The following is a 57,087-nucleotide window of genomic DNA, read 5'->3' as shown; positions in this document are numbered from 1 at the left end:
CCGCGTGGGCGCCATTCGGATCGCGTTGGAGGACATCGACGTTCAGGTGTCGCGACTCGAGTCCGAAATCGAGGCGGTTCGCCAGCGCGAGGACCGCGACCGCTCGTTGCTGCAGTCCGGTGCCACCGACGCGAAGCAACTGTCGGATCTGCAGCACGAGCTGGAGACCCTGACGCGCCGCCAGGCCAGCCTGGAAGATTCGCTGCTCGATGTGCTGGAGCGCCGCGAGGAACTGCAGTCCCAGCTGGATGACGGCCAGGGCAAGGTCGAAGCGCTGGAGGCCGAACTCGCCGACGCCCAGCGGGCTCTCGACGCCGCGCTCGCCGAAATCAGCGAGACCCGGCAAGCTCATTCGTCACGGCGCGAAACGCTGAGCGCGGCGCTGGACCCGGCCCTGTCCGCCTTGTACGAACGCCAGCGCGCCGGGGGAGGCCCGGGCGCCGGACCGTTGCTCGGGCGGCGGTGTGGTGCCTGTCGCCTCGAGATCGACCGGGGCGAGATGTCGCGGATCTCCGCCGCCGCCGACGACGACGTGGTGCGGTGCCCGGAGTGCGGCGCGATCCTGTTGCGGGTCAAGGGGTTGGACCAGTGAAGGTGGTGATCGAGGCCGACGGCGGGTCGCGCGGCAATCCCGGCCCGGCCGGATACGGCGCCGTGGTCTGGACGGAGGACCGCGCGACGGTGCTGGCGGAAACCAAGCAGGCCATCGGCCGGGCCACCAACAACGTGGCCGAATACCGTGGCCTGTTGGCCGGTTTGGACGACGCCCTGCGGGTTGGCGCGACCGAGGCCGCGGTCTTCCTGGATTCCAAGCTGCTGGTGGAGCAGATGTCGGGGCGGTGGAAGGTCAAGCATCCCGACCTGGTCGAGCTGCACGGCCAGGCCCGAAAGCTGGCGGCGCGCTTCGATCGGATCAGCTACACGTGGATTCCGCGGGACCGCAACTCTTATGCCGATCGGCTGGCGAACGAGGCGATGGACGCCGCCGCCAGCGGCACGGGGGAAGATCCCGGACTGGCCGCGGCCGAACCCGCGAAAACCGCTGCGGCGCAGTCCTCGCCACCCCCGCATGCGCCCGGATGGACCGGGGCGCGCGGTACGCCGACCAGGCTGCTGCTGCTGCGGCACGGCCAGACCGAGCTGTCGGCGCAGCGCCGCTATTCGGGCCGCGGCAACCCGGCCCTGACCGAAGTGGGCCGCCGGCAGGCCGACGCCGCGGCGCGTTATCTGGCGCAGCGCGGCGGAATCTCGGCGGTGTTCGCCTCGCCGCTGCAGCGGGCCTACGACACCGCGGCCAGGGCCGCCAAGGCGCTCGGCCTGGACGTGACCGTCGACGACGACTTGATCGAGACCGACTTCGGCGCCTGGGAGGGATTGACGTTCGCCGAGGCCGCCGAGCGCGACCCGGAACTGCACGGGCGCTGGCTGCGGGACACCGGCACCACCCCGCCGGGCGGTGAAAGCTTCGACGACGTGCTCGACCGGGTACTGCGGGCGCGCGAACGCATCATCGCCGCGCACCAGGGCACGACGGTGCTGGTGGTGTCCCACGTGACGCCGATCAAGATGCTGCTGCGGCTCGCGCTGGAGGCCGGGCCGGGCATCCTGTACCGGCTGCATCTCGACCTGGCATCGCTGAGCATTGCGGAGTTCTATTCTGACGGGGCGTCGTCCGTGCGTCTGGTGAACCAGACGGGCTACCTGTAGGCGCCAAGGAGAACTCATGCGGCCGTCCCAACCATCAGCAGATCCGATTCCTGCGGACGTTCGGGCGCTGGTGATGCCGGCCGTGCTCGACGAGTTGACCCGATGGGGCGTCGAGCGGTTCAGCATCGAGGCGTTGGCCGAGCGGAATCACCTCGACCCCGCGATGGTGTACCGCTATTGGGCAGATCGGCGCCAACTCATGGTCGACGCGGTGCTTTCCGACGTCGAGACGGTGAGGTCGGGAACCGACACCGGCTCGTTGCGAGGAGACCTGGAGGCCCTGGCCCGCAATGTGACCAATCGGATCAACACTGAAGTCGGCTGCACACTGTTGCGCGCGCTGGTGATGGACCGCCGCGGGGGGCACGACGAAGTCACCCGGGTGCGGTTCTGGCGGGCACATTTCAATGCGATGCGCGCGGTCGTGGACCGGGCCAGGGAGCGGGGTGAATTGCGCGACGACGTCAACACCCTGGCCGCGGTTCAGATCCTGCTGGCGCCGCTCAACATTCGGGCCCTGTACTCCGACGTTCCCGTCGACGACGACTACTGCGCCGCGATCGTCGACTTGGCGTGGCACGCGCTCGCCCGCCGGTGAGCCTGGTCGTACCATCCGCCTATGAGAAGGACATTCGTCGCGACCTTAGCCTTCGGTTTGATCGTCGCCTTGTTCGGCTTGATCTGGGCGCTTCAGGGATTCGGGGTGCTCGGTGGTAGCCCGATGAGCAACACCACCACCTGGTCGGTCATCGGTCCGATCACCGCGGTGATCGGCATCGTGATCGCGGTAGTCAGCTGGCGGAAACTCTCGTCGAAATAGGGCTTCACGTCCCTGTCACGGTGAAGTCCACCGAGTGCCAGCCGGTGGCGCCGTCGGGGACCGTAGCGGCTCTGTGCGAGGTCTGGGTTTCCCCGGTGTTGTCGGTGGCGCGCACGGTGATGGTGTGCTGCCCAGGGCTTTTCGCCTGCCAGGGAAAGCTCCACAGCCGCCACGTCTGGTTGGAGTAGCTCGCGCCCTGTTCGGCTGCCTGCCACGCGCCGTCGTCGATGCGGACTTCCACGGACCGCACGCCGCGATTCTGCGCCCACGCGACGCCGCCGAAAACGACGGGACCCACCGGCACCCGCTGACCGTTTTTCGGCACGTCGATCCGCGACTCGGTCTTGACGGGTGCGCGCGGTGCCCAGCCCTGCCGCGTCCAGTACGCCTGCGCCTTGTCGAAGCGGGTCAGCTCCACGTCGATGACCCACTTGGTGGCCGACACATACCCATAGAGCCCCGGGACGACCAGCCGGGCCGGATAGCCATGCTCGATCGGCAGGGGCTCACCGTTGAGGGCGACCGCCAATAGCGCGTCGCGGCCATCGGTGAGCGCATCCACCGGCGTGCCGGCAGTGAACCCGTCGATCGACGTCGACAGCACCATGTCGGCCTCCGGACGCACGCCGGCCGCCGCCAACAGGTCGGCCACTCGATAGCCCGTCCACACCCCGGTCGAAATGAGGTTGCCCCCAACGGGATTGGAAACGCAGGTGAGCGTCGCCACCTTTTCGATCACGTCGAAGCCGGCGAGGTCGGCGAAACTGTAAGTGGCTTCGCGATTCACCATGCCGTGAATGCGCAGCCGCCAGTCGGAGTGGCTGAGTTGGGGAACGGTGAGCGCGGTGTCCACCCGGTAGAAGTCGGCGCTGGGGGTCACGAAGCTCGGCAGCGCAACGCCTTTCGGCTGCACATCGGCGGGCGCCGGGGGTGCCGGCGTGCGCGGCTTGGGCAGCGCGAAGCCGGTGCGGTCCGCGGCCACCGAATGCGCCAACCGTGTGATGACCGCGCCCGCCACGCCACTCACGACTCCGAATCCGAGCACGACCAACCTGCGTCTGCCGGCATCCGGCTCGTCGAGGTCGCCAGCGTCTTCGGGATCCTGCCGAAAACGACGGGTTAGCAGGCGCAGGGCCGCCACGCCGCACGCCGCGCCCGCGATGGTCGGGATCGCGTCGAGCGCCGTCGCTCCCGGTCGCGACAACACCGCGACGCATCCGAGCGCGCCCGCCGCGGCGATCACGGCGCTCCCGAGTGGGCGGCGCCGGGTCTCCAGCGTCCCGGCAATCGCGGCGATCGCCGCGATCACCACCAGCACGGCCACGGCCAGGAAGAGTTTGTCCAAAGAGCCCAGGGTCTGAATCGCCCACTCTTTGACCGGGCCGGGTGTCAGGTCGACGACCGCCGCGCCGATGGCGGCCCGCGCGTCGGCCCGCGCACCGAACGGGATGCCCACCAGCTGGGCCATCCCGAGCGCGACGGATGCGGCGGCGACCCCGGCGATCATCCGCTCATTCGACGGCGGGGCAACCACCGGAGTTTCGTTCTGCTTCAACGGGATAGGGAGATTGCGCCTTCGGGACAGTTCTGCTCCGCGGTGACGGCCTGCGCCTCGAGTTCGCCGGACACCTCAGCGACGAGTACCACGGAGTGGCCGACCTCGTCGGCGTCGAAGACGTCGGGCGCCAGGGTGTAGCAGCGTCCGTGCCCGGTGCAACGGTCGGCGTCGACGACTATGCGGGTCATGGCGCCGGAAACACCAGCGGCAGCGACTCCACCGAACGCAGCGCGGCGGTGTAGGTCAGCTGGGTGCCGGGCTTGATCTCGTAATCCGGTATGCGCCGGTGGAATTCGCGTAACGCCACCCGCAGCTCCATGCGGGCGAGGTGAGAGCCGAGGCAGCGGTGCGGGCCGCCGCCGAATGCGCGGTGCCGGTTCGGGTTGCGGGTGAAGTCGACCAGTTCCGGGTCGGCGAACTCGGCCGGGTCGGTGTTGGCGGCCCCCAGCAGCGGGCTGACCCGTTCGCCCTTGCTGATGGGACACCCGCCCACCTCGACGTCTTGAATGGCGACGCGGGCGACGCCGGGCACCGGTGTCTCCCAGCGCAGTAACTCCTCGACGGCGCCCGGCAGCACGTCGGGCTGCTCGACCAGCTGGCGACGGTGGTCGGGGTGGCGGGCGAGGTACACGAAGAAGCAGTCGAGCGAGTCGGTCACCGTGTCCAGGCCGGCGATCAGGAACAGGAAGCAGATGTCCAGGAGCTCTTCGCGCGACAGCGGCTGCCCGGCGATCTCGGCGGCGATCATCGCCGACAGCACGTCGTCGCGGGGACTGGCGATGTGGTCGTCGATGGCGCGGTCGAAGTAGTCGTAGATCTGTTGCGCCACCGCTGCGGAGCTTTCGTGGCGGCGGTCGAAGCCGGAATCCCCCTCCGGGCGGATCACGCCGTCCTTCCATTCCAGGAACTTGTCGAGGTCCTCCAGCGGCAGCCCGAGCACCTGCAGGAAGACGGTGCACGGCAGGGGCACCGCGAACTCGGCGTGGAAGTCGCATTCGCCCCGATCGGCGAAGCGGTCGATCATCTCGTTCACCAGTTCGGTGACGCGGGGTTCCCGGCGGGCCATCTCCCGCGGGGTGAACAGCGGGTCGAGGACGCGGCGGTACTTCGCATGTTCGGGCGGGTCGATCTGCAGGGGGATCAGCGGCCGCACGTTGCCCAGGTCGACGGCGTCCATGTTCGACGAGAACACCTCGGTGCGTTTGAGCGCCATCTCGATGTCGGCCAGGCGGCTGAGAACCACGGCCTGCGGCGACCGGAACACCGGGCTGGTTTCGCGCAGCGCCTTGTACATCGGCTGCGGCTCCGCGAGACCGGTCACGGTCTGGTCGACGAACCCTTCGGTTTCTGTCATCTGGTCAGACTGGCACCAACATCCCCGCTGGGCAATGGTCAATGCTAAGCGGTCGCACAATCGGTGCGCGGGCGTCAACTGTGCAGGTGAAGCCGCTCGCCGTGCGCCCCGAAGATCATGATGGCCTCCACCGGCCCGTCGACCACCCCGAACCAGTGCGGTGTCCAGGTGGAGAACTCGACCGCTTCGCCCGGAGCAATGGTGAAGTCGCGGTCGCCCAGCACCAACCGCAGTCGACCGGACAGGACGTACATCCACTCCTGCCCCTCGTGCACCGGCAGTTCCGCGGGCGGGGTGCGGCGCCGGGTGCTGACGCGGACCTTGAAGGCGTGCAGGCCGCCGGCGGGGCCCTGGCGCGTCAGCGGCCAGTAGGTGACCCCGTGGTGGGTGTGCGCCGCCCCGCGCACCCGCGGGTCGTGGGCTTCAGAGGTCGCCAACAACTCGTCGGTGCTCACCGACAGGGCCCGCGCGAGGCGTGGCAGGTGGTCGAGCGCGAGCCGGCGCTTGCCCGACTCGAGGCGGCTGAGCGTCGAGATGTCGATCCCGGCGCGCACGCCCACCTCCTGCAACGTCATGCCCCGCTGGATGCGAAGTTCCCGCAGCCGCCGGCGCACCTGAAGGTCGATATCGGGAGCAGATTTTGCCTGCATGGCAAATAACCTTGGCAAATTGGGCGGCGCTGGGCAATCTCGCGGCATGGAAACTTCTTGCAAACCCGATGACGCCCGGCGGTTCTGGGAAGAGCGCTACCGCTCGACGGGGCGGGTGTGGACCGGACGGGTCAATCCCCGCCTTGCCGAAGCGGTCGCCGACGTGCCGGCCGGCCGTGCCCTCGACCTCGGCTGCGGGGAGGGCGCCGACGCGCTATGGCTGGCCGAACGCGGTTGGCGCGTGGTGGCCGTCGACGTCTCGGCCACCGCGCTGCAACGCGCGAGGGAGGCGGCCTCGGAGCGGAATCTGCTCGTGCAGATCGACTTTCAGCAACACGACCTCAACGAGAGCTTTCCCGACGGCATGTTCGACCTGGTATCGGCGCAGTATCTGCACTCGCCGGCCCGGTTGGACCGTGAGGCGGTGCTGCGACGCGCGGCCGAGCACGTGAACGTCGGGGGTGTGCTGTTGATCGTCGACCATGGAGCGCCCCCGCCGTGGGCAGAGCACGACGATCACCGCCTTCCGGGTATCGACGAGGTGCTCGCCTCGTTGCGGCTGGACAGCGACCGCTGGGCCCGGGTCCGGGCTGAGGCGGCCGAACGCGAGGCGACCGGCCCGAAAGGGCAAGTCGGGACCGTGACCGACCATGTGATGGTGTGGCGACGGGCCGGGGACGCTCAGGCCGCGTCGTGAAAGATCAGCCCCATGGCGTAACGCTCACCGGAGCGCACCACCGAGACCCCGTGCCGCACCGGGGCAGCGGACCAGCCGCGACTCGAGGGCACCGGCCGCTCCCGCGTGGTGAACACGAATCCATGGCCCTGCGGCAATTGCGTTGCGGTGCCGCGGGACTGCGCGCGCGGCCGCTGTTCGACGAGCAGGAATTCGCCGCCGGTGTAATCGGTGTCGGGTTCGCTCAAGTTGATCACCACCTGTAGCGGAAAAACCAAGTCCCCGTAAAGGTCTCGGTGCAAGGCGTTCCAATCGCCCGGGCCGTACTTGAGCATCAGCGCGGTGGACCGGGTCTGGCCGGCCGCGTGGCAGGTGGCCAGCCAATCGTCGAGGCTGTCCGGCCAGGGCGCGTCGCGGCCCAGCTTTGCCCACCAGTCGCGGGCGATCGGCAACAGGCGGGGGTACAGCGCCTGTTTGAGGTCCTCGATCGGGTCGGGATACGGCGCGTGAAAGTAGCGGTATTGCCCGGCGCCGTACCGCTTGGGTGCCATGTCGATGGTCGAGCGGAACAGGCTGTCGTCGGCGTAGAGTCTGCGCAGCCGGGCCGCCTCGGCGCCGGTGAGGAGCCGTGGCAGCAGCGCCCCGCCGTACTCGTCGACCGCGGCGGCGACGCCGTCCCAGTCGGCGGAGTCGAGTCGCTTGTTCCACCGGTCCACGAGGTCCACGATAGAGTCCAGCCGCGATAGTTGCTGGCACCGGCATCGCGCAGGTAGTACCGTGGATCGTCGCGGACGAGTTGGCCGGGCGGCCGCGGACCGTCGCAAGGCGGTTCGAGGAAAGTCCGGACTTCACAGAGCAGGGTGATTGCTAACGGCAATCCGAGGTGACTCGCGGGACAGTGCCACAGAAAACAGACCGCCACCCTCGCGGTGGTAAGGGTGAAACGGTGCGGTAAGAGCGCACCAGCATCCCGGGTGACCGGGGTGGCTAGGCAAACCCCACCCGAAGCAAGGCCAAGAAGGCCGCACCGAAAGGTGTGGCCGCGCAGGCGTCCGAGGGTTGCTCGCCCGAGCCTGCGGGTAGGCCGCTCGAGGCACCCGGTGACGGTGTGTCCAGATGGATGGTCGCCACTGCGCATCTCCGGCTTCCGGAGGTGTGCGGCACAGAATCCGGCTTACAGGCCAACTCGTCCGCGCTAACATCCTGAGCTGCACGTTCAGGGGTTAGCTCTTCTACAGTCCTATCTGATTACCCGTACCGGTATTGTTTTCCAGCCGACGACATTCGCCATCTGAACCCGTTCGCACCGGTCGAAGTCGACTTCGTATCGGGGCATGAAGTCGAGTAGCTTCTCCAACGCGATGGCGCTTTCCATGCGAGCCAAGGCGGCACCGAGGCAACTGTGGATGCCGTATCCGAGGCCGAGATTCTGGGCCTCGGTGCGGTCTCGGTCGATGTCGAACGTGTCGGCGTCAGTCCACGCCAGGTGGTCACGATTGGCAGACCCACTGATCAGGAACACAGGGGCGCCCTCGGGGATCGTTTGTCCGTGCAGCTGGACGTCTCTCGTGGCGACGCGGACGTTGTATTGGGAAGGTGCCTCGTACCGCAGTAATTCTTCGACCGCAGCGGGAATCCGGCTCCGATCATCGAGCAACTTCTGCCATTGGTGTGGGTGCCGGGCGAAGAGGTAGATCGCGCTGCCGACGAGCTTGGTCACGGTTTCGGCTCCCGCTCCGCCGAGCATCGTTGCGAATGCGGCGATTTCGATGTCATCGAGTCGAGTCTTCTTTCCGTCGTGACGGACCAACTCGGCTCCGAGCAATTTGGTGAGCAGATCATCTCTGGGTTGGGCGCGGCGCTGTTCGATTAGCCCGTAGTAGTACATCGCAGTATCGATGGAGGCTTGGGTGCCCTCCTCGGTCAGTTCGAGTTGTCCGATCTCGCGCGTTAAGGACAAGTCGACCCAGTGCCGCACCTTTTGTGCGTCGTCCTCAGGTGCGCCGAGCATGCTGGTGATGACTTCCACTGGAAACGGTGCGGTGAAGTCCTGGACGGCGTCGAATCCGTCGGGGTCGACTCGGTTGAGGTACTTGTCGATCTTCTCGGTCGCCATTGCCTTTTGGGCTTGGATTGCTCTGGGCGTGAAGACTTTGTTGAGCAAGCTTCGCATGTCTCGATGGCTGGGAGGGTCCATCATGATGATCATGCGTGGGCCGGTGTCGACGGGTAGTCCATTGCGGATCGAGGCGAGGTCGGTTCCACGGGCCGACGAGTATGTCGCAGCGTCTTTATACGCGGGCGCGACGTCGGCATGGCGGGTCAGTGCGTAGAAGTCGAGGTCGGCGTTGTAGTAGACCGGTTGCTCATCGCGCATGCGTCGGTAGGTCTGGTAGGCCCCGTTGAAGAAGTCCTCCGAGAACGGATCGAAGACGATTTCTGCGGTCGTCATGGCACCCTCCAGTACCTCGGATACATCACATCGCAGTGCGATTGTCGCGGCCCATAGCTGCCGGGGTGCGGTCGAAGGCGCGTGCCATGGCCTGCACTGTGTACGACGCTGCGAGGCGACCGTCGACGGTGAAGACCTTGCCGTTGCCTTGGATCAGTCCACGTCCCGACCAGAACGCGTCATTGCTGTACAGCAGCCAGTTGCTGACATCGACGTCGTCGTGAAAAGCGATGGTGCTCATCATGACTGCGGTCGAGATGGTGTCGTGTGCTTGGGCTTCACCGAAGCCCCGATGCGGTGCCATGCCTGCCGCAATGGTCCAATGTGTGGTCGATTGGGCAAGAAGCGCAGCGTGCAAATACGACTCGTCAGGCGCATCCCGGAAGCGGACCCACACATCGATGTAGGGCGGTCCGATGCGGTCGGGGTCGGAATCGTAGGCTCCGTTGACGACTCGGATCTCGCGTCCGGTGACTCCGAATCCCGGAAAGCTTTCCGCCGCCTCGGGTCCTGGCACGTCGGGCATGGGTGGCTGGTCGCGAATCAGGTCGGGTGCGCCGGAATCGGCGAGCACTAGCGCCGCGCAGCACAGCCCACCGTGTTGAGTGGCGTGGACTTGCGTCGTAGAGAAGGTCTTGCCGTGCCGCAGCACCTCGACGGTTAGATCGACCGGGCCATCGAAGGCTGCTGATTTTGTGAAAATGGTCGATACAGAGGTAACTCGTTGGCCCGGAAGCGACTTGGATACCGCGACGACGGACTCTGCGACGAGTTGGCCACCCTCCACGACGTTGCGCCAGGTAGGTCCGTGCGCGGGGCCGACGAACCGGCCCTCACCGGCGGGCTCGACATCAATGATCCGCACCAGCTCGGCAGCGTCGCCCCACAGCGGGAAGGAGGCTGGAACGCTCCTGCCGTCAGGCCACCGCTCGACGATTTCGATGCGACAGGGCGTGTCGTAGAACGACACGTAGTCCGCGATCCCTGCGACCTCGGGAAGCGGAGTGCGGTAGGTCCACGCGACGCTGTCCGCGTGGTCGTGGGCACCTGCGAGGTCCCAATATGCAGCGCGACCCTTGAACGGGCATTCCGTTGTCCGATCCGAGGGCGTCAACAGGTCCCAACGGACGTCGGACTTCGGGAAATACAGTCGGTCAACATGATCGGTCTCGGTCACCACCAGACAGCCGTCACTTTCGGCGATGAGCACGTCACCGTGCCAGACCTGACCGGTGTGCTGAGAGGGCGTGATGTCAATCCGATAGTCCGGGTGGTCGGGCCACGCCGAGTTGACCTGATCGCTCGCGGCATGCCGGTCGGTGGGTGTCACGATTTATCTCTGACGAGTGCGGGCATGGTTTCCCAGCCTCGGACGGTCGAGGTGGTCGACATCCGTGCGGCCGAGAGGTCGACGTCCCACTCGGGAAACCGTTTAAGGATCTCTTCGAGTGCGATGCGCCCTTCCAGACGCGCCAGGGCCGCACCGATGCAGAAATGCGTACCGACAGCGAAGGCGATGTGTGACCGGTTTTGGCGGTGTATGTTGAAACTCTCTGCGTCGGAACCGAATTGGCGGTCGTCTCTGTTAGCCGAACCGATGAGGAGCGTCATCACGCTGCCGCTAGGCACCTGCTGGCCGTAGTATTCGACCTCGCGTGTGACGTAGCGCGATACGAAGGGAGCGGGCCCTTCGAAACGCAATAACTCCTCGACCGCCTGAGGGATCAGACCTGGATCGGCGACAAGCTCGCTTCGTTGGTCAGGGTGCTCGGCGAGCACCTTTGCCGCCCATCCGATAAGCCGTGCTGTCGTCTCATTGCCCGCCAGGGCGACCATGTTGACGTACATGAGCAGCTCGGCGCGCTCCAAGTGGCGAGTGACGCCATGCTCGTCTTCGAACTGCACATTGAGCAGTTCGGTGACGATGTCATCGGAAGGATTGTCGGCTCGCCAGTCGATGTAGTCCGCCCAGAGTTGACCGTCATCGAATCCGGTCGACGCGCTTTCCATGGGCCGACCCGCCTCCGTCGTCAGAATCGCGTTCGCGTGGTCGCGGGACCTCAGTTGATCCTCATCGGGGAAGCCCAACAGCATGCCGATTACCCGCATGGGCAGTTCCGCGCCGAAGTCCGTGACGAAGTCGAACCCGCCCGCACCGACGAGCGGGTCGAGGCTGCGCACGCAGAACTCTCGAATCTGAGGCTCCAATGCGCTGATCTTGCGCGGGGTGAACATCCGCGACAACAGCCTTCGGTGAATGTCGTGTCGGGGCGGGTCCTCCGCGACGATAAGCCCGGACGGAATCTCCATATCCGCCTTGATGAACTCCAAGATGTTGCCGCGTGCCGAACTGAACGTCTTGTTGTCGAAAAGTGCCTTCTCGACATCTGTGTAGCGGCTCAGCGCGAAGAAGTCGTGCTGCTCGTTGTAGTAGAGCGGCACCTCGTCTCGTAACCGCCGGTACACAGGGTAGGGATCGGCGACAAGGTCGACGTCGTAAGGGTCGAAACGAAGCTCACCAATCGTGTTGCGGGACATTTTGTCGCTCCTCTACCTCGCCGACGTGCGGTTATTTGCCGCTGGCCGGGTTGTGAAGTACTTTTAAGCAGGTGCTTAAAAGTTAAGCACCTGCTTAACACGCCGAGGCGAAGCTGGTCAACCCGATAGCCTGACCTGTCAGCACTTACGAAGAATGCGAGTCATGAATGGCATCGCCACGACGGATCGCGTCGCCAAACGCGAAGACACGCACCGTGATACTGGATGCAGCCGAGCAACTTATGCTCGATGAGGGCTGGGCAGCCGTCACTGGCCGCCGCGTTGCTGAGAGAGCCGGTCTTGGCTCACAGCTCGTGCACTACCACTTCGGCACCATGGACGATCTCCTTCGGGCGGTTTTCCAACGCCAAGCCGAAACAGGGTCCTCAGCACATGCCGAAGCCCTTGAATCGCCGCAGCCGCTGTGGGCACTCTGGCGGATGATTCGCGATGCCCCTTGGGGTAAGTGGGCCATCGAGGTTCTTGCCCTGGCCAACCATCGTCCGCAACTCGCAGCCGAACTACGCCACTACGCACAGACGTTCCGCGCCCAGCAAGCTGAGATGGTCGCCGCCGTGTTGAAGAAGTACGACGTCGATGAACGAAGCGTTCCGCCCATGGCGGTGGCATTCCTGATGACCGTCATCCCGCCAGTCCTATTCATGGAGGACCAAATCGACATCACCGCCGGGCACACCGAGATAGTCGGACTCGTCGAGCGCTACCTCCGCGAAGTCGAAGGCGAACCCCCTCCGAGCTAGTCGGGCGGGATCGATAGGGGTGGGGGGTGTCCGCTCGACCGACTGACGTGCGCCTCGTACGGCGAGCACCGTCTCTCTCCGGACAGATGGCTTCGGACGAAGCGTCCGCAGTCCGTCCGGAGTAGGTCCAAACGGCGGCCCCCATTGGTCAACGTCGCCAACGCAACAGGCCGGCAAGAAGCCAACGCGGGCTAATAGTCGACGCTCACTGTTCCTGTTCAGCTTGCGATTCGGTTCCAGCCAACGCTCATCGTTTGTTACCGACGGTTCGGATTGCAGCGTGACAGCGACGTATGTACGGAATGGCGCGATGTCACGTTCGACTGGGGCCCGCTGCTGGAAATAACCGGGCGTTGGGAACCGTCGCCATGGCGGCGGTCTGGTCCGCAGCCAGTCCGCAGCAGAATTAATCGCAGTCGTAATTGGTCAACGCAACCAACCCTGTGACCTCGGTATTTCTGACTCGGCCAACACAGCAAACGGTGCAAACGCCCAGATAACAGAATCCGGCTTACAGGCCAACTCGTCCGCCCCGCTCAGTGCCGGGCCTTGCGCACCGCCTTGGCGAGTTTGCGCAGCGCGTCGTCGAGCTGCTGTTCGCACCGCTCGGCCAGGTCGGCCTCCTGCTGGTACAGCAGGCCGTAAGTGAAGGTGTCCTCGCCGGCGGCGTGCGCGGCTTCGGATTCGTGGCGCAGGTGTTCGCGGCTGACCACGCTGTCCTGGTGGTCACCGAGCAGCGACTGGACGGCCTTGGACTGCTCGGAAACCTTGTCCTCGCCGGTGGCCGCCGCGGTGTAGCGAAGTCGCTTGGCCCGCTTGCGGATCCGGTGCACCGCCTCGTCGCGCTGATGCTGGTCGTCCGGGTGGTCCCGGTAAATTTGCGTCGCGGCCTTGGCGGCCTTGCGAACCTTCTTGTAGGCGGCGTCGATGGTGACCGGCGCGTGTTCCTCGCCCGAGGCGCTGCCGGGGGGTTGCGCCGCTATCGCGTCGAGGGCGTCGAGCAGCCGGAAATAGCGCTGCGAACGCATGGCCATCAGCGACCGGCGCAGCCCGGTCTGATAACGGCGCTGGGCGCCCCCGACCAGCCGTTCGTGCACCGGCCCGCGCACCAAATCCGGTGTCAGCCCGTCCAATTGACGCTCGTAACGTTCCGCGAGCACCTCCGCGTCGCGCGCGATGCCGAGGATGCCGGCCAGCTCGCGCAGCTCGTCGAGAACCCAGCCGTCGTCGGGCAATCCAAACGATTCCTGGTAGTCGCGCAGCAGGCTGCGCAACTTGCGGGTGGTGACCCGCATCTGGTGAATGGAATCGAAGGCGTCGGCCCGCACGGCCCGATCCCACACCAACAGTTCGCGAATCTGCTCGGCCACCGCGCGCTGCAAGGGGTGCTCGGCGGGCTGCGCGCTGTCGGGCTGCGCCGTGGTGGTGCCGAGCACGCGTGCCAGCTTGGAGGCGTGACCGGCGGGTGCGGCGCCGGCGTCGAGCAGCCGGTTACCCAAGCGGTTCAACAGCTCGGTGTCCGGGGCCCCATTCTGCTCGGCGAGTTCGAGCTCCCATTCGCGCCACTCCTGTTGCGTGGGCTCCAGGTCGGCGTCCTCGGAAGTACGGGCCGACCACGCGGTCACGTGGTCGTTGCTGAACTCCGCCAGCGGCGCGCCGTCGGCGGAGTAGAGCACCTGGCTTTCGCGTTGGGTGGTGATCCGCGCGACCGGTACGAGGGGGCGGTCGCGGACGATCGCCAGCACGACGTCCACCAACTCCTCCGGCACGGTGTCGGTGCCGGACGCGTCCAGCGGCACCCGGACCTCGGTGCGGGCTTCGGGACCGGTCGGCAGCTTGAGGTGCCACCCCGCGTCGGACCCACCGGTGCGGCGGCGCAGGGTGATCTTGTTGCGGGCCAGGTCCTGTGCCGGGGTGTCGAAGTACGTCGCGTCCAGTGTCTGAGTCGGCGACTTGTCGACGTGCGCCACGGCGGCGATGCCTTCGAACGAGGGTGACACGGTGGATTCGCCAACGTCGAACTTGCGCTCCACCTCTCGATGGCGCGAGGCTTGCGGCGCTTTTGCAGGCATGTTCGGCTCCGTTGCGGCGCGTCGCCGCGGCCTTGAACGTCATGGACGGTGGTGCTGGGCTCTCATAGCCTGCCATACCGCGGTGACGCGGCTGGCGGCGATGGCCGCCGACTGTCGCGGGGCTCAGCCGGGCGGCGCCGGCGGCGGGGAATCTTCGCGGAGATGCATCGCCAGGCCGCCCAGCTCGCGGATCGTCTGAACCTCGGGATCGCGGAACGGTTGCCCGTCGGGCGTGAGCAGGTCGTGGAACCATTCAGCCGGCATGGCGGGGTTGGGGTGCTCCCATGAGTCCCAGGGGAAGAAGGTCTGCGTCTTCCCGACGACCAGGCCCCAGTTGAACGCGCCGACGTTGTGGCGCTTCGCGATGGGCAACACGCCCTGGATGGTGCTGCCCAACGGCCGGGCCATGTATTCGGTGCACAGGATGGGGCGCCCCAGCGGCGCGAGCTCGGCGATGCGGCTCTCGAACTCGGCCGGCGGGGCATAGGAGTGGAACGTGATCACGTCCGAGTTGTCCAGCTGGATGCCGTTGATCGTGCTGCGGCGCGCGGGGTTCGCCCACTCGCCGTCCCAGACGCCGCTCGTCAACGGTTGGCTCGGATCGACCGAACGGGCCCAACCGAACACCTGGGGGAGCAGGTCGGTGACCAATTCGAGCTTGTCCTTCCGCTCGACCGAGCGGTAGTACTTGGACGGATTGTCGGGCTCGTTCCACAGGTCCCAGCCCAAAACGCGGTCGTCGGTGCGGAATTGACTGAGCACCCCGGTGACGTAGCTGCGCAGGGTCGGGATGTAGGAGCGTTCACCGAGGCGTTGCGCACCCGGGCTCTGCACCCAGCCCGAGTTGTGCACGCCGGGCGTCGGCGCGCGCTGTGGACCGGATTGGGGGTGAGGATCCCAACAGGAGTCGAACAACACGAACAGCGGCTTGATGTCGTGGCGCGCCGCGATGTCGACGAACTGGGCGAGGCGGACTTGGAACCCCCGGGGGCCCTGCTCCCACAGCAGATCGTGCAGGAAGACGCGGACCGCGTTGAACCCGATGCCGCGGGCCCAGCCCAACTCGGTGTCGATCCGCCGGGGATCGAACGTATCGGGCTGAAACATCTCCAGCTGATTGATGGCGTTCGATGTGATGTAGTTCGCCCCGACCGGCCAGTCCTGCGCCTGATACCACCGGTTGGCGCGCTCGGGTGACCAGCGGCTCGCCTGCGGCGAGCTGCCAGGCGCGGGTTCCGCGGCCGCGCGAGGTGCTCGAGTCAGTGCAGCGCCTCCCGCCAGTAACAACGGAAGCTTCAGTACCGTTCGACGGTGCACGAAGTCACCGCAAATCTCCCGGTCGATGTGTTCACCCTTGCTCTCGGAGTAGAGACTTTATCCAAGAGCAATCGTACCCGCCTGCCACACAAGGAGTTTCGGAAATTGACAGGATCGGGGGTTGCGGTGGGCGGAAACCTCTGGTGGCTTCCGTCAGAAGCAGTGCTCGTCGGCCGGGAAGACCCCCTCGGCCACTTCTTGCGCATATTGCATTGCGGCCCGGCGCAATTCCGCGCCGATGTCGCCGAACCGCTTGACGAAGCGGGCGGCCTTGCCGCTGCTGACGCCCGCCATGTCCTGCCACACCAGCACCTGGCCGTCGCAGTTCGGGCCGGCTCCGATGCCGATGGTCGGGATGGTCAGCTTGCCGGTGATCTGGGTGGCCAGGTCGGCCGGCACCATCTCCATGACGACGGAGAAGGCGCCGGCTTCGGCGACGGCGATCGCGTCGGCGACGGTCTGTTCCGCGGCGTCGCCGCGGCCCTGGACGCGGAAGCCGCCCAAGCTGTTGACGCTCTGCGGCGTGAACCCGATGTGCGCCATCACGGGGATGCCCGCCGCGGTCAGGCAGGCGATCTGCTCGGCGACCCGCTCGCCGCCCTCGAGCTTGACGGCGTGTGCGCCGCCCTCCTTCATGAACCGGGTGGCCGACGCCAGGGCCGCGGCCGGCCCCGCCTCGTAGCTGCCGAACGGCAGGTCCGCGACGACCAGGGCGTGACGGGCGCCCCGCACGACGCCGCGCACCAGCGGGATCATCTCGTCGATCGAGACGGGCACCGTGGTGTCGTAGCCGTATACGACGTTGGCGGCCGAGTCGCCGACCAGCAGGACCGGAATGCCCGCCTCATCGAAAATGCGGGCCGTCGAATAGTCGTAGGCCGTGAGCATGGCCCACTTGTGGCCTTCGGCCTTCATCTTCTGCAGGTGGTGCGTGCGAATTTTGGTGAGCGGTTGCGCGTGCTCAGATGTGCCTGCACCGTAAACGTTTTGCTCAGACATCATTGTCCCTAAAGGTGGTCGGTTCGATCCTCGTGGCCGGATAGGGTCCCCGGGTTCGTCTGACGGTGCCATTCTGCCATTTCTGCTGCGCGGTTGCACCGCTCCTGTGATGTGAGACATACCATGCTCGGATGCAGCGGCTCAGCGGACTCGACGCCAGCTTCCTCTACCTGGAGACCTCGTCGCAGCCCATGCACGTGTGCTCGATCATGGAGTTGGACACCTCGACGATGCCCGGCGGCTACACCTTCGACCGGCTTCGCGACGCCCTGGCGCTGCGCATCAAAGCGATCCCGGAGTTCCGCGAGAAGCTGGCCGACAACCCGCTGAATCTCGATCATCCGGTCTGGGTGGATGACGAGAACTTCGATCTCGACCGCCATCTGCACCGGATCGCGCTGCCCGCGCCGGGCGGCCGCGCCGAGCTCGCCGAGATTTGCGGGCATATCGCGGAGTCGCCGCTGGACCGGCGCCGGCCGCTGTGGGAGATGTGGGTCGTCGAAGGCGTGGCGGGCACCGATTGCCATCGTGACGGGCGGCTGGCGGTGATGACCAAGGTGCACCATGCCGGCGTCGACGGCGTGACCGGCGCCAACCTGATGTCGCAGCTGTGCGGCACCGAACCCGACGCCCCGCCCCCGGATCCGGCTCGCGGGGTCGGGGGCGCCAGTGGGTGGCAGATCGCCGCGGGCGGGCTCGTCCGATTCGCCGCCAGGCCGCTGCAGCTGGCCAACGTGGTGCCCGACACCGTCTCCTCGGTGGTCACCACGTTGCGGCGGGCGCTCGAAGGCCAGGCGATGGCGCGGCCGTTCGCGGCACCGGCCACCGCATTCAACGCCCGGATCACCGACCGCCGAAACATCGCCTACGCCGAATTGAATCTCGACGACATCAAGGCGGTTAAGAATCGATTCGACGGCGTCAAAGTCAATGACGTGGTGATGGCGTTGGTTTCCGCTGTGCTGCGCCAGTACCTGGCCGACCGAAACGCTTTGCCGGACTCGCCGTTGGTGGCGTCGGTGCCGGTTTCCGTGCATGGAAAATCCGAGCGGCCCGGCCGCAACCAGGTGTCGGCCATGTTCTCCAGCCTGCATACCGATATCGCGGATCCGGTGGAGCGCCTGAAGGCCATCGCCCACGCGAATTCGGTTGCCAAGGAACACAGTTCCGCCATCGGCGCGTCGCTGTTGCAGGATTGGACGCAGTTCGCCGCGCCGGCCGTTTTCGGTATCGCGATGCGGCTTTATGCCAGGACGCGGTTCACCGACAGCATGCCGGTGCACAACCTGGTGGTGTCCAACGTGCCGGGCCCGCAGGTGCCGCTGTACATGCTGGGCTGCGAGGTCAAGGCGATGTATCCGCTGGGTCCGATCTTTCACGGGTCGGGACTCAACATCACCGCGATGTCGCTGCGGGGCAAGTTGGACGTTGGGCTCCTCGCGTGCCCCGATCTGGTGCCGGACCTGTGGGAGATGGCCGACGAGTTCGCGGTGGCGATGGAGGAGTTGCTCGCGGCCACCCGGTAGCCGGCGGTGGTGCCGCTCATGAGGATCTCAGGTTTCCTCTGGCAGCATATGTTGGCATGGGTCTGTCTCGCCGCGACAAGATTGCGCGCACGCTGCTGGTTTGGACAACGGTCGCTGCCGTGGCGCTCCTTGTCGCGGGCTGCGTGCGAGTCGTCGGCGGCCGCGCCCTGCTGGCTGAACCGAAGCTCGGACAGGCGGTGGAGTGGACACCGTGCCGGACGGCGAACCCGAAGGTCAAGATTCCCGCCGGCGCGCTGTGCGGCAAGCTGGCGGTACCGGTCGACTACGACCACCTCGACGGAGACGTGGCGACGCTGGCGATGATTCGCTTCCCCGCCACCGGGGACAAGATCGGTTCGTTGGTGATCAACCCCGGCGGTCCTGGCGAGTCCGGTATGGAGGCCGCCCTGGGTGTCGTTCAGTCGCTGCCGAAGCGGGTCCGCGAACGGTTCGATTTGGTCGGCTTCGACCCCCGCGGGGTGGGGTCGTCGCGGCCGTCCGTCTGGTGCAACTCCGACGCCGACAACGACCGGCTGCGCACGGAGCCGAACGTCGACTACAGCCCGGCCGGCGTGGCCCACATCGAGGACGAGACCAAACAATTCGTCGGCCGCTGCGTCGACAAGATGGGGAAGAACTTCCTGGCCAACATCGGCACGGTCAACGTCGCGCGGGATCTGGACGCGATCCGGGCGGCGCTGGGCGACGACAAGCTGACCTACCTCGGCTACTCCTACGGCACCAGGATCGGCTCCGCCTACGCCGAGGCCTACCCCGACAAGGTGCGCGCGATGATCCTCGACGGCGCGGTCGACCCCAACGCCGACCCCATCGAGGCGGATTTGCGCCAGGCCAAGGGTTTTCAGGACGCGTTCAACGACTACGCGACCGATTGCGCGAAGCAATCGAGCTGCCCGCTGGGCACCGATCCGGCCAAGGCCGTCGACGTTTACCACAGCCTGGTCGACCCGCTCGTCGACCCCAACAACCCGATGGTCGGCAGGCCGGCGCCGACGAACGACCCACGGGGACTGAGCTATAGCGACGCCATCGTCGGCACGATCATGGCGCTGTACTCACCGACGTTGTGGCACCACCTGACCGACGGACTGAGCGAACTGGTCAACCACCGCGGCGACACCCTGCTCGCCCTGGCCGACATGTACATGCGTCGCGACGCCCACGGCCACTACACCAATGCGACCGACGCGCGGGTGGCGATCAACTGCGTCGACCAGCCGCCAATCACCGACCGCGCCAAGGTGATTGACGAGGACCGTCGCTCGCGGGAGATCGCGCCGTTCATGAGCTACGGCACGTTCACTGGCGACGCCCCTCTGGGCACCTGCGCGTTCTGGCCGGTGCCGCCGACGAGCAAGCCGCACACCATCTCCGCGCCCGGCCTGGCGCCGACGGTGGTGGTGTCGACCACCCACGACCCGGCGACGCCCTACAAGGCCGGGGTGGATCTGGCCAATCAGCTGCGCAGTTCGCTGCTCACCTACGACGGAACCCAGCACACGGTGGTGTTCCAGGGCGACGGTTGCATCGACAACTACGTCACGGCGTATCTGGTCGGCGGCGCCACGCCGCCCAGCGGCGCGAAGTGCTAGTGCGCGTGGAGGTCTGACGCCGGCCGCACCCCCGCGAGGGCAGCCAGACGAGACCAAGGCGTAACCGTTTCGCGCCGCTTCGGGTACCCGGGGCTGACACGATGACAGCCATGTCGCGCCTGAGATCATTGAGCTCGGCGCTGCTGTCATTCGGGCTGCTGGTGGGCCAATCGGCGGTGGGACTGCCGGTGGCGGGCGCCACCCCGGAACCCGGTGCGGGGCAGACCCCCGCGCCGAAACCGTCGGTCGCGACGCCGCAGGCCTGGGGGAGCTGCGGCCAATTCGCCACGGACACAAACGAAGTGCCCACCGCGCAATGCACCACCGTCTCCGTCCCGGTCGACTACGACAACCCGGGAGCCGGCCAAGCCAAGCTGGCGGTGATTCGCGTGCCCGCGACCGGCCAACGGATCGGCGCGCTGCTGGTCAATCCGGGCGGTCCCGGCGGGTCCGCGGTGGACATGGTGACCGCGATGGCCCCGAATCTGGAGGGCACGCCCATCAGGCAGCACTTCGACCTGGTCGGCTTCGACCCGCGGGGGGTGGGTCACTCGACCCCGACGCTGCGCTGCCGCTCGGACGCCGAGTTCGACGCCTACCGGCGCGAGCCGATGGTCGACTACAGCCCGGCCGGCGTCGCGCACATCGAACAGCTCTACCAGCAGCTGGCCCAGCAGTGTGTTTCCCGGATGGGCAGCGGGTTTCTGGCCAACGTCGGCACCGCGTCCGTGGCGCGCGACATGGACACGGTCCGCCAGGCGCTGGGCGACGACCAGATCAACTACCTCGGGTACAGCTACGGCACCGAGCTCGGGACGGCCTACCTGGAGAAGTTCGGTGCCCACGTCCGGACGATGGTGCTCGACGGCGCGATCGACCCGACCGTCGGCCCGGTCGACGAAAACGTCCAACAGATGGCGGGCTTCCAAACCGCCTTCAACGACTACGCCGCCGACTGCGCCCGCTCGGCGGGCTGCCCGCTGGGCACCGACCCGGCCCAGTTCGTCAACCGTTACCACGCGCTGGTCGACCCATTGGTCGCCAAGCCGGGTCGCACGTCGGACCCGCGCGGCCTGAGCTACGCCGACGCCACCACCGGCACCATCAACGCGCTGTACACCCCGGCGCACTGGAAGTACCTGACCAGCGGCCTGCTCGGGCTGCAGCGCGGCACCGACGCGGGCGACCTGCTGCTGCTCGCCGACGACTACGAGGGCCGGGACCGCGGCGGGCATTACACCAACGATCAGGACGCGTTCAACGCGATCCGGTGCGTCGACGCGCCCACGCCGCGGGATTCGGCGAGCTGGGTTTCCGCCGACCAGCGCATCCGCCAGGCCGCGCCGTTCCTCAGCTACGGGCAGTTCACCGGCAACGCGCCCCGCGATCTGTGCGCGCTGTGGCCGGTCCCGGCGACATCGACGCCGCACGCCGCGTCGCCCGCCGCGCCGGGCAAGGTGGTCGTGGTCTCCACCACGCACGACCCGGCCACCCCATATCAGGCCGGCGTGAACCTGGCGCGCCAGCTGGGCGGCCCGTTGATCACCTACGACGGGACTCAGCACACCGCGGTGTTCAACGGCGATCAGTGTGTGGACGCCGCCGTCATGCGTTATCTCGTCGCGGGCACGTTGCCGCCCGCGGCCTACCGCTGCCAGTCGTGACCGCACTGAGCAGCCTGTTTGCAATGTTCGCAATTGTTCCGATCGTGCGTCGGTAACACAGAATTAACAGCTGTTGCCTACTGTTTCGGTTATGGATCGCCAGAAGGAATTCGTCCTCCGCACCCTGGAGGAACGGGATATCCGCTTTGTTCGGCTGTGGTTCACCGACGTGCTCGGTTTCCTCAAGTCGGTCGCCATCGCCCCGGCCGAACTCGAAGGCGCCTTCGAGGAAGGGATCGGCTTCGACGGATCGTCGATCGAGGGTTTCTCGCGCGTCTCCGAATCCGACACCGTGGCGAACCCGGACCCGTCGACCTTCCAGGTGCTGCCGTGGGCTTCCGGCGGCCACCACCACTCGGCCCGGATGTTCTGCGACATCACCATGCCGGACGGCTCACCGTCCTGGGCGGACCCGCGGCATGTGCTGCGCCGCCAGCTGCAGAAGGCCAACGACCTCGGCTTCTCCTGCTACGTCCACCCCGAGATCGAGTTCTTCCTGCTCAAGCCGGGCCCGGACGACGGGTCGGTGCCGGTCCCGGTCGACAACGCCGGCTACTTCGACCAAGCGGTGCACGACTCTGCCTCGAACTTCCGCCGCCACGCGATCGAAGCGCTGGAATTCATGGGCATCTCGGTGGAGTTCAGCCACCACGAAGGCGCGCCCGGCCAGCAGGAGATCGACCTGCGCTTCGCCGACGCGCTGTCGATGGCCGACAACGTGATGACGTTCCGCTACGTCATCAAGGAGGTCGCGATCGAGAACGGCGCCCGGGCGTCGTTCATGCCCAAGCCGTTCGGGCAACACCCCGGCTCGGCGATGCACACCCACATGAGCCTGTTCGAGGGTGACGTCAACGCGTTCCACAGCCCCGACGACCCGCTGCAGCTGTCCGACGTCGGCAAGTCGTTCATCGCCGGCATCCTCGAGCACGCCTCCGAGATCAGCGCGGTCACCAATCAGTGGGTCAACTCCTACAAGCGGCTGGTGCAGGGCGGAGAGGCACCCACCGCCGCGTCGTGGGGCGCGGCCAACCGGTCCGCGCTGGTGCGGGTGCCGATGTACACCCCGCACAAGACGTCGTCGCGGCGCATCGAGGTGCGCAGCCCCGACTCGGCCTGCAACCCGTACCTGACGTTCGCCGTGTTGCTGGCCGCCGGGCTGCGCGGGGTGGAGAAGGGCTACGTGCTGGGGCCGCAGGCAGAGGACAACGTGTGGGACCTGACGCCCGAGGAGCGGATCGCGATGGGCTACCGCGAGCTGCCGACCAGCCTGGACAGCGCGCTGCGTGCCATGGAGTCCTCCGAACTCGTCGCGGAAACGTTGGGGGAGCACGTTTTTGACTTCTTCCTGCGCAACAAGCGCACGGAGTGGGCGAACTACCGCAGCCATGTCACGCAGTACGAGCTGAGCACCTACCTGTCGCTGTAACTCGCGTCGCCGTTAACAGGGCGGCCGCCTTGCCCGTGCGATGCGGGGGGTTGCGATACCGTCGTGGGCGTGACCAAACCCGCGACGCAGCGCCCCCGGCTGCCCAGCGTGGGCCGGCTTGGCCTGGTCGATCCTGCCGCGGGCGATCGCCTGGCGCAGCTGGATTGGTACGGCCACGACGACCAAGCCCACGTCGACCTGCTGTGGTCGCTGTCGCGCGCACCCGACCCCGACGCCGCGCTGCGCGCCCTGATCCGGCTGGCGGAGAACCCCGACACCGACTGGAACGAGCTCAACGCCGCGCTGCTCACCGAACGGCCCTTGCGCGGGCGGCTGTTCGCGGTACTCGGCGCGTCGTTGGCCCTCGGGGATCACCTGGCCGTCCACCCGCAGTCGTGGAAACTGTTGCGGGGCAAGGCCAAACTGCCCACGCGCGACGAGCTGCGGGCGGTGTTCACCCAGTGTGTCGACGAGGCGTCGGGTTCGATCGTGCCGCGCCTGCAGACCCTGTACCGCGACCAGCTGCTGGTGCTGGCCGCGCTCGACCTGGCCGCGACGGTGGAAGACGAGCCGGTGCTGCCGTTCACCGTGGTGGGCGCCCAGCTGGCGGACCTGGCGGACGCCGCGCTGGCCGCCGCGCTGCGGGCGGCCGAGGCCAGCGTGTGCGGGGACCGCACACCGCCACGGCTGGCCGTCATCGCGATGGGCAAATGCGGTGCCCGCGAACTGAACTACGTCAGCGACGTCGACGTCATCTTCGTCGGTGAGCGCGCCGACGCGCTCACCACCCGGCTGGCCGGCGAGATGATGCGGATCGCGTCGGAGGCCTTCTTCCAGGTCGATGCCGGGCTGCGGCCCGAGGGCCGCAGCGGCGAGCTGGTCCGCACCGTCGAATCGCACATCGCCTACTACCAGCGCTGGGCGAAAACCTGGGAATTCCAGGCGTTGCTGAAAGCCCGCGCGGCCGTGGGTGATCAGGAACTCGCCGAGCGCTACCTGACCGCGTTGATGCCGATGGTGTGGGTCGCCTGCGAGCGCGAGGATTTCGTCAGCGAGGTGCAGGCCATGCGCCGCCGCGTCGAGCAGCTGGTGCCCGCCGACGTGCGCGGCCGCGAGATCAAACTCGGCAGCGGCGGGTTGCGGGACGTGGAGTTCGCAGTGCAGCTGCTGCAGCTGGTGCACGGCCGCAGCGACGATTCGCTGCACGTCGCGTCCACCGTGGACGCGCTCGAGGCGTTGGGGCAGGGCGGCTACGTCGGACGCGAGGACGCGGCGAACCTGACCGCGTCCTACGAATTCCTCCGGCTCCTCGAGCACCGGCTGCAGCTGCAGCGGCTCAAACGCACCCACCTGTTGCCGGAGGCCGAGGACGAGGAGGCCGTGCGCTGGCTGGCCCGCGCCGCGCACATCCGCCCCGACGGGCGGCACGACGCCGCGGGCGTGCTGCGCGAGGAGCTGCGGCACCAGAACCTGCGGGTGTCGCAGCTGCACGCCAAGCTCTTCTACCAGCCGCTGCTGGAGTCGATCGGCCCGGCCGGCCTGGAGATCAGGCACGGCATGACCTCGGAGGCCGCCGAACGGCAGCTCGCTGCGCTCGGCTACGAGGGGCCGCAGACGGCGTTGAAACACATGTCGGCGCTGGTCAACCAGAGCGGCCGGCGGGGGCGCGTGCAGTCGGTGCTGCTGCCCCGACTGCTGAACTGGATGTCCTACGCGCCCGATCCGGACGGCGGGCTGCTGGCCTACCGCCGCCTGTCCGAGGCGCTGGCCGCGGAGACCTGGTATCTGTCCACCCTGCGGGACAAGCCCGCGGTGGCGAAGCGCCTCATGCACGTGCTGGGCACCTCCTCCTACGTGCCGGACCTGTTGATGCGCGCGCCCCGGGTGATCGAGGACTACAGCGACGGTCCGGCCGGCCCCAAGCTGCTCGAAACCGATCCCGCCGCGGTGGCCAGGGCGCTGGTCGCCTCGGCCGGCCGTCACCCCGACGCGGTGCGCGCGATCGCGGCCGCCCGCACGCTGCGCCGCCGCGAACTGGCCCGCATCGGCTCGGCCGACCTGCTCGGCTTCTACGAGGTCACCGACGTGTGCCGGGCGCTCACCTCGGTGTGGGTGGCCGTGCTGCAGGCCGCGCTGGACGCGATCATCCGTGCCAACCTCCCCAAGGACGGCAAGGCGCCGGCGGTTATCGCGGTGATCGGTATGGGCAGGCTGGGCGGCATGGAGTTGGGCTATGGGTCCGACGCCGACGTGATGTTCGTGTGCGAGGCGGCGGCCGGCGTCGAGGACTCGGTGGCGATCCGCTGGTCGACGACGGTGGCCGAGCAGGTCCGCACGCTGCTGGGCACGCCCAGCGTCGACCCGCCGCTGGAGGTGGACGCCAACCTGCGGCCCGAAGGCCGCCAGGGTCCGCTGGTGCGCACACTGGGTGCCTACGCCGCCTACTACCAGCAGTGGGCACAGCCGTGGGAAATTCAGGCCCTGCTGCGGGCGCACGCGGTCGCCGGCGACGCGGACCTGGGCGAGCGGTTCTTGTTGATGGCCGACGAGACGCGCTACCCACCCGCCGGGGTGTCCGCCGAGGCGGTGCGGGAGATCCGCCGCATCAAGGCCCGCGTCGAGTCCGAACGGTTGCCGCGCGGCGCCGACCCCAACACGCACACCAAGCTGGGCCGCGGGGGACTGGCCGACATCGAATGGACCGTGCAGCTGATGCAGCTGCGGCACGCGCACGAGATTCCCGCCCTGCACAACACCTCGACGCTGCAATGCCTGGACGCGATCGCCGCGGCCGACCTGGTGCCCGCGGAGGAGGTGGATCTGCTGCGGCAGGCGTGGCTCACCGCGACGCGCGCCCGCAACGCGCTGGTGCTGGTCCGCGGCAAGCCGACCGATCAGCTGCCGGGACCCGGACGCCAGCTCAACGCCGTCGCGGTGGCCGCGGGCTGGCCGACCGACGACGGCGGGGAGTTCTTGGACAACTATCTACGGGTGACGCGACGGGCAAAAGTCGTGGTACGGAAGGTGTTTGGCAGTTGAGTCAGGAGGCCGGCGCGTTGGACGCCATATTCGAGGTGCTCGACGCGGCGGAGGCGCAGCGAGTGACAGCGCTCTACGCCCCTTTGGCCGACGCCGTGCGCGAACTCGTCGACGCCACCATCCGGACCGAAGTCGACGACGACGTCGTCGCCCAGGCACGGTCCGCGATCGAGGCCGTCACTGAGTCGCTGCGGCAACGCACCCGGCCGGTCGGGGTGACTTACCGCGTCGACGGCCGCCCGCTGCCGCTGGGCAACGCCGCGATCGGCGTGTGCAACCCGATCGCGCCGCCGATCGTCGTCCACCACGACGGCGGCGGGCGCTGCTGGAGTGAGTTCGTCCTCGGGTCGGCCTACGAGGGTCCACCGAAGCTGGTGCACGGCGGGGTCAGCGCCCTGGTGCTCGACCACATGCTCGGCGAGGCGGCCAGCGAGGGGCTGTCCAAGGCGCGCTTCACCGGAACGATCACCGTGAAGTACCTGCGCGGCACCCCGCTCGGGCCGCTTCGTTGCGAGGCGTGGGTCGACGGCAAGGAGGGCCGCAAAGTCTTTGCGCGCGGCACGATTTCGGATGCCGCCGGGGTCACCGTCGAGGCCGAGGGCGTCTTCATCGAGCCGGCGTGGGCCCGGGAAGCCGAATGAAGTTCTACATCAGCAGTGCCTTCCTGAACACCCGGGAGATCATCGAGCTCGCCAAGGCTGCCGACGAACTCGGCTACGACGGCATCGGGATTCCCGATCACGTCGTCAACCTGGAGACCCTGGACACCCCGTACCCCTACACCAAGGACGGGCAACGGCGTTGGCAGCCGTTCACGGACTGGCCCGACCCGTGGGTTCTCATCGGCGCGCTGGCTCAGGTCACCACGCGGTTGCGCTTCGTCACCACCGTTTACATCCCCGCGATGCGTAACCCGTATTCTGCCGCCAAAGCCATTGGCACCGCGGCGGTTCTGGCGGCGGGCCGGGTGGAGCTCGGCATCGGCGTCGGCTGGTGCCGTGAGGAATTCGCGTTGATGGGCGAGCGGTTCGAGGCCCGCGGGAAGCGGACCGACGAGATCATCGACCTGATGCGCGCGCTGTGGCGGACGGGCTGGACGGAATTCGAGGGCGCGTTCTATCGCGCCCCTCGGCTGGAAATGGAGCCGACGCCGCCGCCGATCCCGGTCTACGTCGGCGGGCTCAGCGACATCGCGCTGCGCCGCGCCGCCCGCAACGAAGGCTGGATCGGTGATCTGATCAAGACCGAGCGCGCCATCGAAGCTGTGGGCCGGCTGCGGGAGTTGCGCGCCGAAAACGGTTTGTCGATGGACGATTTCACCATCCTGACGCCGTTGACCGACGCCTTCACCACCGCCGACTACCAACGCGCCGCCGACGCGGGGATCACGGGCATCATTACGATGCCGTGGATGTTCTACGCGGGGCCGGACGCGTCGCTGGCCGACAAGATCGACGGCATGCAGCGCTTTCGCAAGGACCTGGCGCTCGACGGCTAGCTCTTGGCCCTTCTCGGCTTCTCGCCTGCTCGCCTTCGCTCGCCTGCTCGCCATGCTCGCCTGCTCGCCATGCTCGCCTGCTCGCTGGCTCGTCGCGACACTTGCCTGCTCGCCGCGACACTTAACCTATCGCGACGACACGCCGCAAACGAGCGCCGTGGTTTATGTCTCGCGAGTTCGATCGCGATTGGGCGGCCGGTGGTAACCCCTTGCAAGCCTGAAAGAATGCCGGGCATGCCAGCGAACATCGACGAGGTGCGTCCGGCGTCCGCGGCGGATGCAGCGGCGTGCCTTGCGATCTACCGCCCGTATGTCGAGCGAACGACGATCAGCTGGGAGGTCGAAGTCCCGAGCGTCGGCGAGATGGCCAACCGCATCCGCGACGCGCACGACTGGCTCGTCCTCGAACGCGACGGCCGGGCCATCGGTTTCGCCTACGGCCACGCGCTGCTACGACTTCCAAGCTTCCAATGGTCGGTGGAAACCGGGATTTATGTCGACCTCGACCATCACCGCACGCGGGGCGGTCGTCAGCTCTACACGCGATTGCTGCGCCGGCTCACGGAGCGCGGCTACCGGAGAGCGTTCGCCGGTATCACCCAACCGAACGAGGCCAGCACCAGCTTTCACCGGTCGTTCGGGTTCCAGGACGCCGGCCTATACCGGCGCGTCGAATGGAAACACGGTCGCTGGCACGACGTCGCGTGGATGCAACTCGACCTGGGCGGCACCGCCGACCCCGACGAGCCCCCTAGCCCGATCGTGTGATTGGTTAGCGGCCCCCGCCGGCACCGCCACCGACAAAGCCGCCGCCGGCACCGCCGCCAACGAAGCCGCCGCCGGCACCGCCGCCAACGAAGCCCCCGCCGGCGCCGCCGCCATTGCGGCCGCCGCCGGCGCCCCCGCCGATGTGGGCGCTCTTAACCATTACCTGTGCGGTGCTGATAGTCATGGCCCAAAAACTAATGCCGAATCCGTTGCCGCCGCAAGGCTTCAAATCTGAACTTTCCGCCACATTTCCTGCAGAAAGCGATGAGTCCACCCGCTCGGCGATGGACGAACTGATCGCGGAGCGGGTGGACTCTTCTCGGAGCTACTGCGGACGAACGTCGAGTTAGACGTCGTAGTAGAGCGCGAACTCGTACGGGTGCGGCCGGATCTGCACCGGCAGGATCTCGTTCTCGCGCTTGAAGCTGATCCACGTCTCGATCAGGTCGGGCGTGAAAACGCCGCCCTCAGTGAGGTATTCGTGGTCCTCTTCGAGCCGGTCGATCACCGCGGACAGCTGGGTGGGCGCCTGCGGGATGTTGGCGGCCTCCTCCGGCGGCAACTCATACAGGTCCTTGTCCACCGGGGCCTGCGGCTCGATCTTGTTCTTGATGCCGTCGAGCCCGGCCATCAGCATCGCCGAGAACGCCAGGTACGGGTTGCCCGACGAGTCGGGGCAGCGGAACTCGAGGCGCTTGGCCTTCGGGTTGCTGCCGGTGATCGGAATGCGGACACACGCCGAGCGATTGCGCTGGCTGTAGACCAGGTTGATCGGCGCCTCGTACCCCGGAACCAGTCGCTTGTAGGAGTTGACGGTCGGGTTGGTGAACGCCAGCAGCGACGGGGCGTGGTGTAGCAGGCCGCCGATGTAGTGCCGCGCGGTGTCCGACAGGCCGGCGTAACCGGTCTCGTCGTACATCAGCGGGCTGCCGTCCTTCCACAGCGACTGGTGGGTGTGCATGCCGGATCCGTTGTCGCCGAACAGCGGCTTGGGCATGAACGTGACGGTCTTGCCGGCCTGCCACGCCGTGTTCTTGACGATGTACTTGTACAGCTGCATGTCGTCGGCGGCGTGCAGCAGCGTGTTGAACTTGTAGTTGATCTCGGCCTGCCCGCCGCTGCCCACCTCGTGGTGGCCCTTCTCCAGGCTGAAGCCCGCCTTGATGAGGTTCGACAGCATGTCCGCCCGCAGGTCGACGTAGTGGTCGACGGGCGCGACCGGGAAGTACCCGCCCTTCGGGCGGACCTTGTAGCCGCGGTTGGGGGTGCCGTCGTTCTCGGTCGGCTCGCCGGTGTTCCACCACCCCGAGATCGCGTCGACCTCGTAGAAGGACCCGTTGGTGCGCGAGTCGAAGGTGACCGAGTCGAAGATGTAGAACTCGGCCTCGGCGCCGAAGTAGGCGGTGTCCGCGACGCCGGTGCTGATCAGGTAGTTCTCCGCCTTGCGGGCGATGTTGCGCGGGTCGCGAGAGTACGGCTCGAGGGTGAACGGGTCGTGCACGAAGAAGTTCAGGTTCAGCGTCTTGTGCTCGGTGAACAGGTCGATCTGCGCCGTCGCGGGGTCCGGCAGGAGCAGCATGTCGGACTCATGGATGGACTGGAATCCGCGAATCGACGAGCCGTCGAAGGCCAGGCCGTCCTCGAAGACGCTCTCATCGAAAAACGAAACCGGAATCGTGAAGTGCTGCATGATGCCTGGCAAGTCACAGAACCGGACGTCGACAAACTCGACGTTCTCGTCCTTGACGAGTTTGAAGACGTCGTCGGGCGTCGTTTCCGTCACAGAAATGCTCCTTTACTTGGTGAGATCCGCGGCCTGACGCTATGGAGCAGATGTTGCCCGCCAGTCAACCCCGTGTTGCGCGCACGTTACGCGACCCGTGTCATCCACAAAAGAGGCGGCGTCGGCGGCGGGTTCTATTGTGGGGCCATGGATCGCAAGATCGTATCTGGTCCGGCGCCCGAGCGCAGCGTTGTCTTTTTGGCCCGGCCCGTGCAGGTCAGGGAACCGAACCCCGGTTTCGGCCGATGACGTCCGAATCGCGGTCCGCGTACCCCGGCGAGAAGCTGGGCCTGCCGGAAACCGGACCGGGGTCCCTGGCCCCGATGGGACGCCGGCTCGGCGCGTTGATGATCGACTGGCTGATCTCCTACGGCCTGGCGGCGCTGGCCCTGCGCTTCGGTGCTTTCTCCGAACACATGCTGGCGACGGCGGTGCTGGCCATCTGGTTCGTGTTGGGCGTGGTCTCGGTGCGGCTGTTCGGCTTCACGCCGGGGCAGTTGGTGCTGGGGCTGCGGGTGGTGCCGGTCGACGGGCAGGCGGCGGTCGGCATCGTCCGCGCGGTGGTGCGGGGCGTGCTGGTGGGAACGGTCGTCCCGGCGTTGTTCACCGACTGGGACGGCCGTGGTCTACAGGATCGGCTGACCGCAACCGCGGTCGTGCGACGCTGAGTCGAGGGCTACTTGCGGCGCACGGTGCGCTGCACGCCCCGCATCTTGCCGGCGTTGGGGAGCGGTCCCTTCGGTAGGACGGCGGCACCGGCCCGCGTTCCCAACGCGGCCAACCGGGACTCCAGCGTGTCCATCTGTTTGGCGGTGATGTTGGCCGGCAGTCGGTTGAGGTGGCGCTCCAGCTTGGACAGCGGAACCTCGTCGTCGCCATTGCCGACGATGATGTCGTAAATCGGCACGTCGCCGATCAGCCGCGCGGTGCGCTTCTTCTCCTGGGCCAGCAGCGGCCGGACCCGTGCCGACGACCCTTCCCCGACCAAGATGACGCCGGGCCGGCCGATGACCCGGTGCACCGCGTCGAGGTGGCCGGTCGCGGCCACCCCCGGCGTCACCCGCCACTTGCCGCGCAAGTTATCCAAAGCCCATGCGGCGGCACCGGTTTGGCCCTCGGCCTTGCTGTAGACGCTCTTCTGGGCGCGGCGGCCGAAGATGATGAAGGCGACCAGCCCGCCCAGCACCACGCCCAGCGGGATCAGGGTGATCATCGTCAGCCCGCCGGCCCACACACCGACCGCCACCGAGATGGCGATGATCAGGACGAAGGCACCGATCATGTAGGGCAGCAGCCGCTTGTCCTCGCGGCGCTGCATGTTGAACGCCTGCCACAGCTGGGCGCGCCGCTCCTTCGCGGCGGCCTTGCGCGCGGCTTGCGCCTGCGCTCGGGCGGCCTTGTTCTCAGCGGCGTTGCGGGGTTTAGCCATAGTCAAAGAATACGTACCGGCGCCGGTGACTAGCGCGCCGCGGCATCTTCAGGCGCGGGTGCGCGCGGCCTGCTCGTAGAGCCGGCCCGCCCGGTAGGACGACCGCACCAGCGGCCCGGCCAGCACGCCGGCGAAGCCCAGCGCCTCGGCGTGCCGGGCGAACTCGACGAACTCGTCGGGATGCACCCAGCGTTCGACCGGATGGTGCCGCGTCGACGGTCGCAGGTATTGGGTGATGGTGACGATGTCGCAGCCGGCGCCCCGCAGGTCGGCCAGGGCGGTGCGCACCTCGTCGGCGGTTTCGCCCAGCCCGAGAATGAGATTGCTCTTGGTGACCAGCCCGGCATCGCGCGCCGCGGTGATGACGTCGAGGCTGCGCCGGTAGCTGAACGCGGGCCGGATCCGCTTGAAGATGCGGGGCACGGTTTCGACGTTGTGCGCCAACACTTCCGGGCGGGTTCCGAAAACCTCGGCAAGCCGGGCGGGCTCGCCGTTGAAGTCGGGGATCAACAATTCGACGCCGGTCGACGGGTTGAGTTCCTTGATGGCGCGCACCGTCTCGGCGTAGAGCCAGGCCCCCCCGTCGGGCAGGTCATCGCGGGCCACGCCGGTGATGGTGGCGTAACGCAGTCCCATGGTGCGCACGCTGTCGGCGACGCGCCTCGGCTCGTCGCGGTCCAAGTCGGCGGGCTTGCCGGTGTCGATCTGGCAGAAGTCGCAGCGCCGGGTGCACTGGTCACCACCGATCAGAAAGGTGGCTTCCCGGTCCTCCCAGCACTCGAAGATGTTGGGGCAGCCGGCCTCTTCGCAGACCGTGTGCAGCCCCTCGCGGCGGACCAGGCCCTTCAACTGGGTGTATTCGGGTCCCATCCGGGCCCGGACCTTGATCCACGGCGGCTTGCGTTCGATCGGCGTTTGCGCGTTGCGGACCTCGAGGCGCAGCAATTTGCGGCCTTCGGGTGCGACAGTCACATGGCTGATGCTACGCGCGTGCCCGGGTGTTCCTGGACCGGCAGGGCGCCGTCGAGGGCATCGCAGACAGCGGCGGCGACGGCCGCGCGGACGTCGTCGACCACCACCGGACGTCCCAGCTCGGCGGACAACGACGTCACGCCGGCGTCGCTGATGCCACAGGGCACGATCGTGCCGAACGCGCCGAGGTCGCAGTCGCAGTTGAGCGCGAACCCGTGCAGGGTGGTCGCGCGTGACACCCGGACGCCGATGGCCGCCACCTTGCGGTCGGGGCGGCCGCCACTGCCGGGCACCCACACCCCGGAGCGGCCGTGCACCCGGCATGTCTGAAGGCCCAGGTCGCCGCACACCTTGATCAGCGCCTCCTCGAGGCGGCGAACGTAGTTCACCACGTCGAGCGGTTCAGCCAGGCCGATGATCGGATACCCGACCAGCTGCCCCGGGCCGTGCCAGGTGATCTTGCCGCCGCGGTCGGTGTCGACCACGGGGGTGCCGATCACCGGCCGTTCGTGCGGCTCGGTGCGCCGCCCCGCGGTGTAGACGGGCGGGTGCTCCAGCAGCAGCAGTGTGTCGCTGCCGCCGGCGACCCTCGCATCGGCCAGCTCGCGCTGCAGCTGCCAGGCGGTGCGGTAGTCGACCGTTCCGAGCTGGCGAACGTCGATCGCGGCCCGGCTGGACCGGATGGAGTCGATCACGTTCGCGACGGTACTCGCCGGGCAGGCGCCCCGCGACGCCGCGCCACGCTGGCGTGACGCTGGGCGGCGTCAGCCACACTCGCCGGCCGTGGCTAGTCGCGGTCGCGTCGCGCCGTGGCGTAGCCGAGCGCCTCACCAATCGTGTTGTGGTGGAACTGGAAACCGGCCCGCTCCAGCGCGGACGGGATGGCGCGCTGGCCGATCAGCACACCCTCGTCGGCGAACTCACCGAGCGCGGCCCGCACGGCGAACCCTGGCATCATCAACGGCGTCGGCCGGTTGACCGCCCGCCCGAATGCGGTGGTGAATTCGGCATTGGTGACCGGCGCGGGCCCGGTCAGGTTGACCGGCCCGGACAGCGCGGTGTTGGTGATCGCGAACAGCAGCGCGCGCACCTCGTCCTCCAGGGTGATCCAGGACATGTATTGACGGCCGCTGCCCAGCCTGGCCCCGAGGCCCGTCCGAAACAACGGCCGTAGGCGCCCCAGCGCGCCGCCCGCGGGGGAGAACACCAGCCCGGTGCGGGCGAGCACCACCCGGGCGCCACCGTATTGCGCCGGCAGCGTGGCGGCCTCCCAGTCTTCGCACAGCTGGGCCAGGAATCCCTTTCCCGCCCGGTCGTTTTCGTCGACCACGCGGTCCTTGGTGTTCCCGTAGTAGCCCACCGCGCTGGCGTTGACCAGGGTGCCCACCCCGGCCTCGGCGACGGCGTGCGCCAAGACTTCGGTGGGAGCGATGCGGCTGTCCCGCAGGCCCTGCTTGAAGGCGCCCGACCAGCGACGCTGGCCGATGTTGACACCGCACAGGTTGACGACGGCGTCGACGTCGCTGATCGCGTCGACGTCGATCTCGCCGCTCTCGGGGTTCCAGTGCAATTCGTCGGAATTCGACGGCGCGCGGCGCACGATGCGCAACACCCGGTGGTCGGCCGCACGCAGCGCCGCGGTCAAAGCGGATCCGATCAGTCCGGACGAACCCGCTATGGCGATGACGAGCTTGGCCACCGTATGCCCGCCCCCCTAAAGACCCAAGTCGGCCTCGAACGCTCCCTCTTCGAGCCGGTTCTTGATCGTGGTGAGGAAGCGTCCGGCATCAGCGCCGTCGATGAGCCGATGGTCATAGGTGAGCGGGAGATAGCAGATGGAGCGCACGCCGATGGACTCGTTGCCGAATTCGTCGACGATCACCCTGGGCCGCTTCACGATGGCCCCGGTGCCCAGCATGGCGGCCTGCGGCGGGACCAGGATGGGGGTGTCGAACAACGCGCCCTGGCTGCCGATGTTGGTGATGGTGAAGGTTCCGCCGGACAGTTCGTCCGGTTTGAGGTCACCGGAGCGGGCGCGCGCGGCGATGTCGGCGATGGCCCGGGCCAGTCCCGCCAGCGAGAGGTCGCCGGCGTTGTGGATGACGGGGGAGAGCAGGCCCTGATCGGTGTCGACGGCGAAGCCGAGATGTTCGGCGTCGTAGTAGGTGATCTCCTTGGTCTGCTCGTTGTAGCTCGCGTTGATGTTGGGGTGGATCTTCAACGCGTCGATCACCGCCCTGGCGATGAACGGCAGGAACGTCAGGTTCACCCCCTCGCGTTCGGCGAACGCCGACTTCGCCCTGGCCCGCAACCCGACGATCCTGGTCATGTCGACCTCGTGCGTCTGGGTGAGCTGGGCCGTGGCCTGCAGGGATTCCCGAGTTTTGTTCGCCGTGAGCTGGCGGATCCGGCTGGCCTTCTGCGTGGTGCCGCGCAGGTGCGCCAGCGCCGGCGCCGGGGTGGGCGCGGCCGCCGGAGCCGGCTTGCCGTCCCGGGCCGGCGCGGCAGCGGGCGGCGCCTGCGGCGGCGCGGGCGCCTTCTGGGCCTGTTGCTTCTTTTCCGCCGCGGCGAGCACGTCTTGCTTGCGGATGCGGCCGCCGACGCCGGTGCCGCTGATTTCGGCGAGATCGATGTTGTGCTCGGTGGCAAGTTTGCGCACCAGCGGGGTCACGTACGGTGCGCCGTTCGGGCTCGAGCCGCTCGGCTCGGCCGCCGGTTGTGCCTGCGCCGGTTGGGCTTTCGGTGCGGGCTCGGGCTGCGAAACCGGCTGCGGTTCGGGCTTCGCCTCGGCCTTGGGCGGCTCGGGTGCCGGCTCGGGCTTGGGTTCCGGTTTGGGGGCGGGCGGGGGCGTGGGCGCGGAAGCGGCTTCCGAGCCGCTGCCGATGCGGGCCAGCTCGCCGCCGACCGGGACGGTGGCGTCCTCTTCGGCGGTGATGCTGATCAGGACGCCGGCCACCGGGGACGGGATCTCGGTGTCCACCTTGTCGGTCGACACCTCCACCAGCGCGTCGTCCACCTGGACCGAGTCGCCGACCTTCTTCAGCCAGCGGGTCACCGTGCCCTCGGCCACAGACTCGCCGAGCTCGGGCATCAACACCGGGGTGGCGTCGCCGCCGCCGGAGCTCTGCGCAGCGGGCTGGGGCTCGGGCTCCGGCTGGGCCGGCGCTTCGGGTTCGGGCTCGGGTTGGGCCGGCGGGGCGGATTCGGCCTGCGGCTCGGGCTGGCTGGGCGCCTGCGGGGCCGCCTCGGAACCGCCGCCCTCCGAACCACCCTCCGCCGAGTCGCCGATCACGGCCAGCTCGCCGCCCACCTCGACGGTGTCGTCCTCCTGGGCGACGATCTTGGTCAGCACACCCGCGGCGGGCGACGGGATTTCGGTGTCGACCTTGTCGGTGGACACCTCGACGAGGGGCTCGTCGAGCTCGACCGTGTCGCCTTCCTGCTTGAGCCACCGGGTGACCGTCCCTTCGGTGACGCTCTCACCGAGTGCCGGCATCTGGACGGAGAAGGCCATCGTTTTTGACTCCTCGATCGCTCGTGGGTCGGGGTGGGTCGAACATGTCGCTAGCCGTTCGAAGTAACTATCCAAAACTATCCTGTCACTGCGTCCGCACCGGCACACATCCAGGGCGGACCGCGCGCGGTTGCCGGGACGCCCCGAACGCCCTTGCTACGGTGTGGCCACTGCAGTTGAAGCGGGGAGGTCGGAGATGCCGGCAACACAACAGCTAGTCCAGCATTTCGTCGACAGCGCCGACGGCGCGCGAATCGCGGTCTACGAGGAAGGCAACCCCGACGGGCCCACCGTCGTGTTGGTGCACGGCTTCCCCGACTCCCACGTGCTGTGGGGCGGTGTCGTGCCGCTGCTGGCCGACCGGTTCCGCATCCTGCGGTACGACAACCGTGGCGTCGGTGAGTCCTCGGCGCCCAAGCCGGTGTCGGCGTACCGCATGGACCGGTTCGCCGATGACTTCGCCGCGGTGACCGCCGAGCTCAGCCCCGGCCGGCCCGTGCACGTGCTCGCCCACGACTGGGGCTCGGTCGGCGTGTGGCACTACCTGAAGCGGCCGGGCGCCGCTGACCGGGTCGCCACGTTCACGTCGGTGTCCGGCCCCAGCCAGGACCAACTGGTCGACTACATCTTCAGCGGCCTGCGGCGGCCCTGGCGCCCGCGCACCTTCGCCCGGGCGATCAGCCAGGCGCTGCGGCTGACCTACATGATCTTCTTCTCGATCCCGGTGCTCGCGCCGCTGGCGTTGCGGCTGACGCTGTCGATCCCGGCGCTTCGGCGCAACGCGGTGGACAACATCCCCGTCGAGCAGATTCACCACTCGCCGCACCTGGCCCGCGACGCCGCCCGTTCGGTGAAGACCTATCCCGCCAACTACTTTCGCTCGTTCTCCGGCCGCGGGCAGGGCGTCCACGTCGTCGACGTGCCCGTGCAGCTGATCGTCAACACCAAGGACAAGTACGTGCGGCCGTACGGGTACGACCACACCCCGCGCTTCGTACCGCGGCTGTGGCGGCGCGACATCAAGGCCGGCCACTTTTCGCCGATGTCCCACCCGCAGGTGATGGCGGCTGCGGTGCACGAGTTCGCCGACCTGGCCGAGGGCAAACCACCCAGCCGCGCGCTACTGCGCGCGCAGGTCGGCCGCCCCCGCGGATCCTTCGGCGACACCCTGGTGTCGGTCACCGGCGCCGGCAGCGGAATCGGTCGCGAGACGGCGTTCGCGTTCGCACGGGAGGGCGCCGAGCTGGTCATCAGCGACATCGACGAGGCGGCCGTCAAGGCCACGGCCGACGAGATCGCCACCCGCGGCGGCGTCGCGCACCCCTACGTGCTGGACGTGTCCGACGCCGCGGCCGTGGAGGCGTTCGCCGAGCGGGTCAGCGCCGAGCACGGGGTGCCCGACATCGTGGTCAACAACGCCGGCATCGGCCAAGCCGGGGGCTTCCTGGACACCCCGGCCGACCAGTTCGACCGGGTGCTCGACGTTAACCTGGGCGGCGTGGTCAACGGCTGCCGGTCCTTCGCGCGCCGGCTGGTCGAGCGGGGCACCGGCGGGTACATCGTCAACGTGTCGTCGATGGCCGCCTACGCCCCGCTGCAGTCGCTGAACGCGTACTGCACCTCGAAGGCGGCGACCTACATGTTCTCCGATTGCCTGCGCGCCGAACTCGACGCCGCGGGAGTGGGGCTGACCACTATCTGCCCGGGCGTCATCGACACCAACATCATCAACACCACCCGGTTCGACGCGCCCGCCGGAAAGGTCGAACAGGTCGACGGCCGGCGCGGCCAGCTCGGCAAGATGTTCGCGCTGCGGCACTACGGCCCCGACAAGGTCGCCAACGCGATCCTGTCGTCGGTCAAGAAGAAGAAGCCGATTCGCCCCGTGGCCCCCGAAGCCTATGCGCTGTACGGACTTTCGCGCGTCGCGCCGCAGGGCCTGCGCAACTTCGCGCGGATGCGGGTGATCTGACCCGCGGTTCAGGTGCCCGCCCGCGCCGCGCCCTGACGGCCCGTGAGCAACACCCCGCCGATCGCGATCAGCCCGATGACGGCCAGCGGAATGGACCACATGCGCCGACTGCCCACCGACGACTGGCACTGCGCCACATAGTCGGTGTGGGGCACGACCTGATTCAGGATCGGGATGTTCGCCACGCTGTTGTTGTTCGCGCTTCTGGCCGCGGACAGGTCCGTCGCGACGGCGTTGCCGCACCCGATCGAATGGCCGTTGCCGTCGGAAATCGACACCGGCGCCAACAGCCCGATCACACCGGCCAGCAAAAGAACCGCGCCCACACCGAGGATCAACCGTCGAATCGTCACGATCTCGCCTTTCGCCGTCCGGATTTGGACCGCTAGAAGATTAACCACTGTCGGGGGCCGGTAAACCCGAATTTGATCCGGTACGACGCCCGCTACGTGGGTATTCCGCCGCGGTAGCGAAAGGGGAATTGGTTGTGGTGCTGAGTGCGACGCGGGACGTGGCCGCGCCTTGCGAGCGGGTGTGGGAAGTGCTGGCCCAAGGGTGGACCTACACCCAATGGGTGGTGGGCAACAGCCGCATGCGGGCGGTCGATCCGAACTGGCCGGAGCCCGGCTCATCGATAAGGCACTCGATCGGGATCTGGCCGCTGGTGATCAACGACGCGACCGTCGTCGAAGAGGCGGAACCGCCGCACAAGCTGGTGCTGTGTGCCCGCCTTGGGCCGCTCGGCGCCGCGCGGATAACGATGCTGCTGCACGAGACCCCGACGGGCTGCCGGGTGGAGATGATCGAAGTGCCCGTCGAGGGCCCGATGGGCGCCGTGCCCAATTCGCTTGCGCTGGCCGCGGCTTACCCGCGCAACAAGGAATGCCTGTGGCGACTGGGGGCCCTGGCGGAGCGCAAGGAGCCGAGCCAGGTGAAGTGATCGTGCGGGACACCGCGGACGCCGTCGTCATCGGGGCCGGACACCACGGCCTGGTCGCCGCCTCGATGCTGGCCGACGCCGGATGGGACGTGCTGGTGCTCGAAGCCCAGCCGGAACCTGGCGGCGCGGTCCGCAGCGCGGAGCTGACGCCCGGCTACATCACCGACCTGTTCAGTTCCTACTACCCGATGACGGTGGCCTCACCGGCGATGGCGGCGCTGCGGCTCGAAGACCACGGGTTGCGGTGGTCGCACGCGCCGGCGGTGGTCGGGCATCCGCGCAGCACGGCCGATGACGATCCGCCCATCGTGTATCGCGACCCCGCCCGCACCGCAACGGAATTCGCGCGGCGGGAACCCGCCGACGGCGATAACTGGTGGCGCCTGGTGGACTTGTGGCAGCGGATCAAGGCTCCGCTGCTCGACGCCATGCTGGCGCCCTTCCCGCCCGTGCGCCCGCTGATGCGACTGCTGACCAAACTCGGTACGGCCGAGGCGATTCGGGTGGCGCGACTGTTGGTGCAGCCGGCCAACACGATGGCGAGCGAGCTGTTCGTCGGCGAGGCGCCCCGAGTTCTGTTGTTGGGCAACGCGATGCATGCCGATGTCCCTCCCGACGCGCCGATCAGCGGCGCCATGGGATTCCTGATGACGATGCTGGCCCAGGACGGCGGCTGGCCCGTGCCGGTCGGGGGTTCCGGTCAGCTGACGGCCGCGCTGGTCAACCGTGCCCGCTCGGCGGGCGCGCGAATCGAATGCAACCAGAACGTTTCCCGCATCCAGGTGCGGGGCGGACGCGCGGTCGGGGTGACGACGGCCGAGGGGCGCACCGTCGCGGCCCGGCGGGCGATCGTCGCCGACGTGACGGCACCGCGCCTGTTCGGTGACATGCTGCCCGCCGATGCGTTGCCGCCCAAACTGTTACGCGACCTCGAGCACTTCACGTGGGATCCGCCGGTGGTCAAGGTCAACTACGCGCTCGGCAAGGCCGTTCCCTGGCGGGCCAAAGACCTGCACGATGTCGGCACCGTTCACCTGGGGGCCGACGGCGACGGGCTGGTTCGCTGGATGGCCGACCTGAACACCCGGGTGGTGCCCGAGCATCCGTTCATGTTGTTCGGCCAGACCACCACCGCGGATCCGAGCAGGTCTCCGGCGGGTACCGAAAGTGTTTGGGCCTATACGCATTTGCCGCGCAACGTCGCCGACGACGCGTCGGCCGACCGGCTCGCCGAGCGGATGGACCGGGTCATCGAGGAACACGCGCCGGGCTTCGGTTCGGCGGTCATCGACAGGTTCGTGCAGCGGCCGTCGGACCTGGAGGCCAGCGACGCGAACCTGCACATGGGGGCGCTCAACGGCGGCACCGCGCAATTGCAGCAGATGCTGATCTTCCGCCCGGCACCCGGCATGGGCCGGGCCGAAACTCCGGTGCAGGGGCTGTATCTGGGTAGCGCTTCGGCGACCCCGGGCGGCTCGGTGCACGGAGCCTGCGGGCGCAACGCGGCCAACGCCGCGCTGGCCGCCGACGGCGCGACCGGCTGGCCCCGCCGCACGGTGCAGCGGGCCGTCTTCTCGTTGGTGGCGGGTAAGCGCTAGCCGTTCACTAGCCTTTTTCGCAGATGTCCTCGAGCACCGCGAACATGGTCCGCGTCGGCACACCGGTGCCGCCTTTGGGGGTGTACCCCCACGGGCTGCCGGTGTTGTACGCCGGGCCGGCCACGTCGATGTGCGCCCAGCTCACGCCGTCGGCGACAAATTCGCGCAGGAACACCCCGGCGACCAGCATGCCGGCGAAGCGCTGGCCGCTGATGTTGGACAGGTCGGCCACGGTCGATTTCAGGTCGTCCTTGAGTTCGTCGGGCAGCGGCATCGGCCAACCGTTCTCGCCCACCCGCTGCGAGATCGCGGCGACCCGGTCGCGGAACTCGTCGCTGCCCATCACGCCGGGGATCCGGGCGCCCAGCGCCACCGTCTGCGCGCCGGTCAACGTGGACGTCTCGATCAGGTAGTCGGGGTTGTCCTCGCACGCCCGCACGATGGCGTCGGCCAGGATGAGCCGACCCTCGGCGTCGGTGTTCTGCACCTCGACGGTGATGCCGCCGTACTGGGTCAGCACGTCGCCCGGACGCTGCGCGGTACCCGACGGCATGTTCTCGGCCATCGGCACGGTGGCGATCACGTCGATCGGCAGCCGCAACTGCGCGGCCAGCGCCACCGTGGCGATGACCGCGGCCGCGCCGCCCATGTCCGAGGTCATGTAGTGCATCGACGCCGCCGGCTTGATCGAGATGCCGCCGGTGTCGAACGTGATGCCCTTGCCGACCAGCGCCACTCGCTTGGCCTGCTTCGACTTCTTGGCCAGCTTCGCGCCCCGGTGGGTCAGCCGCACCAGCCGCGGCGGCCGCGACGAGCCCTGCCCGACGCCGATCACGCCGCCGTAGCCGGCCTTCTGTAGCGCCTTGTCGTCGAGCACCTCCACCTCGAGTCCGACGGATTCGCCCAAAGCCTTTGCGCGCTTGGCGAATTCGGCCGGGAAGAGGTGACTTGGCGGCGTGTTGACGAAGTCACGGGCGGTGGCCACCGCCGTCGCCACGGCCGCGCCGTGCGCGCCGCCCGCTTTGGCGTCCTTCGATGCGGACAGCACGGTGATCTTGCGCAGCCCTTTGTCTTTCGGCGCGGTCTTGCCGCTGCGGAATTCGGTGAACCGGTAGCTGCCCAGGATGAGCCCCTCGACGGCCGCCGAGCAGACGTCGGCGTCAAAGTCGCCGGGCAGCGTGAGGAGCGCCGCCTCGGCGGTACCCAGCGACCGCGCCGCCACACCCGCGGCGCGCCGGACGGTGTCGGCCGGCCACTCCGGACGCGGTTTACCCAGGCCGACCGTCAGCACGCTCGACGCCGGCAGCGACGGCACCACCAGGCGGTGGACCTGCTCGCTGCCGCCGGTGGCGTCCAGCGCCCGCAGGCCGGATTCGATCTCGGCGACCGCGTCGGCCGGCAGCAGCGACTCGCCCGCCGCGACCGCCGCCCCGGGCCTGTCCTCGTCGCCGGTCGAGACGACCGGCACGATCAATACCGAAGAACCCGCCCCGCGTTTCGGCAGCGACGTGGCGACGTTGACGGATGGGCCTGGATAGCTCAATTCGGTGCTCACGGGCATTTACCCTAAACGCCGGAGCCCGCGCCGAGGTCGGCGGCGCCCGCGCCCTGCAGCTCGAAGGCGACGACGGGGGCGTCAAAACCCTTGAGGTCAAAGGGACCGCGGGCCGTCGCCGGCCAATCCGGCAGTTGCTCGTGCAGGGCCGAATCGGCCAGGATCTGGCACGGGGCGGCGGCCCCGACCAGGCGCGCCGCCAGGTTGACCGGGCTGCCGAAGTAGTCCCCGTTGATCGCCAGGACGCTGCCGTAGGCGAGGCCGGCGCGGACCTGCAGGCCCTCCTCGCGTGCCCGCGGGTGCTCGACGAGGTCGACCGCCGCCCTGGCCAGGCGTTCGGGCGACGCGCTCACCCACATCACCTCGTCGCCGATGAACTTCACCACCCGGCCGCCGTCGCGGTGCACCACATCCGCGACGGTCCCGGCGAACTCGTTGAGCAGATCCGAAAGCTGGGCGGGGGTCAGCGCGCGGGTGAGCACGGTGAAGCCGGACAGATCCGCAAAACCGATGCCGCACACCACGCTTGCCGAGGTGTCGCGAAGGACGCCCTCGAAGTGGGTTCGGGCGCCGGTCAGATGGTGGCGGTGAACGACGTCAATCAGCGCCGAAATCCGGGGGACGAACTCCGCGACCGCGCGGTACGCCTGCGCCGTGGCGAGCTCGTCGTTGGTGTAGGTCATCTGGATGTCCGGCGTCCCGGCCCGGATCGCGGTCGACTCGGCCTCCGCGAGCCGGGCCATCGCCGCGCCGAGCACCCGCAGCAACCCGAACGCGCCGTCCTCGCCCACCACCGTCTTCAAGGCCACCCAGGTCGCCAGCGCGTCGACGTCGGCCTGGCTCAGCACCGGAACGTCGGGGCCGGCGACCGTCAGGCCGAGCAGACCCCACGCGTGGGTGACTTCCTCGGGTGACAAGCCGAGCTGCTCGGCGGCGGTCGCCATCGTGTGGATCGGGCGGCCCGACCATTGCAGGACGTCGCCGGCAAGCCCAAACAGCCGCCCGCGCTGCTCGGCTTCCACCATTTCGTCGACGCTGAAGCCGAGTTCGTCGAGGTACTTGATCAGGTCGGCCCGCTCGCGCGCACGAGCGATTCCGGCAGCCTCCAGCGCTTCGAAGTCCGGGGAATCGACCACCCACCCAAGTGTGCCAGCAGCCGCGATTAGGGTGAACCGTCGTGACCGATGACCTGCAGCATGGCCCGCTCGAAGACCGCCACCGCGACCTGGGGGCCAGTTTCGCCGAGTTCAGCGGCTGGCTCATGCCCGTGTCGTACGCGGGCACCGTCAGCGAACACAACGCCACCCGCAACGCCGTCGGCCTGTTCGACGTCAGCCACCTGGGCAAGGCGTTGATCCGCGGGCCGGGCGCCGCCGAATTCGTCAACTCGACGCTCACCAACGACCTGAGCCGAATCGGGCCCGGCAAGGCGCAATACACGTTGTGCTGCAACGACTCCGGCGGCGTCATCGACGATTTGATCGCCTACTACGTCGACGACGACGAGATCTTTCTGGTGCCCAACGCCGCCAACACCGCCGCGGTGGTCGAGGCGCTGCGGGCGGCCGCCCCGGCGGGTCTGACGATCACCAACGAGCACCACTCCTACGCGGTGCTCGCGGTGCAGGGTCCGCGCTCGACGGATGTGCTCGGCGAGCTGGGCCTGCCGACCGGCATGGATTACATGGGCTACGCCGACGCCTCCTACGCGGGGGTCCCGGTGCGGGTCTGCCGGACCGGATACACCGGGGAGCACGGCTACGAGCTGCTGCCGCCGTGGGAATCCGCGGGTGTGGTGTTCGACGCGCTGGCCGCGGCGGTCGGCGCCGCCGGCGGCGAACCCGCCGGGCTGGGCGCCCGCGACACGCTGCGCACCGAGATGGGCTACCCGCTGCACGGGCACGAACTGGCGCTGGATATTTCGCCGCTGCAGGCCCGATGCGGCTGGGCGATCGGTTGGAAGAAGGGCGCGTTCTTCGGCCGGGACGCGCTGCTGGCGGAGAAGGAGGCCGGACCGCGGCGGCTGCTGCGCGGCCTGCGGATGGTCGGGCGCGGTGTGCTGCGGCCCGGTCTGACGGTGCTCGCCGGTGAGACGCCGGTGGGGGTCACCACGTCGGGGACCTTTTCCCCGACGCTGCAAGTCGGCATCGGGCTGGCGCTGATCGACACCGGCGCCGGCGTCGAGGACGGCCAGCGGGTGACCGTCGACATCCGCGGGCGCGCCGCCGAGTGCGAAGTCGTGCGGCCGCCCTTCGTCGACGCGAAAACTCGTTAGTGCGGCCGGTTCAGGTGAAAAGCCCGGTCGCAGGCGGATATACAATCAGCCCCATGACCAGCGGCTCCCTCGAGTTCACGGTTTCACGTTCGGCCCACCCCGCGACCGACGCCGAACGTGGATCCATCCTGGCCGCGCCCGGTTTCGGCAAATACTTCACCGACCACATGGTCTCGATCGACTACGACGAGGAGCGGGGCTGGCACAACGCGCGCGTCATCCCGTACGGCCCGATCGAACTGGACCCCTCGGCGATCGTGCTGCACTACGCGCAGGAGATCTTCGAAGGGCTCAAGGCCTACCGCTGGGCCGATGACTCGATCGTGTCGTTTCGCGCCGAGGCCAACGCCGCGCGGATGCGGTCGTCGGCGCGGCGCCTCGCGATGCCCGAACTGCCCGACGAACTGTTCATGGGCTCGCTGTGCCAGCTCATCGCCGTCGATAAGGCCTGGGTGCCGTCGGCCGGCGGGGAAGACGCGTTGTATCTGCGCCCGTTCATCATCGCCACCGAGCCCGGGTTGGGCGTGCGGCCGTCCAAGCGGTACCGGTATCTGCTGATCGCCTCACCGGCCGGCGCGTACTTCAAGGGCGGCATCAACCCCGTCACCGTTTGGGTGTCGACGGACTACGTGCGGGCCAGCCCGGGCGGCACCGGCGCGGCGAAGTTCGGCGGCAACTACGCCGCCTCCCTGCTTGCCCAGGCCGAGGCCGCCGCACACCAGTGCGACCAGGTGGTGTGGCTGGACGCCGTCGAACGCCGCTTCGTCGAGGAGATGGGCGGCATGAACATCTTCTTCGTGTTCGGCAGCGGCGGGTCCGCGCGGTTGGTCACCCCGGAGCTGTCCGGTTCGCTGTTGCCCGGGATCACCCGGGATTCGTTGCTGCAGTTGGCGATTGACGCCGGGTTTTCCGTCGAGGAACGCAAGATCGACATCGACGAATGGCAGAAGAAGGCCGCCGCCGGCGAGATCACCGAGGTGTTCGCCTGCGGCACCGCCGCCGTCATCACGCCGGTCTCGCACGTCAAGTACGGCGACACCGACTTCACCGTCGCCGACGGCCGGCCCGGCGAAGTGACGATGGCGCTGCGCGACACGCTGACCGGGATCCAGCGCGGCACCTTCGCCGACACCCACGGCTGGATGGCGCGGCTCGGCTAGCTTCGCCGTCGACCGCCCGGCTGCCGCGGGCGCTCGCGGTGGCGCGGCCGTGGTGAGATCCGCCCGTCGAACGGAAGCTGGTTTCACGCTCGCGCGCCGGGCTAACCGCGCCGGGCTAACCGCGCCGGGCGCTCGCGGCTAGAACCGCACCAGTGCGGCGAGCGCGACGGCGCTCGCCGTCGTGGTCAGCTCGATCGCCGCACCCAGCACGTCACCGGTGATGCCGCCGAATCGCCGCACGCAGTGCCGCACCAGCACCGCGCCGCAGCCCAACGCCGCCAGCACCGCGGCCGGCCCCTGCCAGGGCCGGGGTCCCGCCGCCAGCGCAACGACGAGCAGCGCCGCGACCCAGGCCGCCGCCACGATCACCGGCTGGCTACCGGCGACCCGTCCGCCCAGCGCGCTGCCCGCGGCCGCCGGCACCGACCGCCGACTTGCCAGCACCGCGGCGACCCGGCCCGCCAAGACCGATACGGCGATGCCGATGAGCCCCGGCCAGCCCGCCGCCCCAAGCGCCGCGTAGGCCAGCCCCTGCAGCGCGATCACCAAGACGACGGCCGCCGCGCCGAACGGTCCGGTCGACCCGTCGCGCATCACCGCCAGCGCGCGCTCCGGCGGGCCGTAACAGCCCAGCCCGTCGGCCGTGTCGGCGACCCCGTCGAGGTGCAGGCCGCGGGTGGCCAACAGCAGCACCGCCACCGCGAGCAGGCCGGACAGCGCGCTGGACGCACCGAAGGCCCAGCACCCGGCCCACGTCACCGCCGCGGCCAGCGCACCGAGGACGGCCCCGACCACCGGCAGCGCCGTCATGGCGCCGCGGCCCAGCGGCGCGTGCCGTGAACCCGGGACGGGAAGCACCGTGCCGAAAGCGAAAGCCGTTGCCAGCGAACGCATCACAGCGGGGGAGACGCTTGGTCGGACACACCGGCCTGCGTGAACGTGGCCATCGACGACAGGGTGGCCACCGCGGCGCGCAGCAGCGGCAGCGCCAATGTGGCGCCGCTTCCTTCGCCCAGCCGCATCCGCAGATCCAGAATCGGCTCGAGGCCCAGCTCGGTGAGCGCCAGGGCATGACCGGGTTCGGTGGACCGATGACCGGCCTGCCACCAGAGCCGGGCGCCCGGAGCCAGCCGCTCGGCGACCAACGCGGCGGCGGTCACCGCCATCCCGTCTAGCAGCAGCGGAGTGCGCCGCACCGCGGCCTGCGCGCAGAAGCCCGCCAGCGCGGCCAAGTCCGCGCCCCCGCCGCAGCGCAGCAGCGCCACCGCGTCGGGCAGCACCCGCCGCGCCCGGAACAGGGCATCGCGCACCGCGGCCGTCTTGCGAGCCCAGCCGGCGTCGTCGATCCCGGTGCCGAAGCCCACCACCGCAACCGGTTCGGCGTTCGTCAGCGCCGCCACCAACACCGCGGCCGGGGTGGTGTTTCCGATCCCCATGTCCCCGGCGATGAGCAGGTCGGCGCCGGCGTCGACCTCCTCGTCGGCGATGGCCCGGCCCGCGGCGATCGCGGCGGCGGTCTCGTCGTCGGTCAGCGCGTCCTCGACGGCGATGTCGCCGCTGCCGCGCCGCACCTTGTGGGCGCCGATCCGCTCGGTCAGCGCGTCGCCCGCCACCGCCAGGTCGGCGACCCGCACCGTCGCGCCGGCGATGTCGGCGAGCACATTGATCGCCGCCCCGCCGGCATCGAAGTTGGCGACCATCTGAGCGGTCACCTCCGGCGGGTAGGCCGAGACTCCCGAGCGGGCGACGCCGTGGTCACCGGCGAACACCACCACCCGGGCACGCTCGAATTGCTTTGGCGGGCAATGTCCTTGGCATGACGCGACCCACACCGAAAGGTCCTCCAGGCGGCCAAGCGCGCCCCTCGGCTTGGTGAGCGTGTCCTGGCGGGCGCGGGCGGCCGCGGCGACGCCCGCATCGGGCGGCGATACCGGGGCGAATTCCATCAGGTCCCCGGCGGCTTGATCGGCACCGCTTGCCCGGCCACTACCAGCACCACCCGGTCGCACAGCTGCGCGACGCGCTGGTTGAGGCTGCCCAGCTCGTCGGCGAATCGGCGCCCGGACGCGGTGGCCGGGACGACGGCCAACCCCACCTCCGGGCTGACGAGCACCAGCGTGGAGCCGAATCCGCTGACCGCGGCGAGCATCTCATCAACCGGGGCCGCCACCGATCCGCCGTCCCATCCGTCGTGGCGATCCAGCGTGCCGGTCAGCCAGCCGCCCAGATCGTCGACCAGCGTCGGGGTGTCCGGCGAGCTCCGCAAATGCGTTGCGACGTCGCCGGATTCGACCGTCGACCAATGCGCCGGCCGGCGGCTGCGGTGCTCGGCGATCCGGTGCGCCCAGGCCGCGTCGCCCGCACCGGCGGGGCCGGGGGCCAGGTAACAGACCGGCTGGCCGGCCGGCAGCGCCTCGGCGATGGCGCCCTCCGCCCACCGGGATTTGCCCGACCGGATCCCGCCGAGCACCAGAGTGCGCACCGTGCTCAGGCGGCTTTCCCGCGTCTAACCGACATCGCTGCCGCGCTCGACCTGGGGCCGCGGTGTGCGCATCCGTCGCATCTGCGAGGCCCGGCCGGCGGCGTACAGTCCCAGCTTCCAACGGCTCTCGGTGTTGTTGGGGAACTTGGCGTCCACCAGCCTGCTCACCTTGCGGCCCAACAGGACCCCGTCGATGCCCATCACCGCCATCAGCACCAGCATCGCCGGGGAGACCCAGAGCTGCAGCTGCGGCGTGGTGAACATGGCGAACATCAGAAACAGCGTCGCCGGCATGAACAAGCCGAGCAGGTTGCGCCGGGCATCCACCACGTCGCGTGCGTAGCGCCGGATCGGGCCCTGGTCACGCGGCAACAGGTATGCCTCGTCGCCGGCCATCATGCGTTGCCGGCGATCCGTCATCCGGGCGCGGCTGGCGGCCCGGTCGGCCTTGCGCTCCTCGCGGCTGAGCTTGGGGCCGGCCAGCGTCTTGCGCCGGGCCCGCGCCTCCGACGCGGTCATCGGCGCGGGCGCCACCGGCCCCTTGCGCCGCGCCTGACTGCGCTTGGGCGTGGGCCGGCCCTTGGGGCTCGTCCCACGCGACCCGCGCGCGGTTGTCTCGGGGGCGTCGGCATCCACTGTGCCCGCGCCCTCGTCGAGGTCCTCGTCCTGGCCCTTCTTACGGCCCATCAACTTCACAGAGGCCAGGTTACTTCGCGAACGGCCCGTCCCGGAATTGGCTTGGAATGCCTTGCTATTAGACCTGCGTCAGCCCCTCACTTGGCCCTACTCTTACCAGTGATGAACGGCTGCCTGTGATGGACGACGGGTCCATGGCCTCGGACGATGCTGCCTCCGGCCTCGCTCCGGGCCGGCTGCAGCTGCCCGCCATGCTCGTCCTGGTGGCTCCGGATTGCTATGGCGACAGCATGACGGCCGTGGAGGCGGCCGCGGCGATCGCGACCGGGTGGACCCGAAGCCGTCCGGGCGACCGGTTTGTGGTCGCGCCGCAGTCCGACGGCGGCCCCGGCTTCGTCGAGGTGCTCGCCAGCCGGCTGGGGAAGGCGCGGCGGCTGCGGGTATCCGGGCCGCTGTCCACCATGGTCGAGGCCAAATGGGTGTTCGACCCCACCACGACCACCGCCTACCTGGAATGCGCGCAGGCGTGCGGCCTGGCTCTGCTGGGCGGTCCGCCCACCCCGGAGACGGCGATGGCGGCCCACAGCAGGGGAGTGGGGCAGCTGATCGCCGAGGCGATGCGGGCCGGGGCGACGCGGATAGTGGTCGGCCTCGGCGGCAGCGCGTGCACCGACGGCGGGCAGGGGATGATCGCCGAGCTCGGCGGCCTGGACTCCGCGCGCCGCCAGCTGGGCAACGTGGAGCTCATCGCCGCCTCCGACACCGAATACCCGCTGCTCGGGCCGTGGGGAGCGGCCAGGGTGTTCGGACCGCAGAAGGGCGCGGACACGGTCACCGTCGCGGCCCTCGAAGTCCGCCTCCAGGCGTGGGCGCTGATCCTGGAAGCCGTCGCCGGGCGCGACGTCAGCGCGGAACCGGGTGCGGCCGCGGCCGGCGGTATTGGTGCCGGGCTGCTGGCGCTCGGCGGCCGGTGCGAGTCGGGCGCGGCGATCATCGCCCATCACACCCGCCTGGCCGACGATCTGGACATGGCGGAGCTCATCGTCACCGGTGAAGGCCGTTTCGACGAGCAATCGCTGCACGGCAAGGTGGTGGGCTACCTGGCGGACGCCGCCCGGCCGCGGGGAGTGCCGGTGATCGTGCTGGCCGGCCAGGTCGACCTGGACAACGCCACGGTCCGCTCGGCGGGCATCATGTCCGCCCTGTCCATCGCCGAGCACGCCGGATCGGCGCGGCTGGCGCAGGCCGACGCGGCCAACCAGCTGATGGGTTTGGCTTCCGTGGTGGCGGCGCGACTCGGGAATAGCGGTCCTGCAAGGTACCGTTGATCCTGTGGGCTTTTTCCGGGCGGATCTGGCCGCGTAAAGCGAGACCAGCGGGCTCGAACCTGAACGGACCCACCCAACGATGAGGCATGTAGGAGAAGCAATGACGGTGCAAAACGAGTCGACCGCCAAGACGCACGGCGTGATCCTGACCGAGGCCGCCGCCACCAAGGCAAAGTCCCTGCTCGACCAGGAGGGCCGGGACGACCTGGCGCTGCGGATCGCGGTCCAGCCGGGTGGGTGCGCCGGCCTGCGCTACAACCTTTTCTTTGACGACCGGACGCTGGACGGCGACCTGACCGCCGACTTCGGCGGGGTGACGTTGACGGTGGACCGGATGAGCGCGCCCTACGTCGAAGGCGCGTCCATCGATTTCGTCGACACCATCGAGAAGCAGGGCTTCACGATCGACAACCCCAACGCCACCGGCTCGTGCGCCTGCGGCGACTCGTTCAACTGACCGGGTAGCCGCGGGCTCAGTACGAGCCACCGGTGCGGAGCACGTACGAGCAGACCATGATCTGGCCCCGCTGGAACAGCAGCTGGGCGATGCCCTGTAAGTCACCGCGCAACGGGCCCCCGCCCGCGGGAGACGCCTTCATGGTGAACAGCGCCTGGGCCTGGTACTGCGACAGGTAGACGATCTTGTCGATCGAGGTGACCTCGACCTCGGAGAATTGCTTGCGGAACGCGTCGCTGCTCAACTTGGCCAGCGCCTGGTCGGACCGTTTGTCGCGGACGCCGTCGTACATGCCACACAGCGCGTTGCGTTCGATCTCCGCAAGGTCGCGGTGGTCGAGCGCGTCCAGGTACCCCTGGATGGCCGTCTTCGCGGCGCCCTCCGAGAACGTGGCCCCGGTGTTGGCCCCGTTGGTGCGCACGCCGTAGACGATCGCCACCGTCAGGGCGGCCGCCAGCGCGACGGCCAACAGCACTCCGACGACCAGCCGCCGCTTGGATCGTGGCTGCGGCGGGTAGGGCATCGGCGGGCGCGGCTGCCCGGCATAATTGGCCGGAGTCGGGTCGCCGGCTCCCGGGTGGTCGGGAAATTCGAGCGGCTGAGATTCGGCCCGGGGCTCAGGTCCGCTGGGTCCGCTGCCGCCGACGGTGTGGTTCGGCGAGTGCGGACCTGCCATCCTGGTTCTCCTACGGTGGTAGACGGGAGTACGTGCGGGATACCCCGACCGGGCATCGTGACCCGGTGACTTGAGCGAGTTCCCTAGGGAGGCTAGCGCACCGCTTCATGCCGACCGTGGACACAGCGACGGTCCGGAGGCGTGCGTAAGCTAGATAACCTTGCTAACGAAGGGCGGAGACATTCGTGACGATCGCGGTGACAGGTTCGATTGCGACCGACAATTTGATGCGGTTCCCCGGCAAGTTTTCCGAGCACCTGCTGGCTGAGCACTTGCAGAAGGTATCGCTCAGCTTTCTGGTCGACGACCTGGTGATCCACCGCGGCGGCGTCGCGGGCAACATCGCCTTCGCGATCGGCGTGCTCGGCGGCGACGTCGCGCTGGTGGGCGCGGCCGGCGACGACTTCGACGACTACCGGCAGTGGCTGCAGTCGCACGGTGTCAACTGCGACAACGTGTTGATCTCGCGGACGGCGCACACCGCGCGATTCACCTGCACCACCGATGACGACATGGCCCAGATCGCGTCGTTCTACCCCGGCGCCATGTCGGAGGCCCGCAACATCAAGCTGGCCGACGTGGTGTCGTCCATCGGCGAGCCGGACCTGGTGATCATCGGGGCCAACGACCCCGACGCGATGGTGGTGCACACCGAGGAGTGCCGCAAGCTGGGCCTGCCCTTCGCCGCCGATCCGTCCCAGCAGCTGCCCCGCCTGTCCGGCGAGGAGATCGACAAGCTCGTCGACGGCGCCGCCTACTTGTTCACCAACGACTACGAGTGGGAGCTGCTGCTCAACAAGACCGGCTGGTCGGAGTCCGAGGTGCAGGGCAAGGTCGGCCTGCGGGTGACCACCCTGGGCCCCAAGGGCGTGGACATCGTCGAGTCCGACGGCACGACGACCCACGTAGGGGTGGTGCCCGAGACCAGCCAGACCGACCCCACCGGCGTCGGCGACGCGTTCCGGGCCGGTTTCCTCACCGGGCGCAGCGCCGGCCTGAACCTCGAGCGCTCCGCGCAGCTGGGCTCCTTGGTAGCCGTGCTGGTGCTGGAATCGACGGGGACCCAGAACTGGGACTGGGACCGCGAGACCGCGGTCAGCCGGTTGGCCGGCGCCTACGGCGACGACGCGGCCAACGAGATCGCCGCGGTGCTCGCTTAACCGCGTCGAGAGTGAGCCGACGGCGGGACCGTTACAGCTGCACGGGGTAATGCGGTTCGCTGATCTGCGGCACCACGCTGTGCTCGACGAAGATCGCGTGCCAGAGCATGAAGATCAGCAGCGTCCACAGCCGGCGGCTGTGATCGCCCGCGCCGTTGCGGTGCTCGTCGAGCATCCGCCGTACGGCGGCCAGGTCGACGAAGCGATCGGCTTGCGAGGACGCCACCAACCCGTAGGCCCAGTCCAGCAGGTCGCCCGCGCGCAACCAATGCCGGATCGGCACCGGGAACCCGAGCTTGGGCCGGTGCAGCACGTGCGCGGGCACGATCGGCTCCAGCGCCCGCCGCAGCGCGTACTTGGTGGTGGTGCGGGTGATCTTCGCCTCGACGGGCAGTCGCGAGGCGACGGCGAACACCTCGGGATCCAGGAACGGCACCCGCAGCTCGAGCGAGTTGGCCATCGTCATCTTGTCCGCCTTGACCAGGATGTCGCCGCGCAGCCAGGTGAACAGGTCGACGTGCTGCATGCGGGCCACCGGGTCCCAACCCGCCGACTGGGCGTACACCGAGGCGGTGACGTCGGTGTGGGTCCATTCCTCCCGGAAACCCGGCAGCACTTCGCGCAGCTGCGCGTCGGAGAAGCTGCGGGCGTTGCCGTAATAACGCTCCTCGAGCGTCAGCGACCCGCGGTGCAGCAGGCTCTTGCCCCGCATGCCCTCCGGCAGGGGCTTGGACACCTTGCCCATCGACCGCCGCAGCGGTCGCGGCAGGTAGTCGAAGGGCTTGAGCGACAACGGCTCCCGGTAGATCGTGTAGCCGCCGAACAGCTCGTCGGCGCCCTCCCCGGACAGCACCACCTTGACGCGCTTGCGGGCCTCCCGCGCGACGAAGAACAGCGGCACCAGCGCGGGGTCGGCCACCGGTTCGTCCAGGTACCACACGATTTCGGGCAGGGCGGCGACGAACTCGTCCGGGTGGACCACCTTGGCGATGTGGCGGGCGCCGATCGCCTCGGCCGAGGCGACCGCGACGTCGATCTCGGAGAACCCCTCCCGCTCGAAACCGGTGGTGAAGGTGATCAGGTTGGGGTTGTGCCGGATGGCCAGCGCCGCGATGGCGGTGGAGTCGATACCCCCGGACAGAAACGCCCCGACGGTGACGTCGGCGCGCATGTGCTTGGCCACCGAGTCCTCGAGCACCGCGGTGATCTCGTCGTAGCGGGCCTGCTCGGTGTCGCGGGTGATGGGTGTGGCCGCGAATCGGGGCACGAAATAGCGGGTGACCTCCGGCCGCCGCCCGGGGCGGATCCGCGCGTAGCAGCCCGATTCGAGCCGGCGCACCCCGCGATGCAGCGTCTCGGGCTCGGGCACGTACTGCAGCACGGTGTAGTGCTGCACGGCACGGTCATCGATCCCGGTGTCGAATCCGCCCAGCTCCGCTAGGTCTAGCAGGCATTTCTTCTCGCTGGCCACCGCCGTGCCCCCGGCCCCGGTCGCCATGAAGAGCGGTTTGATGCCGAAAGGGTCTCGGGCGCAAAACAATTCACCGGTGGCGGTGTCCCACAGGGCGAAGGCGAACATGCCGCGCAGCCGGGTGAGCACGTCGGCGCCCCAATAGTGGTAGCCGGCGACGATGGCCTCGCCGTCGCCGTCGGTGGCGAACACCGCGCCGTGTGCGGTGGCCAGCTCGTCGCGCAGCTCGAGGTAGTTGTAGATCTCCCCGTTGAACACCAGCACGTAGCGGTCGGGCGCCTCGGGCGGCCCCCACCGCAGCGGCTGGTGCGAATGCGCGATGTCGATGATCGACAGCCGGTTGAAGCCGAACACGACCGATCCGTCGGCACCCGGGTCGGTCCACGTGCCGGGTTCGTCGGGGCCGCGGTGGCGCATCAGATGCGACGCGCGCGCGACGGCCGCGTCGGCCCGGGCGGCAGCGTCGTCACTGGCACTGTCCGGGGCAGCGACGAACGCCAGCAGACCACACACGGCGCCCCAGTATGCCGCACTTCGGCCGCGGCCGTGGCCGCCGCACCCGGCACGTCGCGATCGGCCGATCGGCCCAGCGGGCCGGGGTTTCGTCGCTCGGGTCGGCGGCGTGGTCTACGCTGCGTAGTATTCGATATCCGAGCAGGAGGCGCCAACGTGACACCTCGCGAGCAGGTCCGTTCGCAACGTATGTCGCAGGGCAGGTTTCGGCAGGGTCTGTCCCGTCGACTGCGGCCGCTGGCGCTGGCCGCGACGCTCGGCGTGTTGGCGCTCACCCTGAGCGGATGCAGCTGGTCGGACGTGCTGGGCCTGGGCTGGCCAAAGGGCATCACCCCGCAGGCCCAGCTGAACCGCGAGCTGTGGATCGGAGCGACGATCGCCTCGCTGGTCGTCGGCGTCATCGTGTGGGGTTTGATCTTCTGGGCGTCGGCCTTCCACCGGAAGAAGGCCACCGACACCGATCTGCCGCGCCAGTTCGGCTACAACATGCCGCTGGAGCTGGTGCTCACCGTGACGCCGTTCCTGATCATCTCGGTGCTGTTCTACTTCACCGTGGTGGTGCAGGAGAAGATGCTGCACGTCGACAAGGACCCCGAGGTGGTGGTCGACGTCACCGCCTTCCAGTGGAACTGGAAGTTCGGCTACCAGCGCGTTGACTTCAAGGACGGCACGCTGACCTACGACGGTGCCGACCAGGCGCGCAAAAACGCCATGGTCTCCAAGCCCGAGGGCAAGGACGCCCACGGCGAGGAGCGCGTCGGGCCGGTCCGCGGGCTCAACACCTCCGACCGCACCTACCTGAACTTCGACAAGGTGGAAGTTCTGGGCACCAGCGACGAAATCCCGGTGCTGGTACTGCCCACCGGCAAGCGCATCCAGTTCCGGTTGGCGTCCGCGGACGTCATCCACACGTTCTGGGTGCCCGAGTTCCTGTTCAAGCGCGACGTGATCCCCAACGCCGAGGCGAACAACTCGGTGAACGTCTTCCAGGTCGACGACATCAGCAAGCCCGGGGCGTTCGTGGGCCACTGCGCCGAGTTCTGTGGCACGTATCACTCGATGATGAACTTCGAGGTTCGGGTGGTGCCGCCCAACGACTTCAAGGCTTACCTGCAGCAGCGGATCGACGGCAAGAGCAACGCCCAGGCGTTGCAGGCGATCGGTCAGGCGCCGCTCGCGGTGACCACTCACCCGTTCGACACCAAGCGCGGTCAGTTGGCCGGAAGCCAGTAGGTTAGGACACCAAATGCATATCGAAGCCAGGCTTTTCGAATTCATCGCCGGGTTTTTCATTTTGGTTGCGGTGCTTTATGGCGTGCTGACCGCGCTTTTCGCCACCGGCGGTGAGGAGTGGGCCGGGACGACCGCGCTGGCGCTGACGGGCGGGCTGGCGTTGATCGTGGCCACCTTCTTCCGGTTCGTGGCGCGTCGCATCGATACCCGCCCCGAGGACTACGAGGGCGCCGAGATCAGCGACGGAGCAGGTGAATTGGGCTTTTTCAGCCCGCACAGCTGGTGGCCGATCCTGATCGCGCTGTCTGCCTCGGTGAGCGCGGTGGGTATCGCGCTGTGGCTGCCGTGGCTGATTGCCGCAGGGGTGATGTTCGTCCTCGCGTCGGTTGGGGGATTGGTCTTCGAGTACTACGTGGGGCCCGAGAAGCACTGATCCGCAGCCGTTAAGGTCACAATCCGATCACGTGATCTGTGGCCGGTTCGCCAAGACTTCTTTGCCCCTCTCGGTTCGGTAGTGTTTTGCCCAGGCAAATGACAATTTCTCAAGCGCGCGCGCAACGACATGGCCCCGAGGCCCCGCGCGCTGGTGAGGCAGTCGGACAGGGCAGGCAAAGATGAGCGGGCCGAAACCACCGGAATGGGATCCCGAGGATCCCGATTCCGTGAACGAGGCTCCCCACCAACCGGATTCCGATATCGAGGCCGCGGACGTTCCCGAACCCGGGGGCGAACCCGGTGGCGTCGAAGAGATCGAACCCTTCGACGACGGCGCCGAGCCGGCGGCCGACCAGACCGGCCAGACCGACGCCTATTCGCGGGCCTATTCGGCCCCGGAGTCCGAGCATTTCATGAGCGGCCCGTACCTGCCGGCCGACCTCAGGCTCTACGACTACGACACCTTCGACGAGTCCGCCGACGACGAGGAAGAACACGGCGCTCCGCGCTGGCCATGGGTGGTCGGGGTCGCCGCCATCGTGGCCGCCATCGCGCTCGTGGTGTCGGTGTCGCTGCTGTTCGCGCCCACCTACACCACCAAGCTGGCCAACCCCAACACCACCACCGTCCCGTCGCTTGTCGTGATCGAGCAGTTCAGCCGGCTCACGCGGAAGAGGCTGGACGCCTCGACGGAGCCGACGTCGGACTGCGAGATGGGCGTGACGGTCATCGACCATGGGATGTACACGTTGTGCTGGGTGCGCCGCCGGCCGGACGCATCGACGTAGGTCACCGAGATGATGTCGCCGGGCGCCTTGGTGCCGGTCACCGAATAGGTCACCTGTCGCGGCCCGGCCGGTGTCGTCGGTGGCGGGGGTGGCGCCGCGGCCGTCGAGGTGGCCGGCGGCGGCGCCGGAGCGGGCGCCGGCGGTGGCGGCGGCGGTGCAGGCGTGACCGTCACGGTCTGTGTCTCCGTCGGTGGCGGGGGACGACACCATCTCGCCCGACGTCATCGACCGCATACTGATCGGGGCGTGCGCCGCCGTCTGGCTGGTGC

Annotated in this window: 53 protein-coding genes, 1 other RNA gene and 2 pseudogenes (1 of these 56 only partly in view); 28 read left to right on the top strand and 28 right to left on the bottom strand. The window is 68.5% G+C overall.

Going from position 1 to position 57,087, the window contains the following annotated elements:
• The 4 genes in view from A5697_RS04090 to A5697_RS04075 are tightly spaced (at most 21 nt apart) and all read left to right on the top strand, a layout consistent with a single transcriptional unit that may run on beyond the window.
• A protein-coding gene (locus A5697_RS04090) for a zinc ribbon domain-containing protein (protein ID WP_068008218.1) crosses the window boundary here: on the top strand, positions 1-592 show its 3' portion. 146 nt of this gene lie to the left of the window's left edge; 592 of the gene's 738 nt are visible here — the last part of the coding sequence; its start codon lies off the left edge, out of view; it ends in the stop codon at positions 590-592.
• A complete protein-coding gene (locus A5697_RS04085; RefSeq protein ID WP_067947419.1) occupies positions 589-1,707 on the top strand; it encodes a bifunctional RNase H/acid phosphatase in 1,119 nt (372 codons plus the stop codon). The genes A5697_RS04090 and A5697_RS04085 overlap by 4 nt, the downstream gene beginning before the upstream one ends.
• Positions 1,708-1,723: 16 nt before the next feature.
• Entirely contained in the window at positions 1,724-2,305 is a 582-nt protein-coding gene (locus tag A5697_RS04080; RefSeq protein ID WP_068008216.1) for a TetR-like C-terminal domain-containing protein, read from the top strand.
• Between the two features lie 21 nt (positions 2,306-2,326).
• Positions 2,327-2,527 (top strand): hypothetical protein, encoded by a 201-nt coding sequence (locus A5697_RS04075; protein ID WP_067200991.1) that lies wholly within the window; start codon positions 2,327-2,329, stop codon positions 2,525-2,527.
• Positions 2,528-2,531: 4 nt separating this feature from the next.
• On the opposite strand, the gene A5697_RS04070 is transcribed toward A5697_RS04075, so the two are convergent.
• From A5697_RS04070 to A5697_RS04055, 4 genes are all read right to left on the bottom strand, one after another.
• Positions 2,532-4,034, bottom strand: coding sequence for a molybdopterin-dependent oxidoreductase (locus A5697_RS04070; protein ID WP_068008211.1), 1,503 nt, complete (start codon positions 4,032-4,034; stop codon positions 2,532-2,534).
• Between the two features lie 44 nt (positions 4,035-4,078).
• The gene (locus tag A5697_RS04065) at positions 4,079-4,273 is read right to left on the bottom strand and encodes a ferredoxin (RefSeq protein ID WP_067947425.1); all 195 of its coding nucleotides are present in this window, start codon (positions 4,271-4,273) and stop codon (positions 4,079-4,081) included.
• Entirely contained in the window at positions 4,270-5,439 is a 1,170-nt protein-coding gene (locus tag A5697_RS04060; RefSeq protein ID WP_067947427.1) for a cytochrome P450, read from the bottom strand. The genes A5697_RS04065 and A5697_RS04060 overlap by 4 nt, the downstream gene beginning before the upstream one ends.
• 74 nt (positions 5,440-5,513) lie before the next feature.
• A complete protein-coding gene (locus tag A5697_RS04055; RefSeq protein ID WP_067947429.1) occupies positions 5,514-6,089 on the bottom strand; it encodes a helix-turn-helix domain-containing protein in 576 nt (191 codons plus the stop codon).
• Between the two features lie 46 nt (positions 6,090-6,135).
• On the opposite strand from A5697_RS04055, the gene A5697_RS04050 reads away from it, so the two are divergent.
• Positions 6,136-6,786: a bifunctional 2-polyprenyl-6-hydroxyphenol methylase/3-demethylubiquinol 3-O-methyltransferase UbiG gene (locus A5697_RS04050; RefSeq protein ID WP_067947432.1), complete on the top strand. Its 651-nt coding sequence runs from the start codon at positions 6,136-6,138 to the stop codon at positions 6,784-6,786.
• On the opposite strand, the gene A5697_RS04045 is transcribed toward A5697_RS04050, so the two are convergent.
• Positions 6,771-7,481 carry a 2OG-Fe(II) oxygenase gene (locus A5697_RS04045; RefSeq protein WP_068008264.1) on the bottom strand — a complete coding sequence of 237 codons (711 nt, stop codon included), beginning with the start codon at positions 7,479-7,481 and terminating at the stop codon, positions 6,771-6,773. The two genes, A5697_RS04050 and A5697_RS04045, sit on opposite strands and share 16 nt — an antisense overlap.
• Positions 7,482-7,557: 76 nt before the next feature.
• Between A5697_RS04045 and rnpB the strand changes: the two genes are divergently transcribed.
• Positions 7,558-7,958, top strand: an RNA gene (rnpB, locus tag A5697_RS04040) — RNase P RNA component class A.
• Positions 7,959-8,005: 47 nt separating this feature from the next.
• On the opposite strand, the gene A5697_RS04035 is transcribed toward rnpB, so the two are convergent.
• Genes A5697_RS04035 through A5697_RS04025 form a run of 3 tightly spaced genes read right to left on the bottom strand, consistent with a single transcriptional unit; the run spans position 8,006 to position 11,755 of the window.
• Complete coding sequence (locus A5697_RS04035; RefSeq protein ID WP_068008208.1) at positions 8,006-9,217, bottom strand: cytochrome P450; 1,212 nt, start codon at positions 9,215-9,217, stop codon at positions 8,006-8,008.
• A 25-nt stretch (positions 9,218-9,242) separates the two neighbouring features.
• Positions 9,243-10,547, bottom strand: a complete 1,305-nt coding sequence (locus A5697_RS04030; protein WP_068008205.1) for a DUF427 domain-containing protein — start codon at positions 10,545-10,547, stop codon at positions 9,243-9,245.
• Positions 10,544-11,755 carry a cytochrome P450 gene (locus A5697_RS04025; protein WP_068008203.1) on the bottom strand — a complete coding sequence of 404 codons (1,212 nt, stop codon included), beginning with the start codon at positions 11,753-11,755 and terminating at the stop codon, positions 10,544-10,546. Before A5697_RS04025 ends, A5697_RS04030 begins: the two co-directional genes overlap by 4 nt.
• A gap of 215 nt (positions 11,756-11,970) precedes the next feature.
• Between A5697_RS04025 and A5697_RS04020 the strand changes: the two genes are divergently transcribed.
• The gene (locus A5697_RS04020) at positions 11,971-12,516 is read left to right on the top strand and encodes a TetR/AcrR family transcriptional regulator (protein ID WP_369806055.1); all 546 of its coding nucleotides are present in this window, start codon (positions 11,971-11,973) and stop codon (positions 12,514-12,516) included.
• Positions 12,517-13,052: 536 nt separating this feature from the next.
• Here A5697_RS04020 and A5697_RS04015 read toward each other — a convergent pair.
• From A5697_RS04015 to panB, 3 genes are all read right to left on the bottom strand, one after another.
• Positions 13,053-14,588, bottom strand: a complete 1,536-nt coding sequence (locus A5697_RS04015; RefSeq protein WP_068008200.1) for a CYTH and CHAD domain-containing protein — start codon at positions 14,586-14,588, stop codon at positions 13,053-13,055.
• A 123-nt stretch (positions 14,589-14,711) separates the two neighbouring features.
• Positions 14,712-15,905 carry a 1,4-beta-xylanase gene (locus tag A5697_RS04010; RefSeq protein ID WP_068008197.1) on the bottom strand — a complete coding sequence of 398 codons (1,194 nt, stop codon included), beginning with the start codon at positions 15,903-15,905 and terminating at the stop codon, positions 14,712-14,714.
• Between the two features lie 153 nt (positions 15,906-16,058).
• A complete protein-coding gene (gene panB, locus A5697_RS04005) occupies positions 16,059-16,904 on the bottom strand; it encodes a 3-methyl-2-oxobutanoate hydroxymethyltransferase (RefSeq protein ID WP_067947499.1) in 846 nt (281 codons plus the stop codon).
• A 131-nt stretch (positions 16,905-17,035) separates the two neighbouring features.
• Here panB and A5697_RS04000 point away from each other — a divergent pair, with 131 nt between their 5' ends.
• From A5697_RS04000 to A5697_RS03965, 8 genes are all read left to right on the top strand, one after another.
• Positions 17,036-18,430, top strand: a complete 1,395-nt coding sequence (locus tag A5697_RS04000) for a wax ester/triacylglycerol synthase family O-acyltransferase (protein ID WP_068008194.1) — start codon at positions 17,036-17,038, stop codon at positions 18,428-18,430.
• A gap of 56 nt (positions 18,431-18,486) precedes the next feature.
• The gene (locus tag A5697_RS03995; RefSeq protein ID WP_068008191.1) at positions 18,487-20,043 is read left to right on the top strand and encodes an alpha/beta hydrolase; all 1,557 of its coding nucleotides are present in this window, start codon (positions 18,487-18,489) and stop codon (positions 20,041-20,043) included.
• A gap of 101 nt (positions 20,044-20,144) precedes the next feature.
• A complete protein-coding gene (locus A5697_RS03990) occupies positions 20,145-21,707 on the top strand; it encodes an alpha/beta hydrolase (protein WP_156673137.1) in 1,563 nt (520 codons plus the stop codon).
• Between the two features lie 91 nt (positions 21,708-21,798).
• Positions 21,799-23,136: a glutamine synthetase family protein gene (locus A5697_RS03985; RefSeq protein WP_067947454.1), complete on the top strand. Its 1,338-nt coding sequence runs from the start codon at positions 21,799-21,801 to the stop codon at positions 23,134-23,136.
• A 63-nt stretch (positions 23,137-23,199) separates the two neighbouring features.
• Positions 23,200-26,175 (top strand): bifunctional [glutamine synthetase] adenylyltransferase/[glutamine synthetase]-adenylyl-L-tyrosine phosphorylase, encoded by a 2,976-nt coding sequence (locus A5697_RS03980; RefSeq protein ID WP_068008187.1) that lies wholly within the window; start codon positions 23,200-23,202, stop codon positions 26,173-26,175.
• Entirely contained in the window at positions 26,172-26,816 is a 645-nt protein-coding gene (locus A5697_RS03975) for a PaaI family thioesterase (RefSeq protein WP_067947458.1), read from the top strand. The genes A5697_RS03980 and A5697_RS03975 overlap by 4 nt, the downstream gene beginning before the upstream one ends.
• Entirely contained in the window at positions 26,813-27,673 is an 861-nt protein-coding gene (locus tag A5697_RS03970) for a TIGR03619 family F420-dependent LLM class oxidoreductase (RefSeq protein ID WP_068008184.1), read from the top strand. The genes A5697_RS03975 and A5697_RS03970 overlap by 4 nt, the downstream gene beginning before the upstream one ends.
• A 234-nt stretch (positions 27,674-27,907) precedes the next feature.
• Positions 27,908-28,441: a GNAT family N-acetyltransferase gene (locus A5697_RS03965; protein WP_068008258.1), complete on the top strand. Its 534-nt coding sequence runs from the start codon at positions 27,908-27,910 to the stop codon at positions 28,439-28,441.
• A 4-nt stretch (positions 28,442-28,445) separates the two neighbouring features.
• Here A5697_RS03965 and A5697_RS27565 read toward each other — a convergent pair whose 3' ends face one another.
• Both A5697_RS27565 and glnA read right to left on the bottom strand, forming a co-directional pair.
• A complete protein-coding gene (locus A5697_RS27565; RefSeq protein ID WP_068008181.1) occupies positions 28,446-28,625 on the bottom strand; it encodes a hypothetical protein in 180 nt (59 codons plus the stop codon).
• A 162-nt stretch (positions 28,626-28,787) separates the two neighbouring features.
• Positions 28,788-30,224 carry a type I glutamate--ammonia ligase gene (glnA, locus tag A5697_RS03955; protein ID WP_067947462.1) on the bottom strand — a complete coding sequence of 479 codons (1,437 nt, stop codon included), beginning with the start codon at positions 30,222-30,224 and terminating at the stop codon, positions 28,788-28,790.
• A 245-nt stretch (positions 30,225-30,469) separates the two neighbouring features.
• Here glnA and A5697_RS03950 point away from each other — a divergent pair, with 245 nt between their 5' ends.
• Positions 30,470-30,892, top strand: coding sequence for an RDD family protein (locus A5697_RS03950; protein ID WP_067947463.1), 423 nt, complete (start codon positions 30,470-30,472; stop codon positions 30,890-30,892).
• A gap of 8 nt (positions 30,893-30,900) precedes the next feature.
• Here the strand turns inward: A5697_RS03950 and A5697_RS03945 are convergent, their stop codons facing one another.
• The 5 genes from A5697_RS03945 to sucB all read right to left on the bottom strand — a co-directional run bounded on the left by A5697_RS03945 (position 30,901) and on the right by sucB (position 36,139).
• Positions 30,901-31,653 carry a DUF4191 domain-containing protein gene (locus A5697_RS03945; RefSeq protein ID WP_068008178.1) on the bottom strand — a complete coding sequence of 251 codons (753 nt, stop codon included), beginning with the start codon at positions 31,651-31,653 and terminating at the stop codon, positions 30,901-30,903.
• 48 nt (positions 31,654-31,701) lie between these two features.
• Positions 31,702-32,625, bottom strand: a complete 924-nt coding sequence (gene lipA, locus A5697_RS03940; protein WP_068008175.1) for a lipoyl synthase — start codon at positions 32,623-32,625, stop codon at positions 31,702-31,704.
• Positions 32,622-33,320: a lipoyl(octanoyl) transferase LipB gene (gene lipB, locus A5697_RS03935; RefSeq protein WP_068008172.1), complete on the bottom strand. Its 699-nt coding sequence runs from the start codon at positions 33,318-33,320 to the stop codon at positions 32,622-32,624. The genes lipA and lipB overlap by 4 nt, the downstream gene beginning before the upstream one ends.
• Before the next feature lie 92 nt (positions 33,321-33,412).
• Entirely contained in the window at positions 33,413-34,324 is a 912-nt protein-coding gene (locus tag A5697_RS03930) for a TIGR01777 family oxidoreductase (RefSeq protein WP_068008166.1), read from the bottom strand.
• A gap of 15 nt (positions 34,325-34,339) precedes the next feature.
• Complete coding sequence (sucB, locus tag A5697_RS03925) at positions 34,340-36,139, bottom strand: 2-oxoglutarate dehydrogenase, E2 component, dihydrolipoamide succinyltransferase (RefSeq protein ID WP_068008163.1); 1,800 nt, start codon at positions 36,137-36,139, stop codon at positions 34,340-34,342.
• A gap of 196 nt (positions 36,140-36,335) precedes the next feature.
• Here sucB and A5697_RS03920 point away from each other — a divergent pair, with 196 nt between their 5' ends.
• Complete coding sequence (locus A5697_RS03920; protein ID WP_068008160.1) at positions 36,336-38,111, top strand: SDR family oxidoreductase; 1,776 nt, start codon at positions 36,336-36,338, stop codon at positions 38,109-38,111.
• An 8-nt stretch (positions 38,112-38,119) separates the two neighbouring features.
• Here A5697_RS03920 and A5697_RS03915 read toward each other — a convergent pair whose 3' ends face one another.
• A complete protein-coding gene (locus A5697_RS03915) occupies positions 38,120-38,464 on the bottom strand; it encodes an aminopeptidase (protein WP_068008255.1) in 345 nt (114 codons plus the stop codon).
• A 137-nt stretch (positions 38,465-38,601) separates the two neighbouring features.
• Between A5697_RS03915 and A5697_RS03910 the strand changes: the two genes are divergently transcribed.
• Positions 38,602-39,051, top strand: a complete 450-nt coding sequence (locus tag A5697_RS03910; protein ID WP_068008248.1) for an SRPBCC domain-containing protein — start codon at positions 38,602-38,604, stop codon at positions 39,049-39,051.
• On the top strand, positions 39,048-40,649 hold the full coding sequence (locus tag A5697_RS03905) for an NAD(P)/FAD-dependent oxidoreductase (RefSeq protein ID WP_082953230.1): 1,602 nt from the start codon (positions 39,048-39,050) through the stop codon (positions 40,647-40,649). Before A5697_RS03910 ends, A5697_RS03905 begins: the two co-directional genes overlap by 4 nt.
• Before the next feature lie 7 nt (positions 40,650-40,656).
• On the opposite strand, the gene A5697_RS03900 is transcribed toward A5697_RS03905, so the two are convergent.
• Together A5697_RS03900 and A5697_RS03895 are read right to left on the bottom strand one after the other, a co-directional pair.
• A complete protein-coding gene (locus A5697_RS03900) occupies positions 40,657-42,204 on the bottom strand; it encodes a leucyl aminopeptidase (protein WP_197500906.1) in 1,548 nt (515 codons plus the stop codon).
• Between the two features lie 11 nt (positions 42,205-42,215).
• A complete protein-coding gene (locus A5697_RS03895) occupies positions 42,216-43,340 on the bottom strand; it encodes an adenylate/guanylate cyclase domain-containing protein (RefSeq protein WP_068008154.1) in 1,125 nt (374 codons plus the stop codon).
• A gap of 41 nt (positions 43,341-43,381) precedes the next feature.
• On the opposite strand from A5697_RS03895, the gene gcvT reads away from it, so the two are divergent.
• A complete protein-coding gene (gcvT, locus tag A5697_RS03890) occupies positions 43,382-44,479 on the top strand; it encodes a glycine cleavage system aminomethyltransferase GcvT (RefSeq protein ID WP_068008151.1) in 1,098 nt (365 codons plus the stop codon).
• A gap of 53 nt (positions 44,480-44,532) precedes the next feature.
• The gene (locus A5697_RS03885) at positions 44,533-45,639 is read left to right on the top strand and encodes a branched-chain amino acid aminotransferase (RefSeq protein WP_068008243.1); all 1,107 of its coding nucleotides are present in this window, start codon (positions 44,533-44,535) and stop codon (positions 45,637-45,639) included.
• A 138-nt stretch (positions 45,640-45,777) separates the two neighbouring features.
• On the opposite strand, the gene A5697_RS03880 is transcribed toward A5697_RS03885, so the two are convergent.
• Genes A5697_RS03880 through A5697_RS03865 form a run of 4 tightly spaced genes read right to left on the bottom strand, consistent with a single transcriptional unit; the run spans position 45,778 to position 48,817 of the window.
• Positions 45,778-46,536 (bottom strand): adenosylcobinamide-GDP ribazoletransferase, encoded by a 759-nt coding sequence (locus A5697_RS03880; protein ID WP_068008147.1) that lies wholly within the window; start codon positions 46,534-46,536, stop codon positions 45,778-45,780.
• Positions 46,533-47,588 carry a nicotinate-nucleotide--dimethylbenzimidazole phosphoribosyltransferase gene (gene cobT / locus A5697_RS03875; RefSeq protein ID WP_156673145.1) on the bottom strand — a complete coding sequence of 352 codons (1,056 nt, stop codon included), beginning with the start codon at positions 47,586-47,588 and terminating at the stop codon, positions 46,533-46,535. The genes A5697_RS03880 and cobT overlap by 4 nt, the downstream gene beginning before the upstream one ends.
• Entirely contained in the window at positions 47,585-48,121 is a 537-nt protein-coding gene (locus A5697_RS03870) for a bifunctional adenosylcobinamide kinase/adenosylcobinamide-phosphate guanylyltransferase (RefSeq protein ID WP_068008142.1), read from the bottom strand. Before A5697_RS03870 ends, cobT begins: the two co-directional genes overlap by 4 nt.
• Positions 48,122-48,145: 24 nt before the next feature.
• Positions 48,146-48,817, bottom strand: a complete 672-nt coding sequence (locus A5697_RS03865; protein ID WP_068008140.1) for a DUF3043 domain-containing protein — start codon at positions 48,815-48,817, stop codon at positions 48,146-48,148.
• 191 nt (positions 48,818-49,008) lie between these two features.
• On the opposite strand from A5697_RS03865, the gene A5697_RS03860 reads away from it, so the two are divergent.
• Both A5697_RS03860 and A5697_RS03855 read left to right on the top strand, forming a co-directional pair.
• Entirely contained in the window at positions 49,009-50,085 is a 1,077-nt protein-coding gene (locus tag A5697_RS03860) for a glycerate kinase (RefSeq protein ID WP_067945514.1), read from the top strand.
• A 100-nt stretch (positions 50,086-50,185) separates the two neighbouring features.
• Positions 50,186-50,542: an iron-sulfur cluster assembly accessory protein gene (locus A5697_RS03855; RefSeq protein ID WP_066951784.1), complete on the top strand. Its 357-nt coding sequence runs from the start codon at positions 50,186-50,188 to the stop codon at positions 50,540-50,542.
• Positions 50,543-50,558: 16 nt separating this feature from the next.
• Here the strand turns inward: A5697_RS03855 and A5697_RS03850 are convergent, their stop codons facing one another.
• Positions 50,559-51,218, bottom strand: coding sequence for a hypothetical protein (locus A5697_RS03850; protein WP_067945504.1), 660 nt, complete (start codon positions 51,216-51,218; stop codon positions 50,559-50,561).
• A gap of 185 nt (positions 51,219-51,403) precedes the next feature.
• Between A5697_RS03850 and A5697_RS03845 the strand changes: the two genes are divergently transcribed.
• Positions 51,404-52,378 (top strand): carbohydrate kinase family protein, encoded by a 975-nt coding sequence (locus tag A5697_RS03845; protein WP_068008137.1) that lies wholly within the window; start codon positions 51,404-51,406, stop codon positions 52,376-52,378.
• A gap of 31 nt (positions 52,379-52,409) precedes the next feature.
• Here the strand turns inward: A5697_RS03845 and asnB are convergent, their stop codons facing one another.
• A complete protein-coding gene (gene asnB / locus A5697_RS03840) occupies positions 52,410-54,362 on the bottom strand; it encodes an asparagine synthase (glutamine-hydrolyzing) (RefSeq protein ID WP_068008134.1) in 1,953 nt (650 codons plus the stop codon).
• A gap of 156 nt (positions 54,363-54,518) precedes the next feature.
• Between asnB and A5697_RS03835 the strand changes: the two genes are divergently transcribed.
• From A5697_RS03835 to A5697_RS03825, 3 genes and pseudogenes are all read left to right on the top strand, one after another.
• Complete coding sequence (locus A5697_RS03835; RefSeq protein ID WP_067945498.1) at positions 54,519-55,595, top strand: cytochrome c oxidase subunit II; 1,077 nt, start codon at positions 54,519-54,521, stop codon at positions 55,593-55,595.
• 13 nt (positions 55,596-55,608) lie between these two features.
• Positions 55,609-56,028 carry a cytochrome c oxidase subunit 4 gene (locus tag A5697_RS03830; protein WP_068008130.1) on the top strand — a complete coding sequence of 140 codons (420 nt, stop codon included), beginning with the start codon at positions 55,609-55,611 and terminating at the stop codon, positions 56,026-56,028.
• A 181-nt stretch (positions 56,029-56,209) separates the two neighbouring features.
• A pseudogene (locus A5697_RS03825) lies at positions 56,210-56,656 on the top strand (hypothetical protein); the annotation flags it as partial.
• Here the strand turns inward: A5697_RS03825 and A5697_RS26910 are convergent.
• Positions 56,620-57,009: pseudogene (locus A5697_RS26910) on the bottom strand (MmpS family transport accessory protein); the annotation flags it as partial. The pseudogenes A5697_RS03825 and A5697_RS26910 sit on opposite strands and share 37 nt — an antisense overlap.
• Here A5697_RS26910 and A5697_RS27560 point away from each other — a divergent pair.
• Positions 56,997-57,087 (top strand): DUF2561 family protein (locus A5697_RS27560; RefSeq protein WP_156673134.1); only part of this gene is annotated, 91 nt, incomplete at its 3' end. The pseudogene A5697_RS26910 and the gene A5697_RS27560 overlap by 13 nt on opposite strands.

The organism is Mycobacterium sp. E3251, from assembly GCF_001666835.1.
Lineage (GTDB): Bacteria > Actinomycetota > Actinomycetes > Mycobacteriales > Mycobacteriaceae > Mycobacterium.
The sequence above is the reverse complement of the archived record's forward strand: the minus strand, read 5'-3'. Positions and strand labels throughout refer to the sequence as shown.

Bases quoted from the DNA above. Each gene is read 5' to 3' on its own strand.
- A5697_RS04080 (WP_068008216.1), top strand. From the start codon at position 1,724: ATGCGGCCGTCCCAACCATCAGCAGATCCGATTCCTGCGGACGTTCGG.
- A5697_RS04075 (WP_067200991.1), top strand. From the start codon at position 2,327: ATGAGAAGGACATTCGTCGCGACCTTAGCCTTCGGTTTGATCGTCGCC.
- A5697_RS04070 (WP_068008211.1), bottom strand. From the start codon at position 4,034: ATGATCGCCGGGGTCGCCGCCGCATCCGTCGCGCTCGGGATGGCCCAG.
- A5697_RS04065 (WP_067947425.1), bottom strand. From the start codon at position 4,273: ATGACCCGCATAGTCGTCGACGCCGACCGTTGCACCGGGCACGGACGC.
- A5697_RS04060 (WP_067947427.1), bottom strand. From the start codon at position 5,439: ATGACAGAAACCGAAGGGTTCGTCGACCAGACCGTGACCGGTCTCGCG.
- A5697_RS04055 (WP_067947429.1), bottom strand. From the start codon at position 6,089: ATGCAGGCAAAATCTGCTCCCGATATCGACCTTCAGGTGCGCCGGCGG.
- A5697_RS04050 (WP_067947432.1), top strand. From the start codon at position 6,136: ATGGAAACTTCTTGCAAACCCGATGACGCCCGGCGGTTCTGGGAAGAG.
- A5697_RS04035 (WP_068008208.1), bottom strand. From the start codon at position 9,217: ATGACGACCGCAGAAATCGTCTTCGATCCGTTCTCGGAGGACTTCTTC.
- A5697_RS04025 (WP_068008203.1), bottom strand. From the start codon at position 11,755: ATGTCCCGCAACACGATTGGTGAGCTTCGTTTCGACCCTTACGACGTC.
- A5697_RS04015 (WP_068008200.1), bottom strand. From the start codon at position 14,588: ATGCCTGCAAAAGCGCCGCAAGCCTCGCGCCATCGAGAGGTGGAGCGC.
- panB (WP_067947499.1), bottom strand. From the start codon at position 16,904: ATGTCTGAGCAAAACGTTTACGGTGCAGGCACATCTGAGCACGCGCAA.
- A5697_RS04000 (WP_068008194.1), top strand. From the start codon at position 17,036: ATGCAGCGGCTCAGCGGACTCGACGCCAGCTTCCTCTACCTGGAGACC.
- A5697_RS03995 (WP_068008191.1), top strand. From the start codon at position 18,487: ATGGGTCTGTCTCGCCGCGACAAGATTGCGCGCACGCTGCTGGTTTGG.
- A5697_RS03990 (WP_156673137.1), top strand. From the start codon at position 20,145: ATGACAGCCATGTCGCGCCTGAGATCATTGAGCTCGGCGCTGCTGTCA.
- A5697_RS03985 (WP_067947454.1), top strand. From the start codon at position 21,799: ATGGATCGCCAGAAGGAATTCGTCCTCCGCACCCTGGAGGAACGGGAT.
- A5697_RS03970 (WP_068008184.1), top strand. From the start codon at position 26,813: ATGAAGTTCTACATCAGCAGTGCCTTCCTGAACACCCGGGAGATCATC.
- A5697_RS03965 (WP_068008258.1), top strand. From the start codon at position 27,908: ATGCCAGCGAACATCGACGAGGTGCGTCCGGCGTCCGCGGCGGATGCA.
- A5697_RS27565 (WP_068008181.1), bottom strand. From the start codon at position 28,625: ATGACTATCAGCACCGCACAGGTAATGGTTAAGAGCGCCCACATCGGC.
- A5697_RS03950 (WP_067947463.1), top strand. From the start codon at position 30,470: ATGACGTCCGAATCGCGGTCCGCGTACCCCGGCGAGAAGCTGGGCCTG.
- A5697_RS03945 (WP_068008178.1), bottom strand. From the start codon at position 31,653: ATGGCTAAACCCCGCAACGCCGCTGAGAACAAGGCCGCCCGAGCGCAG.
- sucB (WP_068008163.1), bottom strand. From the start codon at position 36,139: ATGGCCTTCTCCGTCCAGATGCCGGCACTCGGTGAGAGCGTCACCGAA.
- A5697_RS03920 (WP_068008160.1), top strand. From the start codon at position 36,336: ATGCCGGCAACACAACAGCTAGTCCAGCATTTCGTCGACAGCGCCGAC.
- A5697_RS03885 (WP_068008243.1), top strand. From the start codon at position 44,533: ATGACCAGCGGCTCCCTCGAGTTCACGGTTTCACGTTCGGCCCACCCC.
- A5697_RS03860 (WP_067945514.1), top strand. From the start codon at position 49,009: ATGCTCGTCCTGGTGGCTCCGGATTGCTATGGCGACAGCATGACGGCC.
- A5697_RS03855 (WP_066951784.1), top strand. From the start codon at position 50,186: ATGACGGTGCAAAACGAGTCGACCGCCAAGACGCACGGCGTGATCCTG.
- A5697_RS03850 (WP_067945504.1), bottom strand. From the start codon at position 51,218: ATGGCAGGTCCGCACTCGCCGAACCACACCGTCGGCGGCAGCGGACCC.
- A5697_RS03830 (WP_068008130.1), top strand. From the start codon at position 55,609: ATGCATATCGAAGCCAGGCTTTTCGAATTCATCGCCGGGTTTTTCATT.